The sequence below is a fragment of the Ruegeria sp. CRTD044 genome, assembly GCF_059613485.1.
Genome location: NZ_JBXWSP010000007.1, coordinates 1 through 56,258 on the forward strand (window position 1 = coordinate 1; position 56,258 = coordinate 56,258).

Below are 56,258 nucleotides of genomic sequence, written 5' to 3' on the forward strand. Positions count from 1 at the left end.
TGGCGCGGTTGACGGGGCTCGAACCCGCGACCCCCGGCGTGACAGGCCGGTACTCTAACCAACTGAGCTACAACCGCCCGCTGCCCGTTCATTGCTGAACGTTGGGGTGTATTATGGCTACGCCCGGGCATCGTCAAGCGGCGTTTTCAAGTTTTTTGCACGAACCGGAAAATTTGTTCCCGAGCGCCTTTGGCACGCTCCTTTTGGATAGCTCCGGCGCGGAGACACCTTAACCCTTGGTTGCCATCGCCGAGCCGCAACAAAACGGCGAACTCGCCAGCGGAAAGTCATGCGGAAGATTCTACTGCTACCAACTGCCCTGCAAAATCCCCCTCGACAAAAATCGCTTGGCTTTCATAGCCGTCCACGTTGCAGTCGTTTCCTAGTTCCGAAACGAATTCAGCGATCAGAGCCTGGTTCATTCCAAGGCTGCATTTGTTTCGGTTTCAATTTGGCGCAGCTGGCTCGCCGCTTTGACCGCATTTGGGCTGCGCCACGTGTTAGGCGCTCAAAATTATCGGACAGGGAAAAGCCCAATCACAGGACTCAATCGGTCTTGTCCGAATATGGCTAAAATACCGCGTGTCTCCCCTCTTGCAGCCGGATAAAAAGCACTGTAATACGCCGCCCTACGGGTGATTAGCTCAGTGGTAGAGCGCTTCGTTCACATCGAAGATGTCAGGAGTTCAAATCTCTTATCACCCACCATTCCCTCTCTTTTTCAACGCTTGATACGGATGAGACTCGGCGTCTATCCTTGAGCTCGGGTCGGTGAAGCACCGGCATGGCAATCAGGGACATGCATGGCCGAACTAAAGCGTGACATCGGCCTGGTGGGTCTGACCTTCATATCTGTCGGCGGAATCATTGGCTCAGGCTGGCTGTTCGGGCCGCTTCTGGCCGTTCAGCACGCTGGCCCCGCGGCCGTTTTGTCCTGGATAATCGGGGCTGTGGCAATGTTCATTCTGGCCATCACATTCGCCGAAATCTCGGCCATGTTGCCGATCCCCGGAGGCATCGCCCGGGTCCCGCAGTTTTCGCACGGCAACATCGTCGCCATGACGATGGGTTGGACTGCCTGGATCGGGTACAACACGACCGCTCCGATCGAGGTCGAGGCGATGCTGTCCTACCTCGCACCCTACGCACGCTGGCTGCATGCGCCATCTGGTGACCTGACCACGCCCGGACAGGCTGTGGCCTTGGTATTCATGGTGTTTTTCGTCCTAATCAATATGCTGGGCGTAAAGTTCTTTGCGCGGGTCAACACAATGATAACAAGCGCAAAGGTGGCTATTCCGATCCTGCTATCCGTGGTGCTGATCCTCTCACGTTTCAATGCCGAGAACTTCACGCAGCCCGACGGGTTCGCACCGTATGGGCTCAAGGGAATAATGGCCGCCGTTTCGACCGGTGGGGTAATCTTCTCGTTCATCGGGTTCAGGCATGTGGTCGACATGGCAGGCGAGGTGCGAAACCCGAAATTCGACATTCCGGCGGCGCTGGTGTTGTCGTTCATCATGTGTGCGGCAATCTATCTGGGCCTGCAGATCGCTTTCATCGGCTCGCTCGATCCTCAGATGCTGGCGCAGGGCTGGGCCAAGCTGAGTTTTGCCGGAGAAGGCCCTTTGGACGGGGTCATTATGTCCGTCGGGATATTATGGTTCATCAGCATCCTCAACGTCGGCTCGGTGATCGGGCCGTTCGGAAACGCCCTCGTGGCCACCGGCTCGAACGCACGGATCGCGATGGCCCTGTCGCAGAACGGGTTTCTGCCTGCGCGCATCCAGCATCTGTCGGCATTTGGCGTGCCCATCTGGGCGCTGGTGCTCAACTTCGTGATTGGCACCCTTTTCCTTTTGACCATTCCCTTTGAGACGGTGATCGCCCTGAACGGGGCAGCTATCGTCCTGTCCTTCGCCGTAGGCCCCATCGCCGTTGTGTGCCTGCGCAGCCTATTGCCAGACAGGCCCCGCTCGATCCGCGTTCCGGCGGTGGGGTTTGTGGGAATGCTGGCCTTTGCTATTGCAACTCTGATCGTCTACTGGAGCGGCTGGGATACGGTCGGGCGCCTGGGCATCACCCTTCTGATCGGGCTGCTCCTGCTTTTGGCGCGGTTTCGGGGACGCCTAGAGCAGATGGACCTCAAACAGGCCTTGTGGCTCGCGCCCTATCTGGCTGGACTTGGGTTGATCTCGTTTCTTGGTCAATTCGGAGACGGCGCGCTGCACCTGATCCCGTTCGGGTGGGACATCTTGTTTTGCACCCTGCTGTCATCGACCATTTTCTGGATCGCAGTCCGGTCCGCCCTGCCGCCCGAGAAATTCCAGCTCTACATAGCCGAGGAAGAAGTTTTGGACCCAGCAAAACCTGTAATCGGGCTTTGAATCAGAAAGGGCGGGAAATAATCCCCGCCCTTCTCGTTGTTTTCAGATCAGTGCGCCGTGGCTGAAGGTCCACTGTTATCCGACGCCTTGGCCGCTGCGGCTGCGGCTTCTTCGGCGGCCTCATCCCATTCGATCGGCTCAGGTTTGCGCACCAGTGCGCGCTCCAGAACTTCGGACACGTGCTTGACCGGGATGATCTCCAGCCCTTCCTTCACGTTGTCGGGGATGTCGGCCAGATCCTTCTCGTTCTCTTCCGGAATAAGCACTGTCTTGATGCCACCCCGCAGAGCTGCGAGCAGTTTCTCCTTCAACCCGCCGATCGGCATGGCGTTGCCGCGCAGCGAAACTTCGCCCGTCATGGCGATGTCCTTGCGGACCGGGATACCGGTCAGGACCGACACGATCGAAGTCACCATCGCCAGGCCGGCGCTGGGCCCATCCTTGGGAGTCGCGCCGTCAGGCACATGCACGTGGATGTCAATCTTGTCGAACTGCGGCGGTTTGACCCCGATCTGAGGCGAAATCGACCGTACATAGGACGAAGCCGCGTCGATGGATTCCTTCATCACATCGCCCAGCTTGCCTGTGGTCTTCATCCGACCCTTGCCCGGCAGCTTCAACGCCTCGATATGCAGCAGGTCGCCACCGACCGAGGTCCAGGCCAAACCGGTCACAACGCCAACCTGATCATCCTGTTCAGCCAAACCGTACCGGAACTTGGGCACACCCAGGAATTCGTGCAGGTTCTCAGCCGTCACGACAACCCGGTCGGTCTCGTTCTTGATGATCCGGGTCAAGGATTTGCGCGCCACCTTGGCAATCTCGCGCTCAAGATTCCGCACACCGGCCTCGCGGGTATAGGTGCGGATGATCGCGGTCAGCGCCTCATCGGTCAGTTCGAACTCTTTGGCCTTCAGCCCGTGGTTCTTCACCTGCTTGGAGATCAGGTGCTGCTTCGCGATTTCGCGCTTTTCGTCCTCGGTGTAGCCGGCCAGCGGAATGATCTCCATCCGGTCCAGAAGCGGCCCAGGCATGTTGTAGCTGTTGGACGTGGTCAGGAACATCACGTTCGACAGGTCATATTCGACCTCAAGATAGTGGTCCATGAACGTGCTGTTCTGTTCCGGGTCCAGCACCTCGAGCATGGCCGACGCCGGATCACCACGGAAATCCTGCCCCATCTTGTCGATTTCATCGAGCAAGATCAGCGGGTTCGTGGTTTTCGCCTTTTTCAGCGCCTGGATGATCTTGCCGGGCATCGAGCCGATATAGGTCCGGCGGTGGCCGCGGATCTCGGATTCATCGCGCACCCCACCCAACGAGATGCGGATGAACTCGCGCCCCGTGGCCTTGGCGACCGACTTGCCAAGCGAGGTCTTGCCCACGCCCGGAGGGCCGACAAGGCACATGATCGGGCCTTTCAGCTTCTTCGAGCGCTGCTGGACCGCCAGATACTCGACGATCCGCTCCTTGACCTTTTCGAGGCCATAGTGATCGGCATCGAGGATCTGCTGCGCCCGGCCAAGGTCTTTCTTGACCCGAGACTTGGTGCCCCAAGGCAGCGACAGGATCCAATCCAGATAGTTGCGCACCACGGTCGCTTCGGCCGACATCGGCGACATGTTCTTGAGCTTTTTCAGCTCGCCTTCCGCCTTTTCGCGGGCTTCTTTCGAAAGCTTGGTTTCGGCGATCTTGGCTTCCAGCTCGGCGATCTCGTTCGCGCCGTCCTCGCCATCGCCCAGTTCCTTTTGAATGGCCTTCATCTGCTCATTCAGATAGTATTCGCGCTGGGTCTTCTCCATCTGCGACTTGACGCGGGTCTTGATCTTCTTCTCGACCTGAAGAACCGACATCTCGCCCTGCATAAGGCCATAGACCTTTTCCAGACGCTCGCTGATGCTGAGCGTTTCCAGCAGGTCCTGCTTCTGTTCGACCTCGATGCCAAGGTGACCGGAAACCAAATCGGCCAGTTTCGCCGGATCGGTTGTCTCGCTGACAGCGGTCAGGGCTTCTTCCGGGATGTTCTTGCGAACCTTGGCGTACCGCTCGAACTCATCGGCGACGGTACGCAAAAGCGCCTGCGTCGTCGTTACGTCGCCGGGAATTTCGGTCAGGTATTCGGCGCGGGCCTCAAAGAATTCTTCATTCTCAATGAATTCCGAAATCTTGACGCGGGCCTGCCCTTCGACCAGCACTTTTACCGTGCCATCGGGCAGCTTGAGCAGCTGCAGGACATTTGCCAGAACGCCGCTGCGGTAGATACCGTCCTGGGTCGGGTCGTCGACGGAAGGGTCGACTTGACTGGACAGCAGAATTTGCTTGTCATCCTGCATCACCTCTTCCAGCGCGCGCACCGACTTTTCACGCCCCACGAACAGCGGGACGATCATGTGCGGAAACACGACAATGTCGCGCAGCGGCAGAACGGGGTATGAGGAATTAAGAGGCTCTTGCATGCTCTATCCTTATCATTGGCAAGATGGCACTGACCCCTGTTTCAGGCAGCCGTCGGCCATCTCCTTTCTCGGACGATAGAGGTGGGGCGCGGACCGCCCCATTTCAACCTCGTCGCCTTACCTGTGCCAATCAGAATGGCCCGAGGTTTCCCCGACTGCAAGGCATCGCGACTACATATCCACTGATTTTGGCTTGGGCAGCCCAACACGCCCTTCAGAGCGGCTCGATATCACCCTGCGCCCGCTGCGCATGGAACTCGGCCTGCCAGGCCTCGAATGCACCGGCGGCGATGGCGTCCCGCATGCCCTGCATGATCTCTTGGAAATAATGCAGATTGTGCCAGGTCAGCAGCATGCCCGAGATCATCTCGTTGGCCCGGAATACATGGTGCAGATAGGCACGCGAGTAATTCGAGCAGGCCGGGCAAGTGCACTGTTCGTCCAACGGGCGCGGATCGTCGGCATGGCGGGCGTTCTTGATGTTCACCACGCCGCGGCGGGTGAACACCTGCCCCGTCCGCCCCGAACGCGACGGCAGCACGCAATCCATCATGTCGATCCCGCGCGCCACGGCACCCACGATGTCATCGGGCTTGCCCACGCCCATCAGATACCGTGGCTTGTCGGTGGGCAGGAAATCGGGCGCATAGTCCAGACAGCCGAACATGGCCTCCTGCCCCTCGCCAACGGCCAGACCGCCAACGGCATAGCCCTCGAACCCGATGGCCTTGAGCGCCTCGGCGCTTTCCTCGCGCAGGTCGCGCTCCAACCCGCCCTGCATGATCCCGAACAGCGCATGGCCGGGCCGGTCACCAAAGGCCTCGCGGGACCGTTCGGCCCATCGCATCGACAGGCGCATCGACTCGGCGATCCGGTCGCGATCGGCGGGCAAGGCGGGGCATTCGTCGAAACACATCACGATGTCCGACCCCAGCAGGCGCTGGATCTCCATCGACCGCTCGGGTGTCAGCACGTGTTTGGACCCGTCGATATGCGATTTGAAGGTCACCCCCTTCTCGGTCAGCCTGCGCAGACCCGCCAGGGACATCACCTGAAACCCGCCCGAGTCGGTCAGGATCGGGCGCTCCCAGTTCATGAATTTGTGCAGCCCGCCCAGACGGTCGATCCGTTCGGCCGTGGGCCGCAGCATCAGGTGATAGGTGTTGCCCAGCAGGATATCGGCGCCGGTCGCCCGCACGCTTTCGGGCATCATCGCCTTGACCGTCGCGGCCGTGCCCACGGGCATGAAGGCCGGCGTCCGCACTTCGCCCCGCGGCGTGTGGATCACGCCGGTGCGGGCCTTGCCGTCGGTGGCCTTCAATTCGAATGAGAAACGCTGGGTCATGTCATCGCCTCGGGTCGCTGAACCGGGCAGGCTTTGCCCGATCTGCCCGGCCAATGCAACCCGTCAGGGCAAGCTGGCAACCCTTTGCGTGAACAGGTCCACCACCTGCTGACCAACGACGTCACAGCACACCTGCAACGGTGGGCGAGACGGGTCCGGCCGGGTTGCCCCAACCTCGGGCCCTTCGGTTACCACTTTCAAACCTGTTTCTTGAATTTCGAACATCGCACGGTGCGAACAGGCGATGACTGCGGTCGAGTCATGCAGACCGCAGCCATCCAACCCGGCGACATCGCGGTAGAAATTCAGATAGAACTGAGAGATATCGTTCAGAAATCCACCGATTTCAGGCGCGCGTCGCGCCAGTTCCCCGAAATCAGCCGCGCGATAGAGCGTTTTCAAGGTCACATCCAGGCCGACCAGAACCGTCGGAGCGGGCTGAGCGAACACCTCGTCTGCGGCTTTCGCATCGTGATAGATATTCGCCTCGGCGTGATCGGTGATGTTGCCAGGACAGAAGACTGCACCGCCCATAATGACTAACTGGCCGATGTTCTCAGCGAAATCCGGATCCAGACGCATCGCATTGGCAATGTTGGTCAGCGGCCCAACCGCGCACACCGTTAGGTCCTTCATGTAGCGCCGGGCCATCTCGACCAGAAACTCGGCTGCGCTCAGGTCGTGGTTCGCGCCGATCTCGGGCACATCGATTACATCACCAAAACCCTCATCCCCATGCACGTGCCGAGAGGGCGTGTGCGCATCAGCTTCCCATGGAAACGCTGCGCCCTGCGCCACAGGTATGTCCAACCCAAGCTTGTGAGCCAGAAACCGCGCGTTCCGGCTGGACTGCTGGACATGCGTATTGCCAAAAACCGTAGTCAGGCCGATCAGGTCAATTTCCGGGGCGGCGGCGGCGTAGGCGATCGCCATGGCATCGTCGATGCCGGGGTCTGTGTCGATAATCAGTTTCATTTCGCCCCGATAGCGCAATCAACGGCGGATGCAAAGCAGCCACAACCCGAAATCTCCGTGCTTTGTCCCAATTACCTTGCATGGATATCCTGTTCGGTTCATTTCATAGCTGAGTTGAAATTCAGCCCTTCAATCCCCAAGTGTATACCATTGTACACAAAAAATGAGGACAGAAATGACCGAAGACCAGATCATCGGACTGCTATCATCGAACATCATCTACCTGCTTGGGGCGGCCTTGGTCGTCGTCATCATCCTCAAGGGTATCAAGATCGTTCCACAATCCGAGAAATATGTGGTCGAACGGTTCGGACGCCTGCACTCTGTGCTGGGGCCCGGGATCAACTTTATCGTTCCTTTTCTGGACGTTGCGCGTCACAAGATATCCATCTTGGAACGTCAGCTGCCCAATGCGACGCAGGACGCAATCACCAAGGATAACGTCTTGGTGCAGATCGATACATCGGTCTTCTACCGTATCCTCGAGCCGGAAAAGACCGTTTACCGCATTCGCGACGTCGACGGCGCCATCGCAACGACCGTTGCTGGTATCGTGCGGGCCGAAATCGGCAAAATGGACCTGGACGAGGTTCAGTCAAATCGCGCGCAACTGATTGAACGCATTCAAGAAAGCGTCGAAACCGCGGTTGACGACTGGGGGATCGAGGTAACCCGCGCCGAAATTCTGGACGTGAACCTAGATCAGGCGACCCGCGACGCCATGCTTCAGCAGTTGAATGCCGAACGCGCCCGTCGCGCTCAGGTAACCGAAGCCGAGGGCCAGAAACGCGCGGTCGAACTGCAGGCCGACGCCGATCTGTATGCGGCGGAACAAGCCGCCAAGGCGCGCCGCGTGCAGGCGGACGCGGAAGCCTATGCAACCGGCGTCGTCGCAAAGGCCATCCAGGACAACGGGATCGAAGCCGCCCAGTATCAGGTTGCGCTGAAGCAAGTTGAGGCATTGAATGCGATGGGCAAAAGCGGAGGCAGCCAGACGATCGTCGTGCCCGCAAATGCGCTCGAAGCGTTTGGCGACGCCTTCAAAATGCTCAAAGGAGGCAAATGATGGCGGATCCGTTCTGGCTGACGTGGTGGGTATGGCTGGCAGCCGCACTGGCGCTGGGCATTCTGGAAGTGGCTTTGCCAGGTTTCATCTTCCTTGGCTTCGCTATCGGGGCGGCTATCACCGGCATCCTTCTGGTCATCCCCGGCTTAGCACCGAACCTGCCTGTTCTGCTTTTGATCTTCGCCACCTTGTCGTTGATCGCATGGCTCGTTCTGCGGCGCATGTTCGCGCTGCCACATGGGCAAGTCAGGACGTTTGACCACGACATCAACGACTGACCGGTGCGGCGCCCTGTAGCGGGGCGCCCTACCCCCTCTGGACGCTGCCTTCAGCTTTCCCTATATAATTGCTCAGGTAACAACCCGAGGCATTCATGACCCACCCCAGCGAACAGCTTGAAGGCACGCCCCTGATTGCGCCTTCGACCGTTGAGCACCCTCTGTACGAATCCGTGGTCGAGGCCTGCAGGACTGTCTATGACCCTGAAATTCCGGTCAATATCTATGACCTTGGACTGATCTACACGATCGACATCAGCAGCGACAACGCAGTCAAGATCATCATGACCCTGACCGCTCCGGGCTGCCCGGTGGCCGGTGACATGCCCGGCTGGATCGTCGAGGCCATCGAGCCCGTTGCCGGGGTCAAGGAGGTGGATGTCGAACTGACCTGGGAACCACCTTGGGGAATGGAAATGATGTCCGACGAAGCCCGGCTGGAACTTGGCTTCATGTAAGGGCCTGCCTCGCTGAGCGCGTGGGAATTGTCACAAACCTGAAACCCAGTTGTCACGAATCGGTCGTCGAACCGTTACGTTGTTGCGCAACAATTACAACGCGGGGTTCGCAGTCGGACCCGTCATTGGAACTCGGCAACTCAAATATCGCTCCAGTAGTCAATGGCGACCACGTTTGAGCGTCTACCGCCCCCCTGCCGAGGCTCTGCAATACTGGGCCGTTCTTGCCCGAGAGCGGCCCTATTTTACTCTCTGAGGGACACTCAGTTCACGTTGCACTGTGCTTTGATCTCGGCGGCGCGGTCGTCCAGTTTCTTGACATAGTCACCCGACAGCATCTGCAACCGCTTCTGTTCTGTTCCAGAGATCAATCCAAGCAACGCCCCGGCCGGCGTGATCGCGACCACACTTTCCGCCTGCTGATCCTCGGCATGTTTCTTTTCCGCCGCAATTGCGCGCAGGTCACCTTCGGCGGTCGAGCAATTCACCGGGTGCCGCTTTTGATCGCCCGCTGCATGAACGGCACTACCGGCCACCAGAAGAGCCAGAAACGCAACCTGCCGGCAAAAGCCAATCCTATTTGAAATCCGCAACATCATCGAAACCCACCTTGTTCTGCTGTCAATTCGATCTCATCGGCAAACCCTGCCCTCTGCCCGTACGGTACGGTCAAAACCGGCGATGAGCAAACTTGTGGCACCGCACTCTCTTGAGCCCGGGCCCTTGGGGCCTTAGATTAGGTATAACGCGCGAAAATGGAGACGACGATGTTCGGCATTCCCGGCAAACAGGCCGTGACGATGACGCCCAAAGCTGCAGAGCAGATCCTCCGCCTGATGACGTCGGGCGGCCATGCCGGTCTGCGGATTGGCGTCAAAAAAGGCGGCTGTGCCGGTATGGAATATACAATGGAGTATGTCGATCAGCCGGATCCGCATGACGAAGTGGTCGAACAGGATGGGGCGCGGGTCATGATCGCTCCGATGGCTCAGATGTTTTTGTTCGGAACCGAGATCGACTACGAGGTCTCACTGCTGGAATCCGGGTTCAAGTTCAAAAATCCCAATGTCGTCGATGCCTGTGGCTGCGGCGAGTCGATCAGGTTCGACGAAAACCTGGCCGAACAGCGCTGAGTCACCTAAAGCCTGCAACGTTTGCGGGCAGGTGAACTGCCGCCTGCACCGCTTGGTTGGGTCCGCCCGGATCGATCCGTCGCGCGACTCGCCCGCGCGCGGCCACCCAAGCGCAATTGTCAGACCTTGATCCGGGTGCTAACTGGATAGAAACGCACGAAAGATCACGGAGACCCCGCTATGCGACGCAGACTGGCAGCCGGAAACTGGAAAATGAACGGAACCGGGGCTGCTCTGTCCGAGTTGGACACGCTGACAGCAACGCACCCTTCTCCGACGGTCGATATTCTGATCTGCCCTCCGGCAACTTTGATCCACCGGGCCGCACAAGCCGTGCAAGGCTCGGGGGTCTCCATCGGCGGACAGGACTGCCACGCCGAGGTTTCGGGCGCCCATACGGGTGATCTGAGCGCCGAGATGCTGAAAGACGCCGGCGCGACCAGCGTAATCGTCGGGCATTCGGAACGGCGCGAAGACCACGGCGAGAAAGACGACGACATCCGCGCCAAGGCCCGGGCGGCCATGAACGCGGGCCTGACCGCAATCATCTGCGTCGGAGAAAGTCTTGAACAGCGCGAAGCGGCCAATACGCTCGACATCATTGGCGGACAGTTGTCCGGATCGATCCCGGACCTTGCCACCGGAGAGAACCTCGTCGTGGCTTATGAACCGATCTGGGCCATCGGCACCGGCAAGGTTCCCACCCTGGAAGAAATCGGCGAAGTCCACGATTTCATTCGCGCCAGACTTGAACGGCGATTTGGCGAAGGTGTCGGCCGGTCGGTTCGTTTGCTCTATGGCGGTTCGGTCAAGCCGGACAACGCGGCGGAGATTTTCGGAGTGTCCAACGTGGACGGCGCGCTGGTCGGCGGTGCAAGCCTGAAGGCACGCGATTTCTCGGGCATCATTTCCGCGCTGGAACAGGCCTGACCAGTCGACGCACGCTCAGTCCGCGATGTCCTCGGCCCAAAGCTCGGGCTGTTCAGTCACGAACCTGCGCATCAGGGCGATGCAGTCCGGGTCTTCGGCCAAAACTACCTCGACACCGCGGTCGCGCAGGAAATCTTCGTTGCCGCCGAAGTTTTTCGTGTCACCAATGACCACGCGTGGGATGCCGAACTGAACGATCGTCCCGGCGCACATCATGCACGGAGACAAGGTGGTATACAGAACTGTATCTCGGTACGTCTTCTGCCGCCCGGCCTTGCGCAGCGCATCCATCTCGCCATGGGCGATCGGATCCCCCTGCTGAACCCTTTGGTTTCGGCCCTGCGAGATGATCGTGCCGTTCCGAGCCAATACAGATCCGATCGGGCAACCGCCCTCATCGAAACCGGCTTTGGCTTCTTGGTAGGCAACGCGCATCAGGCGCTTGTCGTCATCGGTCAGCATGTTGCGGCACTCGTTGGTTACGGTGATCAGAATGGTCCCAGCCTGCCCACTGCGGGTGCCTGCGTCAACAACGGGCCGGTCACGCAAGTTTCATTGCGACCATGCCGGACACGATCAGCGTCGCCGCGATGACACGCAGCGGGGTCAGTGCCTCGCCCAGAAACATCACACCAACCAGGAACGCACCGACCGCGCCGATACCCGTCCACAGCACGTAGGCGGTTCCCAGTGGCAAGGAGCGCATGGCAAGGGCCAGCAAACCGAACGAACCGAGCATCGCGCCCCCCATGACAACGGTTGGCCAAAGCCGCGTGAATCCAGCGGACTGCTTCATGGCAACTGCCCAGACGATTTCCAGCAAACCGGCAAAAAGAAGAAAGATCCAGGACATCGGGGACACCTCTATAAACTTCGGGTCGTCCCGAATGATCACCCATGGTGGGGAGGTCGTCCTCGGTCACTATGTGGTAAGAACCGGTGGTGAGTTCAAGCCCGGCCATTCAGCGAGGCGGCCCTTCAGATGCCGGCCGGCCGCGCAAAAGTGATCCGAACCGGCTGCCCGGTTCGGATCGATTGCAATGGTCTAGTTCGTAATGATCTCGGGGCCCATGAAGGTGTTTGGCAACACCGTCGACAGCCACGGGATATACGTGATCATGATCAGGAAGACGAACAGAACGGCCAGGAACGGCAGTGCTGCGCGTACGACGGCCATCATCGGCATTCCCGCGACGCCCGACGTAACGAACAGGTTCAGACCCACGGGCGGCGTGATCATCCCGATTTCCATGTTCACCACCATGATAATGCCCAGATGGATCGGGTCGATGCCCAGTTCGATGGCAATCGGAAACACCAGCGGCGCCACGATGACCAGCAGGCCCGAGGGCTCCATGAACTGACCGCCGATCAGCAGGATCACGTTGACCACGATCAGGAAAGTGATCGGCCCCAGACCTGCCGATAGCATCGCGCCGGCAATATGCTGCGGCACCTGCTCATCGGTCAGAACATGCTTGAGGATCAGCGCGTTGGCGATGACGAAAAGCAGGGTGACCGTCAGCTTGCCGGCCTCAAACAGCGTATGTTTGGTGTCGGGGTGGAAAAAGGCCGTGATCAGCGCCAGCGGCTTTTTCACAAGCGAGAGGTTTTGCTCACCGTCCCCGGTGCTGAGTGGCCCCATGTCCTTGTAGACGAAGCTGGCGATGAAGAAGGCGTATACAGCCGCGACCGCCGCGGCTTCGGTCGGTGTGAAGATACCGCCGTAGATGCCGCCCAGGATGATGACGATCAGGAACAGACCCCAACCGGCCTCGCGTGCCGACGCAAATATCTCGCCCCAGCCTTTCCAATCACCTTTCGGCAGGTTCTTGACCTTGGCCATCACATATATTGTGACCATCAGCATGAACCCGGCCATGAGCCCCGGAATGACACCGGCCAGGAACATCCTGCCGACCGAGACTTCGACCGCGGCCGCGTAGACAACCATAACGATCGAAGGCGGGATCAGGATACCCAGCGTACCGGCGTTACAGATGACGCCCGCTGCGAATTCCTTGGAATAGCCGACCTGCCGCATACCGGCGATCACGATCGAACCGATCGCAACAACGGTAGCCGGGGACGATCCTGACAGCGCGGCGAACAGCATACATGCGAACACGCCCGCAATTGCCAAACCGCCAGGCAGGTGACCAACGCAGGCGATCGAGAACCGAATGATCCGGCGTGCCACCCCTCCGGTCGTCATGAAAGACGATGCAAGGATGAAGAACGGGATGGCCAGCAGGGTAAAGTGGCCCTCGAACGCCTCGAACAGGGTCCCGGCAACCGAAGCCAGCGAGCTGTCCGAGTAGATCAGCAGAAACAGGGTCGAGCTCAGCCCAAGGGCAACTGCGATCGGAACGCCGATCAGCAGCAGGCCCACGACCATGGCAAAAAGTAGTACTACATCCATCAGTCGTGTTCTCCCTTAAGGGCCCGGACTTCTTCGATCTCGTCCTCAACCTCGTGGCTTGCGACAATACGGTCGGCCTCACCGCGCAGGATCTGCAGCCCTGCCTGGGCAAAGCGGATCACCAGCAGCAGCATCGACAGCGGCAGTACGAAATACGGCACGACCTTGGGCAGCTTCTCGTAGTACTCGCCATAGTTGATGAGATCTTCGAGGAACCGAAGCGGCGCGACCATCGGGATGTCGTCCACCTCGTAGAAGCTCTGACTACGAGCGTCGAAATCAAAGCCCGTAGGGAACCAGCGGCCAGAGGTCGGGGGCAGGTCAGCGAAGACCGCCCAGTAATCGTAGGACCCCTTAAGCAGCAGCAGCGAGAATACGAGGCAGCACCCCACCGCGATCAGTGCCAGTACCCTGCGCGGTGCTGGTGGCAGCATGTTCAGGATGGCATCCACCCCCAGATGCGCGTGCTTCTTGACGGCGTAGGACGCCCCCAGCAATACCAGCCATCCAAAGGTGAATACGGTCAGCTCTAGCGCCCAAAGGATGTTGGAGTTGAAGACGAAACGCGCGATTACGTTGGCAAAGGTCACGGCCGTCATCAGGCCAAGAAGCAACGCGATCAGGGTTTCTTCGATTCGGTCGACCAACCCACCGGGGCCGGTTTTCGCACCAGACATCTTTCTGTCCCCATTTTTGTTGATTTATCGAGGTGGCGGGCGTGGTCAGGCCCGCCTGGTATGTGCTCCGGCGGGCTTGCGACCGTCGGAGCACACCTGCGTGTCGGATCAGAACCCGGCGTTGATCGCCTGCGCGGCGTCGATCTTGTCCTGACCGACGTCACTGGAGAACTTGTCCCAAACCGGCTTCATCGCATCAACCCAGGCCTGACGCTGCTCGGGCGTCAGCTCGCGGATCGTGCCGCCCGCGTCGACGATTGCCTGCTTGGCCTTTTCGTTGACCGCAAACGCCTCTTGGTTACGCTCTTCGGTCACCTCGGCCAGGATCGTCAAGAACTGCTCGCGCACTTCTGGATCCAGGCTGTCCAGCCAGTCGACCGAAGTCACGACCAGATAGTCGATGATGCCGTGGTTGGTTTCGGTGATGCCATCCTGCACTTCGAAGAACTTTTTGCCGTAAATGTTCGACCAGGTGTTCTCCTGACCGTCCACAACGCCCTGCTGCAGAGCACCATAAACTTCCGAGAATGCCATTTTCTGCGGGCTGCCGCCGATGGCCTCCATCTGCGCAACCAGCACGTCCGAAGACTGAACGCGGAACTTCAGGCCATTGGCGTCCGAAGGATCGATCAGCGGCTTGTTGGCCGACATCTGCTTCATGCCGTTGTGCCAGAACGCCAGACCCTGCAGGCCGCGGCGCTGCATGCTGTCTTTCATGGCCTGGCCATCCGCCGAGGCCTGGAACGCATCAACGGCGTCGATGTTCTTGAACATGAACGGCAGGTCGAACAGGCGGAACTGCTTGGTGAACTTCTCGAACTTCGACAGTGACGGGGCGGCCAGTTGCACGTCGCCCTGCAGCATCGCCTCAAGCACCTTGTCGTCGTTGTACAACGTCGAGTTCGGATAGACCTCCATGCACATGACGCCGTTCATCTCGTCATTAACGCGCTGCTCGAGCAGCGATGCGGCGATACCCTTGGGGTGTTTGTCGGTGTTCGTCACATGCGCGAACTTGACGACGATCTCGCCATCGTCGCAGGCAGCGAAGCCCGCTGTTGCGGTAACGGAAAGCGCAAGCGCGGTGGCGGCTGTTGCCAGGAATTTCATCTGTCTTTTCCTCCCAGACTTCCAAAGAAACTTCCTTTGACATCCATGGGGATGCCGGATGCGCAAGAGTGAAACGAATCGACGGACACCGTTCAACAATTCGAGAACGGCTGGTAGCAGACAGATTTTCTAATTACTTTTCCGTAGTTTAAATAGAACATCCGCAATGAGTATTTTGTTATCGCAGACATTTGTGCGGGAAACCGCACACCCAAATGCGCCACTGTGCGAAAATCCGCACACACATCGAATCATCGGGCGAATCGTTCCGCGTCAGCGCCGGTAGTCTTCAGGGCGTATGCCGTAGCGGGCCAATTTGTCGTAGAACGTCTTGCGCGGCAGTTTCAGGGACTTGGCCGCGTCCGACGCCCTTCCGTTGTGACGACCCAAGGCCGCGATCAGCAACGAGCGCTCAACGCGCGCCATCTGCTCGTTCAGCCCAAGGTCGGCCGCTGCAGCGACATCCTCGGGCATCCCCAGAACAAAACGCATCGCCGCCGACATCAGCGAACGAGCGTTGCCGGGCCAGTCTCGCGCCATCAATGAAGCCAAGTGTTCGGACGAGACATCAGGTGTCGCGATCCCGGCCTGCTCGGCCGCTTGGGCGACGTAGTGGCGAAAGATCACCGGGATGTCCTCGGGGCGTTCGGCCAAAGACGGTACACGCACCCGCATCACGTCCAACCGATAGAACAAATCGGCATTGAACCGACCCTCGGCCGCCATCTCGGACAGGTCCGCGGTTGTACCGGCGATGATGCGCACTCCGGGCCCGTTTTCGATCATCTCCAGGGCCGCATATTGCGTCGCCTCGGGCATGGCCGAGACTTCATCCAGAAACAACGATCCGGCTGCCGCATCCTTGCATATCGCCTGCAGGGCATCCGCCCCCAGACCTGACGCCGGGCGCTTGACGAACGGCCCCTGCGCGCGGGGTGACATCAAATGGATGACTTCGGCGACTTTGGAAATGCCACTGCCGGGCGGTCCGGTGACCAGAACTTCGGCTTGAGTTGGGGCAACGCTGCGCACCCTGTTCCGCAATGCATCAGCCTGCGGTGACAAACCGAACAACAAGCGGGCCGCAGGATCACCCTTCTCCAGTTCGCGCTTGGCTGCACGGTCGTCCAATACCTGATTGCGCGCAGCAAATGCGCGGCTCAGAACCGCAAGCAGATCGGCGGCAGCGCAGGGCTTCTCAAGAAAGTCGAACGCGCCCTGCCCCATGGCCTGCACCGCCATCGGTATGTCGCCCTCGCCGGTCAGCAGAACGACCGGCAACTCCGAGTCGACCTCGCGGGCATAGGACAGAAGATGAAACCCATCCCGTCCCGGCATCCGAATATCCGAGACAATCACACCTGGGAAATCGTCCCGGATATGGTCTTTGGCAGCCACAAACGATCCAGCGGGAATTACGGAATAGTCCGCAAGCTCCAGAGTCTGGGCCAGTGCCTCACGCACGGCAGCGTCATCATCGACCAATAGAACCGTTCGGATCATGCCGCGGCTTCCTTTTCAAAAGGTTCCAACTCAACGGTGAATTCTGCTCCGTCGGGCATGTTCGCGCCGCGTATCTCGCCTCCGAAACTCTGGACCAAACCGTATGAGATCGAAAGGCCAAGGCCCATTCCCTCGGATGAACCAACGCTTTTGGTCGTGTAGAACGGCTCAAAAACGCGATCGGGATCCTGAATGCCCGGGCCGGTATCGCGCACCGCGACCATCAACCGCTCGCCACGGGTCAGCGTGATCGTCAGGCTTCGGGTTTCCCGACCGGTCATCGCGTCGGCGGCATTGGTAATCAGATTGACGAAGACCTGCACCAGCCGCACCTCTCCGCCCCAGGCAAAGACAGGTGCATTGGGCGGCTGCCAGATCAGCTTGACCCCGTCCGAGCGCAACCGGCCGTCGGTCAGTTCGACGGCGGTGTTGAGCACCTGAACCAGATCGACCTTGCCCATAGGCTCGCTCTCATTGCGGGCAAAAGCTCGCAAGTTCTTGATAATGCGCGCCATACGGGCAGCCATGTCCGAGATTCGCCCCAGGTTTTCGCGGGCCTTTTCGGGCTTGCCCTGCGCCAGAAAGGCCGTGCCATTGTCGGCGTATTGCCGGATGGCCATCAGCGGCTGATTCAATTCGTGGCTGATGCCCGCCGACATTTTCCCCAGCGCGCTCAGCTTGCCCGCCTGTACCAGATCGTCCTGCGCGCGTTTCAACGCCGCTTCGGCCTCTTGCCGCTCGGCCACCTCGCGGCGCAGAGCCACGTTTGCGGCCGTCAGGGCGCGGGTCCGCTGTGCCACCCGGCTCTCCAGTACCGCATTGGCTTCGGCCAGCGTACGCCGCCGTTCGGTCGCCAGAAACAGCAACGCGCCAAAGGCAAGGCAGATCGCTGCGACCGCGGCGGCCTGCAATCCGGCCAGACGTCGTGCTGGCGTCACATCCATCAAGACTTCGCCTGTCATTCCGATCACCGGCAGATCGCGGGTCAGGTGCAGGGCGCGGTCCGGCAGGTACGGGCTCCAGCCGATGGACCACAGCTCGTGCGGGCCCATGCGTGTAGACGAAAACGCGCCCGGCTTGCCATCAGCCGGCTGCAAGCCGATCTGCCCCAGCGGACGTTGCCAGAACAGCAGTTCGGACCGGTTGGAAATGAAGACCGAGCCAGAACGATCCACAAAAAACACCGCCTCGGTACTGCCGCGCCACGTGCTTTCAACGTCTTCGACATCCGCGATGACCATCAGGGCTCCGGTTACCTGACCATCTTCGGAAAACGCAGGCGCCGCATAGGAATAGATCCGGTTCCCAGTGTCGCGCAAAACCCCGTGAGAGCTGCCGAGAGCGCCATGCAGCGCGCGTTGAAACGCGGGCTGATCGGCCATGTTGCCATTCACCACGTCCCGCGCAGCGGCCAGAACGCGCCCAGTCTTGTCCGCATAAAGAACATCCACCGCCGAAGTCTTGTCAGCGACCTCCAGCAGTAGCGCCTGCGCCGCCCGTCGCCGGTCGCTGGTGTCCAACGCCCGCAGCGTCGGGTGCTCGGCCATCAGCACCGCAAGTTCCTGATAGACCTGCAACTGAGTGCTCAGACGATCCGAAGCCAACTCCAGATCGGCCTCGGCTTTCTCGCTAAGCTGAGAGAGCGCCTGCCGGTACCCATAAGACCAGACGGCCGCCGACAACAGCGCGACCGCGAACAGGAAACCAATCGTGACCCAAACTCTTTGCATGAAACAGGGTCTTGCATTCACAGCGCCGCATGGCAAGTCTGCGCCGCATGAAGACCGTGCACCAATCTCCGACCGAGCCCGAATTTGTTCAAAACCCCTATCCTTTCTACCGGGCAGCGCGCGATCACGGTGACTTGGTGTACTGGCATGACTACGACATGCCCGCGGCGATGTCTCACGCGGCGGTCCAGACCCTCTTGCGCGATCGGCGTTTCGGACGTGAAGTACCGCCAGAGATGGCCACAAAAGGCCCCGATCACCTTGCGCCGTGGCTGACGGTCGAAGCGCATTCGCTACTCGAAGCCGAACCTCCGCGCCATACCCGCCTTCGCGCTCTGGTTCTGCGCGCCTTTACCTCGCGGGCTATCGGAGCGCTTGCACCAGACATCGAAAAACTGTGTCACGACCTGATCGACGCATTCCCCGATGCTCCATTCGACCTTCTGGATACCTATTGCACGCAGGTTCCTGTGATCACGATCTGCCGGTTGCTGGGTGTACCCCAAAGCATGGCACCGCAGTTGTTGCAGTGGTCCCACGCCATGGTCGCCATGTATCAGGCCAGCCGCACCCGTGAGACCGAAGATCAGGCAGCACAGGCCGCCGCCGAGTTCTCGGCATTTCTGAACGACTACGTCTCTCACCGCCGATCCGAACCGAAAGACGATCTGATCACCCGTTTGATCACGGCAGAGGAAGACGGCGAGAAACTGTCACGCGACGAGTTGATCGCAACCTGTATCCTTTTGTTGAACGCCGGCCATGAGGCAACCGTTCATTCGCTGGGCAACGGCGTCAAAACACTTTTGGAGTCCGGAACCACCCCTGATGCCCTGAGCCGGGACACAATCGACATGACGGTCGAGGAGATCCTGCGCTTCGACCCGCCGCTACATATGTTCACGCGCTATGCCTATGAGGACGTCGAGGTTTTTGGCAATCAGTTTGCCCGCGGCGATCAGGTGGCGTTGATGCTTGGGGCCGCCAACCGTGACCCAGACGTCTGGACCGACCCGGACAAATTCGACCCCACCCGCAGCATTCAGGCCAACACGAGCTTTGGCGGTGGTTTGCATTTCTGCGTCGGCGCCCCGCTGGCCCGGCTGGAAATGCGGATTGCTCTGCCGGTTCTTTTTGACCGTTGTCCGGGCCTGCGACTGGCCGAATCCCCGGAATATGCCAACACGTACCATTTCCACGGGCTGACACGACTTTTGGTCCAAGCCTGAGCGTCGATCAGGTGTCGGCCAGGGCGTTCAGGGGCAGCATGGTGGTCGATTTGATTTCTTCCATCGACAACAGCGCGGTGACGTTGTGCACGCGCACCTCCGAGATCAGCGCCTGGTAAAAAGCATCGTAGGCCCGTGCGTTCCTGACCCGAACTTTCAGAATGTAGTCGATGTCGCCAGCCAGGCGGTGCGCCTCTTGAACTTCGGGACGATCACGCAGGGCCTTGAGGAACTTGCGCTGCCAGTCGGCCTCGTGTTCCGAGGTACGGATCAGTACGAAGAACGTGGCCTCGAACCCCAGCGCCTCGGCATCCAGCAGAACGGTCTGCTGCCCGATGATCCCGGCTCCCTTCATCTTGCGGATGCGATTCCAAACGGGTGTCTTTGAACTGCCCACCTTGGCCGCGATTTCGTCCAGCGATTGACTGGCGTCTCGCTGCAGCTCGGCCAGAATTTTCCGATCCGTGTCGTCTATTCGAACCGACATTCCAATTTTCCTTCCGAATGAAAACCCATGTTCCGCCTGCCGCGCATTTCAGAACGTCTGTCCTTTTTTGATCGGCAATATGGCATCTGGGCGGGAATATTTCCTATATTGAGGGCCAAGTCAAACAACAGCCAGGGCTACCCAATGAAGGCCGCGCAGACAAAAGGACAAACGGGACAGGTCGACTTCGTCGGCGCAGGACCCGGTGATCCTGAATTGCTGACTCTCAAGGCCCTGTCCGCATTCCAGCGGGCCGAGGTTGTTTTGCATGATCGCCTGATCAGCCCAGAAGTTTTGCAACTGGCCGGCCAGAACGCCCGGCTGGTCGACGTGGGCAAGGCCGGCTTTGGTCCATCCTGGAAGCAGGGTGACATCAACGCATTGCTGGTTGACTACGCACTCAAGGGACAGCGGGTCGTTCGCCTCAAATCCGGTGACGCGACCCTGTTCGGCCGGCTGGACGAAGAGATCGATGCGCTGGACGCCGCCGGTATCCCGTGGACGATCGTTCCCGGCATTACGGCTGCCTCGGCGGCGGTGGCCGGAATTGGCCAAAGCCTGACCCGACGCGGCCGAAACTCCTCGGTCCGGTTTCTGACCGGGCACGACATGCAGGGCTTTGCCGATCACGACTGGGCTGCGCTGGCCCGTCCGGGGTCGGTTGCAGCCATCTACATGGGGAAGAAGTCCGCCCGTTTCATCCAAGGACGCCTGATCATGCACGGCGCCGATCGCGCCACGCCGGTCACGCTGGTCGAAAATGCCTCGCGACCTGATCAGCGCGTTGTCGCCACGACGCTGGATCAACTGCCTGCAGACCTCGCCGCTGCCGGCCTCGACGGTCCTGCACTCACATTCTATGGCCTGGCCCCGCGCGACGCGGCCAAAGCCGTCACCGAATTCGACAAGGAGCTTGCCTGATGGCCCGCGCTTTCACCCCTAAAGTCGTTACAGCAAATGACCTGCTGGAAGGCGACGTGATCTATCTGACCGCCGATGACCGTTGGTCGCGCGATCTGCGCGAGGCCGAACTGATCACCGACGAAGCGCACGCTCAGCTGCGTCTTCTGGATGCCCAGAAGCAAGTCGACAAGATCGTAGGTGCCTATCTCGCAGATGTCGTTGCAGGCGAAAACGGTCCTGAACCCACCCATTTTCGGGAAGACTTCCGCCGGACTGGTCCGTCCAACTATGCCCACGGCAAACAGGAATCTTCCCCGCAGCCCCGGGTCTGACCTCAGGCCCCTCTCTCCCCGTAAAAAGGCCCCGGATCCGGGGCTGCAACAAAGGACAGCCAAAGATGTACCGCTACTCCGAGTTTGACAAAGCATTCCTGGCCGAGCGCAACGCCCAGTTCCGCGCCCAGGTCGAACGCCGCATCGACGGCTCGCTGACCGAGGACGAGTTCAAACCCCTGCGCCTGATGAACGGCCTGTATCTGCAACTGCACGCCTACATGCTGCGGGTGGCCATCCCCTATGGCACGCTCAACAGCGCCCAGATGCGCCAACTGGCTCTGCTGGCCGAGAAGTGGGACAAGGGATACGGCCATTTCACCACGCGCCAGAATATTCAGTACAACTGGCCCAAGCTGCGCGACGTGCCTGACATGCTGGACGCGCTGGCCGAGGTCGGCCTGCACGCGATCCAGACCAGCGGCAACACCATCCGCAATGTGACCGCGGACCATTTCGCCGGTGCCGCCGCGGATGAAATCGCCGATCCGCGCCCCTATGCCGAGCTGCTGCGCCAGTGGTCCACCGACCACCCGGAGTTCCAGTTCATGCCGCGCAAGTTCAAGATCGCCATCACCGGGTCCGAGCATGACCGCGCCGTGATCAAGGCCCATGACATCGGCCTGCAACTGGTCGAGCGCGACGGCGTTCTGGGTGCCCGCGTTCTGGTGGGGGGCGGCTTGGGCCGCACGCCGATGATCGGCAAGGAATTGTCCGACTTCGTGGCCTTCGACGACCTGCTGGCCTACCTGGAAGCCACCGTTTCGGTCTGGAACCAGATCGGCCGCCGGGACAACAAGTACAAGGCCCGCATCAAGATCACCGTGCATGAACACGGCATCGACGCGATCCGCGCCAAGGTGAACGAGCGCTTCCTGCAAGTCCGCCCGCAATTCAAGGGCGCCGACATGGCGCTGCTGGATCAGATCAAGGCGCATTTCGCCCCGCCCGCCTTCCGCGAAGGCTCGGTCGCGGCGTTCGAGAGCGCCTATTCGAACGACCCGGTATTCCGCTCGTGGATCGACACCAACATTGCGCCGCACAAGCAGGCGGATCACGCGATCGTCACGATTTCGATCAAGAAACACGGCCAGACGCCGGGTGACGCAACCGCCGAGCAGATGCGCGTGATGGCCGATCTGGCCGAGCAATACGCCTATGACGAGCTGCGCATCAGCCACGAGCAGAACGTGATCCTGCCGCATGTCCACAAATCGGACCTGCCCGCGATCCACGTCAAGCTGAAAGAGCACGGGCTCGCCACCGCCAATATCGGGTTGATCAGCGACATCATCGCCTGCCCCGGCATGGACTACTGCGCACTGGCAACGGCCCGCTCGATACCGGTGGCGCAGCAGATCGCGACCCGGTTCGACGAGCTGAAGCTGGAGCACGACATCGGCCACCTGAAGATCAAGATCTCGGGCTGCATCAACGCCTGCGGGCATCACCACGTGGGTCACATCGGCATCCTGGGTCTGGATCGCGCGGGCGTCGAAAACTACCAGATCACGCTGGGAGGAGACGCCACCGAAACGGCCGCCATCGGCGACCGTACCGGTCCGGGCTTTGCCTATGACGAGATCGTGCCCGCGGTCGAACGTATCGTGGAAACCTATCTGGAACAGCGCACAAGCGCCGAGGAGACTTTTTTGGAAACCTACCGCCGTGTTGGAATGGCGCCATTCAAGGCGGCCCTCTACCCTGAGGCGCGGGCCAATGCCGCTTGACCTGATCCAGACGGAACTGGGCCGGGAACGACGCGAACTGACCGAAAAGGTCGAGGCGCTGAACGCCCGGTTCCGCCACCACAGCGCACATGACGTCATGCATGGTGCGCTTGAGGAGGCGGGCAACCTAGCGCTGGTCTCCAGCTTCGGTGCCGAGTCGGTGGTGTTGCTGCACATGGCTGCCGTGGTCGACAAGGCCACACCGGTCCTGTTCATCGACACGATGATGCTGTTTACCGAAACGCTGGAATACCAGCATGAGGTCAGCGAGCGTCTGGGCCTGAAGAACGTCCAGATCATCCGCGCAGATGACGAGGATATTCAGCGCGAAGACCCCTATGGCGCGCTGCGGCTGCGTGACATGGACGCCTGCTGCAACCTGCGCAAGACCTTCCCCTTGCAGCGGGCCTTGGCGAGATATGAAGGCTGGATTACCGGACGCAAGCGGTTCCAATCCGGCACCCGCGCCACGCTCGAGTTCTTCGAGGTCGAGGACGGCACCGGCCGGATCAAGGTGAACCCTCTGGCGCATTGGGCGCCTCAGGACGTGCGCGCCTACATGGAAGAAAACCGCCTGCCCCGGCATCCGTTGGTGGCAAAGGGCTATCCCTCGATCGGCTGTGCGCCCTGCACCTCGCCGGTGAAGGATGGCGAAGACCCTCGCGCCGGACGCTGGCGCGATCAGAACAAGGAAGAATGCGGCATCCATTTCGTCGACGGCAAAATGGTGCGCAGCGGAGAGAAAACATGAACGTGATCGTGAATGACCAGGGTTTTGCACCTGATGACTGGACCGACGGATTTGTCACCCTTGAGGACGCCGCAAACGATGTGATCGCACTGGACGTCACCTCGGATACGGACCCCGACGAATTGTTCGAGCGGCTTGGAAACACGCGCATGGTGCGCGTCGACTTTCCGTCCTTTGCCGATGGCCGAGGCTTTACCATTGCCCGTACGCTGCGCCTGAAGGGCTATGAAGGCCGCTTGCGCGCGAAAGGACACGTGTTGGCCGACCAATACGCGATGGCCCGGCGCAGCGGCTTCGACGAAGTCGAGATTGACGCAGACCTTGCCGCCCGCCAGCCCGAGGACCAATGGCTGGCCCGCGCCAACTGGCAGGACCACGACTATCAGGCCCGCCTGCGCGGCTGACGCAACGATCGGGGCAATCTGCCCCCTTTTCCTGACCTGGATCAAAGCTTAAACGGAGATGCCGGTTTACCAGACCGGTAGTGAAACGATGACAGAGATGAAGCCCGTGACCGAAGCCACCGCCGTGAAGGCCCCCGTCCTGCCGGACGCCCAGACCGTTCTGGAAGTGAAACACTGGACCGACCGCCTGTTTTCGTTCAAGGTCACGCGTCCGCAATCGCTGCGCTTCCGCTCGGGCGAATTCGTTATGATCGGCCTCTTGGGCGACAACGGGAAGCCGTTGCTGCGCGCCTATTCGATCGCGTCGCCGTCGTGGGACGAGGAACTGGAATTCTATTCGATCAAGGTGCAAGACGGCCCGCTGACCTCGAAACTGCAGCATATCCAGCCCGGCGATCAGATCATTCTGCGGCCCAAACCTGTGGGTACGCTGGTGCATGATGCACTGCTGCCGGGCAAGCGCCTGTGGTTCTTTGCCACCGGAACCGGGTTTGCCCCGTTTGCTTCGCTGCTGCGCGAGCCGCAGACCTATGAGGAATACGATGAGGTCATCATCACCCACACCTGCCGCGAGGTGGCGGAACTGGAATATGGCCGCCAGCTGATCGAAAGCACCCGCAAGGACGAGTTGCTGGCCGAACTGATCGGCGAAGGTTTTGCCGACAAGATCCGCTATTACCCGACGACCACCCGCGAACAGAGCCCCAAGATGGGCCGGATCACCGACCTGCTGAAGGACGGAACTGTTTTCAAAGACCTGGGCATCGAAGGCGGCATCAAGCCCGAGACCGACCGCGCCATGGTCTGCGGCAGCCTGGCCTTCAACCACGACATCAAGGCCATTCTTGAAGAATTCGGCCTGCGCGAAGGCGCCAATTCCGACCCCAAGGAGTTCGTGATCGAAAAGGCCTTTGTCGGCTGAGATCGAACCCGGCCGGCGCTCCATGCGCCGGCCGCTGCCTTTCGCGCGGCGGGGGCAGAGATTTTCGCACCTGGCCCGCGTTATCCCGCTTGAAAGACGCAGGGTCTCAGTTTAAATTCCGGGCTCGAAATTCTGCAATTATCAAAGGAATGAACCCATAGCTCGCAGACCTCACAACGCGCCGCCGCAACGCGACACCGGCCCGCGCGTCAATGAAAAGATCCGTGCCCCCGAAATTCGCCTGATCGGCGCCGAAGGTGAGAATGTCGGGGTGGTTCATCCCGCCAAGGCCATGCAGATGGCGGCCGATGCCGGTCTTGATCTGGTCGAGATCTCGCCCAACGCGAATCCGCCGGTCTGCAAGATCATGGACTTTGGCAAGTTCAAGTACGAAACGCAGAAGCGCGAAGCCGAAGCCCGCAAGAAACAGAAGATCATCGAGGTGAAAGAGGTCAAGTTCCGGCCCAACACCGATACGCATGACTACGACGTCAAGATGCGGAACGTTTTCAAGTTTCTCGAGAATGGCGACAAGGTCAAAGTGACTCTGCGCTTCCGCGGTCGGGAAATGGCGCACCAGAACCTTGGACGTGAACTGCTTGAGCGCGTGGCGGAAGACATCAAAGAAATCGGCAAGATCGAAAACATGCCGAAGATGGAAGGCCGCCAGATGATCATGATGATCGGACCTCTTCCCCAGAAGTGACGGCACATGCATCCGAGTGACCAAAGCTCCCTCGTTCGAGGGAGCTTTTTTGTTTGTGGGTCACATTCAGAACGGCGTGTCAGATTGCTTTGGAAATCGCAACCGACAGCTTGTCCACCAGTTCGTGCAACTGCGGCTCTTCGATGATGAATGGCGGGGCCAGAAGCACATGGTCTCCTCTCCTGCCGTCGCGTGTTCCGGACATCGGATAGCAGATCAACCCTGCTTCGACGGCGGCTTTTTTGATCTTGGACGCCACTCCCCGGGTCGGGTCAAACGGTTCGCGCATATCTCTGTCAGCAACCAGTTCGATGCCCCGGAACAGGCCCCGACCACGGATGTCCCCTACATTGGGATGCTGGCCGAAGGCTGCTTCGAGTTTGGCTTGCAGTTTGTCACCCATGTTGCGGGCACGGGCCGGCAAATCGCGCGAGGTAAGCTCTGTCACCACGGCGAGAGCTGCAGCTGTGGCGACCGGGTGCCCGACATAGGTATGGCCGTGCTGAAAGAAACCCGAGCCATTTCGGATGGCGTCATAAATCCGATCCGTGCACAGCGTGGCACCGATGGGTTGATATCCAGCCCCCAAGCCCTTGGCAATGCAAAGAATATCTGGCGCAACTCCATCGTGGTCGCAGGCAAACAGATGGCCGGTCCGGCCCATGCCGCACATGACCTCGTCCAGGATCAACAACACGCCGTATTGATCACAGATTTCGCGGATTCGCTTGTAATACCCCTCGACCGCGGGGACGGCGCCCAACGTGGCCCCGACCACCGGTTCCGCCATAAACGCCATCACGGTCTCGGGTCCCAGCCGCTTGATCTCCACCTCAAGCTCGGTCGCCACGCGTTGACCATAGTCATAGCTGCTCTCTCCTTCGGGCTTTTCGGCATATTCGTAGCAGGGCGCGATATGGCTCATCTCGATCAGCATCGGTGCGAATTGGGCCCGTCGCCATGCATTTCCGCCCGCTGAAAGCGCGCCCAGCGTATTGCCATGATAGCTCTGCCGCCGTGCGATGACCCGAGACCGCTCGGATTGCCCGATTTCCAGGAAGTACTGGCGCGCCAGCTTGATCGCGGCCTCGGTCGCCTCGGACCCACCGGACACGAAATAGACCCGGTCCAACGATCCGGGCGCGTGCTGGATCAGCAGATCTGCTAGGGCTTCGGCCGGTTCCGAGGTCATGAAACCAGTATGGGCAAAAGCGATCTTCTGGACCTGCTCCTGCACCGCGTGGATCACTGCCGGGTTTGAATGTCCCAGACACGACACGGCCGCATCCCCGCAGTCGAGATACCGTTTGCCCTGTGCGTCGATCAAATAGCACCCGTCACCGCCGACAGCGATCGGCAATTCCGCCTTGGTGTGGCGCGGAAAAACATGGCTCATGTCAGTGTCCTTTCAGCAAAGCGATCAACGCCGCGACCGAGGTCGCGTTGTCCGTCCATCGGGTTCCATCCGAGTTCGTCAGGCTGTTCTCAAAACCGACCCTGACATCGCCGCCACGAGCGGCGGCAGCCGCCAGACAGGCGTGTTCCAGACGCCCGAACGCACAAACCATCCAAGGCGTACGAGCAGCGGGAAAGGCCTCCAGATCCGCCGGTTGGGATTCCTGCCCGGTGGCATAGCGTCCCAGCACCAGCAAGCGGTCTTCCTGCTCGCGCCGCACGATCCCATCCGACTGCCATCGCTCCAGCAGATCCGCATCCGTCGAATCGTACAGGATATGCTGCACCCGAGTTCCCTGTTCCGCGCACAGCCTATAAACCCGCGGGGCCAGATCGGGCGCGCGCGCAATTTCCCGAACCGAGATCGAGGCCCATTTCGGGGCCACCTGCTCCAGGCACTCCAACTGCGCAGAAACGTCGTAGATACCGGCGGCCTCGGTCGTGATCTGAACATCCATCGTGGGCACGGTTCGGGCAAGCTCGGCCATAGCCTCCCGATAGCGCCCTGCATCCAGAGAATGCGCGCCCTGCCCATCCCTGACATGCAGGTGCAACCCGTTTGCCCCGGCCGCGTGGCAGGCAATGGCCGTTTCCACAATCTCACCGGTCGAAACCGGCAAGGCGGGGTGATCCGCATGACCGCGTCGTGCACCGTTCGGTGCGACCAAAACATACGGAAGCGACGAAGCCTGTGTGTCAGACATTGAATCATCCTATCGGTTTCTTGCGTGCTTAGCTCGTGTGAGGTTGTTTTTCTCTTGCATAGATCAAAACATTTGTTTTTCTCCCATCATGACACCCCCTACTCACCACCTGATGGGTCGGCTGCGCCGAGAGATCGACCATTTGCCGACCCAATTGCAGGCCGCAACAAAATACATCATCGACCATCCGGGCGATTTCGGAATCGACTCCATCCGCGTGTCTGCCGAAAAGATCGGCGTCAGCACAAACGTGATCGTTCGGCTGGCACAGCATCTTGGTTTTGATGGCTTCGAAGCCTTCCGCCGCCCTTTCCGGAGGGATCTTGTCACAGATAGCGAAGATCGCCTCAGCCGGGATTGGCTGACCCAGTTGAATGCCGGCGATGCCTTTGCGTCGGCACAGGCCAACTATGCCCGCAACGAGATGAACGTTGTGTCACGTTCGTTGCGCCAGCTGGACCCGGGCAAGGTCAGATCCGCAGTCACACTAATGTCCGATGCTCCCCAGTGCTTGGTCACTGCAACCCGCGCAAGCTATGCCTTGGCCTATTACTTCCACTACGCCGGACGCATGGCCCACCCGGGAATGCAGTTGATCCCCAGGCATATGGGCTCGGCCATCGACGACCTTCTGAGCGCGGGCGAAACCGACTGCCTGTTCGCGATCACCGTTCATCCCTATTCTGCTGACACGATACGTGCCATCCGGTTTGCCCGGGAAAGGGGTATGCGCGTTGTTCTGCTCGCTGACAGCGATGTCATTGCCCCGGGGGTTGAGGCGGACGTGACGCTGACCGTCAGCACCCGATCTCAGCATCAGTTCTCCAGCTTCTCCGGAGCGATGGCCGTTCTCGAAGTTCTTCTGAGCCACCTTTTCGCAATCAAGGGCGACGCGGCTTATCACCGGGTTCAGGACTATCAGAAAGCGCGCGAGGATGCCGGAGCCTACTGGCAGCCCAAAAGGCTTCCGCGTGTGGCAAAAAAGAAATAAGCCCCGGAACACGTCCGGGGCTCAAAGCAGTCACTGCGACCGCGTCACATGCAGGCCTGAACCGCCCGCCGGGTCATGACACCAACCAGATGGGCGCGGTAGTCTTTGCTGCCGTGCAGATCTCCGATCATGTTCATCGGGTTGACCCGAAGATCCATAAGGGCATCGGGCCGGAACTCCTTGCTCAACGCCTGCTCGGCTTCGCTCCAACGGAACACGCCGTCTTCGCTGGCTCCGGTCACGGCAACGCGCACCCCGTCCGCAAAGCGGGCAAGGAAAACCCCCACCAGCGCAAAGCGCGAGGCAGGCTGCAGAAACTTCTGGTAGCTTGCTGCCTGCGGTACCGGGAACCGGACCGTCGTTATCAGTTCGCCCTCGTCCAGTGCTGTCGTGAACATGCCCTGAAAGAAGTCATCCGCAGCGATTTCGCGCGCATTCGTACGAATGGTCGCGCCTGACCCCAATGCAGCTGCAGGGTAGCAGGCCGCCGGATCGTTGTTGGCCAAGGACCCGCCTATCGTGCCCCTGTTGCGAACAGCGGGATCACCGATATGCCCCGCCAAATCAGCCAGTGCGGGATACTTGCCCGCAACTTCTGCCGCCACCGTGGCATGCGTGGTTGCCGCTCCAATCGAAATCGACCCATCATCTTCGATGCAGACGCCCTTCAACTCGGGAATGCCACCCAGGCTCACCAGCGTCGCGGGTGAGGCCAGTCTCTGCTTCATCGTCGGGATCAGGGTCTGACCGCCCCCCAACGCCTGTGCATCCTCTCCCGCCAACGCGGCAACCGCATCAGCAATGGTCGAGGGGTTCTTGAACTCGAAATTGTACATTTCGCTTTTCCTTTCCGAAAGGCGCGGAACCGCCCTTCATCTGGCATTTGATTGACCGGGGAGCGCGAGGGGCTGACCCCTCGCGGTCCAACCTCTCCACTCAGCTGTTCATCGCTGCCCAAACGCGCGAGGGGCTGACCGGCATGTCGATGTGGTCCACCGCCTTGCCACCCGAGTTCAGCGCATCGATCACGGCATTGACCACCGCAGGCGGCGATCCAATCGCCCCGGCCTCGCCGCAGCCCTTCACGCCCAACGGATTGTGCGTGCACGGCGTCTGGCTGGAATGATCGACGGTATAGAACGGCACGTCATCGGCCCGCGGCATGGCATAGTCCATGAAGGACGCGCTCAGCAGTTGGCCGTTCTCGTCATAGACGCAGTTCTCCAACAAGGCCTGACCGATCCCCTGTCCGATGCCACCATGCACCTGGCCGTCGACGATCATCGGGTTGATGATGTTGCCGAAATCATCCGCCGCGGTGAACCGTTCGATGGTCACCTGCCCGGTCTCGAGGTCAACCTCCACCTCGCAGGCATAGGCACCGGCCGGGAAGGTAAAGTTGGCCGGATCATAGAACGCGGTCTCCTCCAGCCCCGGCTCGACCTCAAGCGGGAAGTTGTGCGGAACATAGGCCGTCAGGGTTACATCGCCCCAGGCCACCGACTTGTCGGTGCCGGCCACGGTGAACTGGCCATCCTTCAGCTCGATATCGGCCTCGGACGCCTCCAGCAGGTGCGCCGCGATCTTCTTGGCCTTGTCGATCACCTTCTCGGTCGCCTTGACCATCGCCGATCCACAAACCGCCAGCGAGCGCGACCCATAGGTGCCCATGCCGAACGGGATCTTCGAGGTATCGCCGTGCACGATTTCAACCATCGACTCGTCGATGCCGATCATGTCGGCCACGACCTGCGGAAAGGCCGTCTCGTGCCCCTGCCCGTGGCTGTGCGCCCCGACCATGACGCTGATAGAGCCGGTGGCGTTCACCCGCACGGTTGCGGCGTCATACAGGCCCGCACGCGCACCCAGCATCCCCACGATGTTCGAGGGCGCGATGCCGCAGGCCTCGATATAGCAGTTCACGCCCAGGCCGCGCAGCTTGCCCCGCGCCTCGCTTTCGGCGCGACGTGCCGGGAAGCCGGCGAAATCGGCGGCCTGTTCCAGCTTGTCCATGGTGCCGTTGTAGTCGCCGGTGTCATAGGTCAGCGCCACCGGCGTGTCATAGGGGAACTGCGTGATGAAGTTCTGCCGGCGCAGCGCCACCGGATCGACACCCAGCTCGCGCGCGGCTTTGTCGATCACGCGCTCCAGCTGATAGGTCGCCTCGGGGCGGCCTGCACCGCGATAGGCATCCACCGGCACGGTGTTGGTGAACATCGCCCGCACATTCACCTGAATGACCGGCGTCTTGTAGTTGCCCGCCATCAGCGTCCCGTGCAGCCAGGTCGGCACCGAGCTGGAAAACGTCGACAGATACGCGCCCAGATTGGCAAAAGTATTTGTCCGCAGCCCGACGAAATTGTTGTCGGCATCCAGCGCCAGCTCGATCTTGCTGACATGGTCGCGTCCCTGTGCATCCGACATGAACGCCTCGGACCGACTGGCCGTCCACTTCACCGGGCGGTTGCAAGCCTTGGCGGCGAAGGTGCAGAACGCCTCTTCTGCGTAGTGGAAGATCTTGGTGCCAAAACCGCCACCCACATCCGGAGCCACGACGCGGACCTTGTGCTCGGGCAAGCCCAGCACGAAGGCACACATCAGCAGTCGGATCACATGCGGGTTCTGCGAGGTGGTATAGAGCGTGTATTCATCCGTGCCCCGGCTGTATTCCGCCACGGCCACGCGCGGCTCCATCGGGTTGGCGACCAGACGGTTGTTCACCAGTTCCAAGGTGGTGACATGCGCCGCATTGGCGAACACCTCGTTCACCTTGGCATCGTCGGCCTCGCCCAGCTGCCAGTCATAGCAGATGTTGTTCTTCAGATCGTCATGGACCAGCGGCGCGCCCTCTTCGGCGGCGGCTTTCATGTCCAGAACGGCGGGCAGTTCCTCGATGTCGACGTCGATCGCCTCGGCCGCGTCGCGGGCCTGTTCCAGGCTGTCGGCCACGACGGCCGCGATCGGGTCGCCCACATGGCGCACCTTGCCTTGCGCAAGGATCGGGTGCGGCGGTTCCTGCATGGGCGCGCCGTGCTTGTCGGTCACCTCCCAGCCGCAGGGCATGCCGCCCACGCCTTCGAAATCCTTGCCGGTAAACACCCGGACTACGCCGGGCATGGACTCGGCGGCGGACGTGTCGATGCTTTTGATCCGGCCATGCGCGATGTCGGATCGCAGAAAATACACATAGGCCTGACCGCGGATATTGATGTCGTCGGTGTAATTGCCCGCTCCGGTCAAAAAGCGCACGTCCTCGCGGCGCTTGGAACTGGCTCCGATGCCACTGTCTTTGGGCATTGCTTGTTCTCCTCCCATAAACGGATGCTTGGGCGCATCCCTGTCAACCCACGGGCGCTTTCAGTCACGCCCGCAGCGGCATCACTCGGCGGCGATGTGGCTGACGTCCTGGCCGGACGCGGCCATGATCGCCTTGACGATGTTGTGGTACCCGGTGCAGCGGCACAGGTTGCCTTCCAGGTATTTGCGGATTTCGGCCTCGGTCGGGCGCGGGTTTTCCTTCAGCAGGGCCGCAGCCGACATCACCATGCCGGGCGTGCAGAAACCGCATTGCAGGCCGTGATGATCCTGGAACGCCTGCTGGATCACGTTCAGCGATCCGTCCGGGTCGGCCTGCCCCTCGATGGTGCCGACATCGGCCCCTTCGGCTTCGAGCGCCAGCATGTTGCAGGACTTGACCGCCGCGCCGTTCACATGAACCACGCAGGCGCCGCATTGGGCCGTGTCACAGCCCACATGGGTACCGGTCAGCGACAGGTGATCGCGCAAAAAACTGGACAGCAGCGTCCGGCCTTCGACATCACCGCTCACGGTCTTTCCGTTCACGGTCATTGAGACCTGTGTCATAAGTTCCTCCCATTTTCGTATTTATCCTTGGCCCGAGTTAAACACGGGAAAAGTCGTTTGAGAACAAAAATCTTGGCCGTTTCCAACCCGTCTCTTGGGAGCCAACTGCCAACATGTATCGCAGGTCGCCAGCGGGGCGAAACTGCCGTTACGTCACTTTGCGTTTGGCCCGGGGTTGCGGACGGGTCGGGATTTCCTTGAGCAGACCACCGACGCCCATCGCCGCGATATAGGCTCCCGTGGTCGGGATGCCGCAGGCGACCCGCGACAGCACCCAGTCGGCCCCGTTCAACGCGGGCGAGCGTGCGCATCCCGGCAAACCGATAACCGGCCGCTTGCCCAAAGCCCCGAGAAACAACAGGTTGCCCGGGTCAACCGGCATGCCGAAACGGTCCACCTGCCCTCCCGCGCGCCGAACGGCCTGCGGCGCCACGTCCTCGACATCGGAAGTCGCCGAGCCGGTCAGGATCATGACGATATCGGTATTCATCCGGGTCAATGCCTGCGCCAGAGCATCAACCGCATGCGGAACGATCTGCACGTCGTCCAGGCTCAGACCCAGGGCCTCGACCCGGCCGCGCATCGCGGCGATGCCCTTGTCATTGGGCGGCCCGCCGGGGATGTCGGTCACCACCAACCCGGCGCTGCCAAATATCGGCTTGGCCAGGCGAATGGCCCCCCTGGCCAGCTCGGCCGCACGCTGAACGTCCGCCAGCGGCACCGCGTAGGAAATGACCTTGATCGTGGCAACCATGCCACCCGCACCCATCTGCTGGTGCTGAGGAACGGTGGCCACCGTAATCATCGGATTGACCTGATTGAACGCCAGCAGAGCCACAACGTCCAGAAGGGCCACGCCCGCGTGATCCGCAATCAGGTTGACGCGCCCCGTGAACGGCTCGGTCACGCGCAAGTTGGCCCGCTTCGGATCCGGGGTCAGTGCCGCAGCCAAATGGCGCGCGGCCTCGTCCTCGTGACAGTCGCCGGGTTCCAGCCGCGCGACCACCACCTCGGACACGCCCGCCTCGGCCAACAGGGCGACATGCGTATCGTCCAGCATCATTCCCTTGCGCAACTTTTTCGTACCCGCCATGACCGAGTGCGCAAGGATCGCGCCCCTCGCGTCCGCAACCGGTACAGGGCCGAACTTCATGCCTTGCCCCGCAGCACGGCCGTCATCTGCGCAATGACGGAAACGGCAATCTCGGCCGGTCCGGCCGCGCCGATATCCAGACCAATCGGCCCGTGGATGCGCTGCAACTGCGCTGCCGAAAAGCCCGCCTCGGTCATCCGCTGCACCCGTTTGGCATGGGTGCGCGACGACCCCAACGCGCCGATATAGAACACGTCCGAGTTCAGCGCGGCCTGCAGGGCCGGATCATCCAGCTTGGGGTCGTGGGTCAGCAGAACCATCGCCGTGCGCGCGTCCAGACCGATGCTAGCCACGGCCTCGTCCGGCCAGTCTTTCAGCAGCTTTTCACCGGGAAAACGGGTTTTGGACGCAAACGCCTCGCGCGGATCGATGATGATCGGGTCATAGCCCGCGATCCGCGCCATCGGGACCAGCGCCTGAGCGATATGGACCGCGCCCACCACGATCAACCGCAGCGGCGGGTTGTGCACGGCCACGAAGGTCCGACCATCTTCTTCAAACCCCGAGCGATCCATGCGCAGCCGGTCCGCATAGGCGTTGCGCCGCAGCGCGCGGTGGCCGGTTTCGACATTGACCTCATAGGCCACGGGCTCGCGCCGCGCCCGCGCCGCCACCAGTTCGGCCAGCATCGGTTCGGGCAGGACCGAGCCCACCGGCTCGACCAGAACCCGGATCGTACCGCCGCAGGCCAGCCCGACGGCAAAGGCATCCTCGTCGGTGACGCCGAATTCCAGCAGGCGCGCCTCGCCTTCTTCGATGGCTTCAAGCGCCTCGACGATCACCGCGCCTTCGACACAGCCGCCCGAGACCGAGCCTTCGATTCGACCATCACCGGCAATGACCAACTGGGCCCCCACCCGCCGAGGTGCACTGCCCCAGGTTTCAACGACCGTCGCCAGAACCGCGCCGCGACCTTCGCGAAACCACGCCAATGCCGTTTCCGGACTGTTGTCAAATCTGTCCATCGGACCCTCCCGCGGTGGTTCGCATCAACATAAGCAGGATTGACGCGATGAAAAGCAAGGAGCACGTTCTCTGGTGGATTATCTCGGACACCGACCCCGCCAACTTGGTTCTTCATGTGACGCTGAAGGCAGGTTTCGGCCGAAGTCCGCGACAGACAATCAAACATTTGATTGTTTTTCGCACGCCGACTAGCCTGCGGGCAGGCCCGACTTGCGGCCGAATTGACGCAAGAGATTTCGTAAAGGAGACAATGTCTTGAAACAGATATTTACACTAACCATCGGCGCAGCGGCATTGATTGCAGGCAGCGCCTGGGCCGACACTTTCGAACGCTACGGAGAGGTCGAGGGCTGGAAGGTCTTTGTCGACAAGGAAAAGAAGTCATGCCTGATCGAAGCGGTCGATGATGCCGAGAACGTGGTGCAGATGGGTCTGACCGAAGACCGCAGCGTGGGATATGTCGGTGTCTTTACCAAGGCGGAAACCGACATCAAGCGCGGAGACAAGGAGGCCGTCGCGATCCTGCTGGGCGACAACCTGTATGTCGGCGAGGCAACCGGAATGAAGGGCAACATCACCAAGGGGTATTCCGGCGGCTATGTCCTGTCGGACGACCCGCAATTCGCCGACGACCTGGCCAAGCAAAAGGTAATGGCGGTATTCCCCGAGAAATCCTTTGGCTTCACCGTCGATCTGACCGGCACCTACAAGGCCATGGAAATGGCGCGCGAGTGCAACGAAAAGCAGCTGCAGTGACGTCAGCTTGTAAGCGCGGCCAACAACCGCGCTTTCTCTCCCTGGTCGTCGGGTCGTGAAATCACGACGGCCAGATCCTCAAGCGATGCAATCGAATGACCGGCGCGGAAGCTGTCCACATGCGGCAGCATGGTGGCGACACCTTGGGCCTTTGGCGCGAACCCGTCCCAGCGCAGCAGCGGGTTCAACCAGATCAGCCGCCGGGCCGACAGGTGCAGGCGTTCAATCTCTTTTTCCAGCAGATCGGGATCACCCCGTTCCAGCCCGTCGGTGATCAGCAGCACGACGGCCCCCTGCCCCATAACCCGGCGCGACCAGTCGCGGTTGAACTGGTGCAGGCATTCGCCGATGCGCGTGCCGCCCTCCCAATCCTGCGCCTCGGCCCCGGCAGCGGCCAGCGCCGCATCGACGTCGCGCTGATGCAGGTGCCGCGTGATGTTTGTCAGTCGCGTGCCGAAGGTGAACGCATGCACCTTGGCCCAGCCGGCCCCCTTGGCGTTCGAGACCGTGTGCAGGAAGTGCAGGATAATCCGGCTGTACTGGCTCATCGACCCCGAGATGTCACACAGCGCGATCAGATTGGGCCAGCGCGGTTTCGGTTTGACCAGCGCAATCTGTCGCAGTTCGCCGCCCTGACGCATGGCCGCGCGCAATGTGCGCGCCCTGTCGATCCGCTGACCCAGATGGCTGGCCTGACCCCGGCGCGAGGCGATCGGGTCCACAGGCAGTTGCAGCCGCGCCAGAATGCGCTTGGCCTGAGCGGTTTCGGCGGTGCTCATCTGTTCGAAATCCAGCGACCGCAGCCGTTCCTCGGACGAGGCGGTCTGCGTGGCGTCAATCTCGATTTCGCTTTCGCCTTCTTGCTCGACGCCCTTGGGCTCGTCCCGTTCGACACCGTCCAGCAGGGCCTCCGCCGCGCGTTTTTCGCCCGGCTCGGCCATGCGTTCCTCCTGAACGCCACGAATGGCCGGCAGCATCATCGACATCATGTGCTCCAGGTACCGCGGATCGCGCCAGTACAGGCGGAAGATCTGGGCAAACACGGTGCGATGCTCGGGCCGGTTCACGAAACAGGCGTGCAGGGTCCAGTAGAAATCCTGCTTGCGGGTGAAGCCCGCCGCCTGCACTGCGCGGATGGCGTCGACCACGCGGCCGGGGCCGATCGGCAGCCCGGCCTTGCGCAAAGCGCGCGCGAAATGGGTGATGTTCTGAGCCAGTTTCGGATCGGCCGGGATATCCAGCGGAAGCTGTTCGGCCATCGCTAGGCCCCCGGAGTGCTTTGGCGCCGCGATGACATCAGACCGGTTCGAGCGTGGCTTTGGCCTGATCCAGAATGCGCTTGGCTTCGGAGCCCTGCAGTTTCTGGATGTCGTCCTGGTATTTCAGAATCGCGCCCAGCGTGTCGCCGATCACCTCGGGGCTGAGGTTGATCACGTCCAGCGCCAGCAGGCATTTCGCCCAGTCGATGGTCTCGGCCACGCCGGGTTTCTTGAACAGGTCCTCGGTGCGCAGATGCTGGACAAAGGCCACCACTTCGCGGCTCAGCGCCTCGGCGGCCTCGGGCGCGCGGGCGTGCAGAATCTCCAACTCGCGGTCGAAATCGGGGTAATCGACCCAATGATACAGGCAGCGGCGCTTGAGCGCGTCATGCACCTCGCGCGTGCGGTTCGACGTGACGATGACAATGGGCGGTTCGGGCGCTTTTATCGTGCCGATCTCGGGGATCGTCACCTGAAAATCGCTCAGCGCCTCCAGCAGGAAGGCCTCGAACGGTTCGTCCGTGCGATCCAGTTCGTCGATCAGCAGCACCGGCGGGCCAGCCGGGTCGGGCTCCATCGCCTCGAGCAGCGGGCGGCGGATCAGATAGTCGCCGCTGAACAGTTCCTCCTGCAGGCCCTTCCGGTCGGACCCGCCGACCGCCTCGGCGGTGCGGATGGCCACCATCTGGGCGGGAAAGTTCCATTCATAGACGGCCGAGGACGCATCGAGCCCTTCATAGCATTGCAGCCGGATCAGGCGGCGGCCAAGTCCAGAGGCCAGGGCCTTGGCGATCTCGGTCTTGCCGACACCCGCCTCGCCCTCCAGAAACAGCGGCCGGCCCAGTCTCAGCGACAGGAACACCACGGTGGCCAGGGCGCGACCGCAGACATAGCCCTGTTCGCCCAGCATCTTCTGAACGGCGTCGATGGAATCTGGCTGGCTCATGTGTCTCAATCTCCCTTGGCACAACAGGTCATGGCTGCCGCTGCGCGTCAAGACCGTGATCTTTCCGGGACTTGCGGCAATCTGGTCGCCTGGCAAGGTTTGTTGTCACTTTCCCGTACGGCCTGCCTGTGCTAGCCCGGCGCCATGACCCATACTCTGACGCTCCGCCGCCCCGATGACTGGCACCTGCATCTGCGCGATGGCGCCATGCTGCAGGCCGTCCTGCCCGAAACCGCCCGCCATTTCGCGCGGGCCATCATCATGCCCAACCTGGTGCCCCCAGTGGTCACCGGCGCTCAGGCCGCGTCCTACCGCGACCGTATCCTGGCCGCCCTGCCCGACGGTATGAGCTTTGAGCCGTTGATGACCCTGTACCTGACCGAGGATACTGACCCAGACGACATGGCCGCGGCCCATGCCAGCGGTCTGGTCAAGGCGGTCAAGCTGTACCCGGCAGGGGCCACGACCAACTCGGCCTCGGGCGTGCGGGATTTCGACAAGGTGCGCCCCGTGCTGGACCGGATGGCCGAAATCGGCCTTCCGCTCTGCGTGCATGGTGAGGTTACCGATGCCGAGATCGACATCTTCGACCGCGAGGCGGTGTTCATCGACCGCGTTCTGGACCCGATCCGCAAGGCCACGCCGGGCCTGCGCGTGGTGATGGAGCATATCACCACGCGCGACGGCGTGGAGTATGTGCGCGCGAACGAAACCGACCTGGGCGCCACGATCACCGCGCATCACCTGATCATCAACCGCAACCACATCTTGGTGGGAGGGATCAAGCCGCACTACTACTGCCTGCCCGTCGCCAAGCGCGAAGAGCACCGCAAGGCGCTGGTCGATGCCGCGACCTCGGGCGACGAACGGTTCTTTCTGGGGACTGACAGCGCCCCGCATACGGATGCCAACAAGGAAATGGCCTGCGGCTGCGCGGGATGTTTCACCGCGACCAACACCATGTCGCTGGTGGCCGAGGTCTTTGACCGCGCGGGTGCGCTGGACAAGCTGGAAGGGTTCACGTCGGTCAACGGGCCCAGGTTCTATCGGCTGCCCGTCAACGATCAGACCATCACCCTGCAGAAGGGCGAACCGGTCACCTACCCCGACAAGATCGAAACGCGCGATGGCCCGGTCACCGTGTTCGACCCCGGCTTCCCGCTGCACTGGCGCGTGGTCTAGTCAACCAGTCGTTTTGCTAAATCCGCTGCGCGCCCGCCGGTGCGCAGCATCGACCAGATCGCATCCGCGTCGTCCGCGCCGATCAGTTTGGCGGCCTTGTCACGGACCCGGTCCTCGCGTTCGGAAATCGAGATCGGCGCGGCCAGATCGTGGGTCGCCTCGCGCCGTACCCCGTCCCGCCGCAGCAGCAACAGGCGGGCCTCGGTCTCGGACAGGGTTTCATCCGCTTCAACCGTGATCCGGTCGCGCAGCGATTGCAGGCGCGGATCGGCGCAGACCTTGTCCGTGTAGCTTTCAGGCAGGGCCGTATCATATCCCAGCGCCTGCATCGCGATCACCGTCCGATAGGAGAATTTGGCGCCCAGCCCGGTTGTCGGTGCGGTCTGATTGCAGACGCTCATCCAACGGGGATGTGTGCGGATCTTGATCTCGGCCACCTCGGGTTCGGCGATGTCCAGATCGCGCGCCGCCTCGAGCGCGGCGTGCAGCCCGTGGCAGCAGGCGTGGAACTTGTGGCTGACGCTTTCGATCAGCCACTCATCCCCAAGTCCCGACAGAGCCGTGGCAGTATCATCGGCACCGTGATGGGTCGCGCCAAATCCGAACAGGCCGGTCAGGGCATCGGGATTGGGCGCGAACCCCCGCTGAACCAACAGCGCGGCCTCGACCCCGACCGACGCCGCCTGCCCCGCATTGTAAGGCTTGCCCATGGTGCCAAACTGCGCCTTGAGGCCAGCCGCCCGGGTCGCGGTCAGCCCCAGAACACGGCGCATGGCCGCCGCATCGCATCCCAGCAAGCGGGCGGCTGCTACGGCCGCTCCGAACGCGCCCGCCGTTGCGGTCTGGTGAAACCCGACCTGATAATGCCCCCGCCCCAGCCACAGGCCGATGCGGATGGACAACTCCATCCCCACCAAGGCCGATTCCAACAGCTCGACGACGGGCTGGTCCTGCCATTCGGCGACGGCCAGCGCGGCCGGAAACACCGCCACCGAGGGGTGGCCGATATGGGCGAAATGCGTGTCATCATAGTCCAGCGCGTGCGACACCGTGCCGTTGACCAAAGCCGCAGCGCGCATCGGCGCAGTCCCGCCACCGAACAGAGTGGCCTGGCCGGCCCCGCCTTCGTCCAGCACCATCTCCCGCAGAATGCGAGAGACCTGTTCGTTGACGCCTGCGCGCCCGACCGCCAGCCAGTCGAGCGCGGACAAAGACGTGACGATCCGAGCCCGCGCAGTTGTCTTGACCGGGCCTGCGGCGAATTCGGAAAGAGTGCGTGTGAAATCAGTCATGCGGCGCAGTCTAACGTGCGCCCGCGCCGGGTAAACCCTCAGCCGTAAAGGCTGGCCGCGCGCTGCTCGAAGGCCCGTACGATCCGGTGCATCGCCTCGTTGAAGACCACGCCGATGATGCCCTGCAACACGGCGTTCTTGAACTCGAAATCCACGTGGAAGGACACGTTGCAGCCGCCCTCGGGAGCGTCCTCGAAATGCCAGTCCGATTTCATGTATTTGAACGGGCCGTCCAGATATTCGGTGTCGATCTTCCTTTGATCGGGGTACAGCGTCACCCGGCTGCCGAACCGTTCGCGGAACACCTTGAACGAGATCACCAGATCGGCCTCCATCACCTGCGCCTCGCCCGCCGCATAGGTTCGCCGGATCCGCGCGGCCGCGCACCAAGGCAGAAACTCGGGGTATTTCGCCACATCCGCAACCAGATCATACATCTGCTGCGCGCTGTATGGGAGGTGGCGGGTTTCCGAATGAGTGGGCATGGCAACCTGGACATTTGAAACGTGACAATGGCGCGTCATGTCGTATGTTGCGCGCCAAAGATCAAGGGGGCAGCCATGAGCCAGCGCGCATATGTGATAGATGAGATGATCTCGGCCAAGGCCATCGCGGCGCGGATCGAGGAATTGTGCCGCGAAATCACCCGCGAATTCGGCGATACCGACAAGCTGGTGGTCGTGGGCCTGCTGCGCGGCAGCTTCGTGTTCATCGCCGATCTTGTGCGCGAACTGGACCTGCCGATCGAGGTCGACTTCCTCGAGGCGTCTTCGTATGGAGATTCAATGGAAAGCAGCCGGGAAGTGCGCATTCTCAAAGACTTGCGTGGCGCAATTGAAGGGCGCGACGTGCTGGTGGTCGAAGATATCGTCGATACGGGACACACGCTGAACCACGTCACCCACCTGCTGCGCAGCCGCCAGCCGAAACGGCTCAAGTCGATTGCCCTTCTGGACAAACCCAGCCGCCGCGAGGTCGATTTCCGCGCCGACTGGATCGGCTTTGAAATCCCTGACGAATTCGTCGTGGGCTATGGTATCGACTATGCCCAACGCAACCGCAACCTGCCCTTCATCGGCAAGGTCCGCTTTACCGAAGACTGATCCCGCCGCGGACTCGAGGCCCCATGATCCTGCGCCACCTTCTGCGAATGTCCCGATGGGCGCGCAATCCGCCCTCGGACCAGCGGGTCAAGCTGGTGCTCGGCCTGATCGTGCTGTGTCTGGTGATTGCCGGCGTTGAATACATGGGCTGGTGGCCCGAATGGGCAACCAGCCAGCCACGCAAGCTCAGGCCGTGACCGGCGCGCCCAGCACCTGACGAATTGCCGCCAGAAAGATACCCGCACCGACAGGAATCAGCGCGTCGGGGAAATCATAGTCGGGGTTGTGAAGTTGCGGATGGTCAACCCCGGCCCCCAGCCAAAACATGGCGGTTTTCGACCCCTTGGCGAATTGCCCGAAATCCTCCGAGAACCGTTGCGACACGGTAGTCAGGCGCGGTTGCACCCCGGCCTGCGCGCAGGCGTGAGCCAGGATCTGAACGGCCTCTGGGTGGTTGACGCAGGCCTCGAACACGTCGTCATAGGTGACCTCAACACCCAGTCCCTCGTCGGCCGCAGCCTTGCGCACCAGCGCCTCGGCCTGATCGACCAGTTGCGCCATGCGCGCGTCGGAGACGGTGCGCAGCGTGACCCATATCTCGGCCTCACCGGGCGCCACGCCGAATGTCGGGGCCCCCAGTTGGGCGTGGGTGACGGTGGTCAACGCGTAATCCTCAGTCAGTTCGCCGCCCGGTCCCAAGGCAGCCAAGGCCGGCATCAACTCGGCCATGGCCGAGGCCGGTGACAGCCCGTCCTGCGGGGCCGCGGCGTGCGAGGTCTTGCCCGTCAGCCGCACCCGCATCCCGCGTGAGGCGCAATTGGCCGGGCCAGAGCACAGCTCGACCGCGCCCAGGTCCAGCCCCGGCAAGTTGTGCAGCGAGAACAGAAAATCCGGCTGTATCTCAGCATATTGCGGATCGTTCCGAAAGTCGCGTGCGCCCTGTCCGGTCTCTTCGGCGGGCTGGAAGATCAGCACGACGCGGCCGCGTGACACGGGCGTTTGCGCCAGGTCCTGCGCCACGCCCAGCACCATCGTCATGTGGCCGTCATGCCCGCACAGATGACCCTTGCCCGGAACCTGCGAGCAATAGGGTTTGCCCGCCATCTCCAAAATCGGCAGCGCGTCCAGTTCGCAGCGGATACCAACGGTCGGTCCCGGCTGGCCCGAGTCGAACACGGCCGCCACCCCATGCCCACCAATCCCGGTCAGTACCCGGCCAGCCACACCGCGCAATTGCTCGGCGATGAAAGCGGCCGTTTCGGCCTCTTCACCCGAGACCTCGGGCCGTTGGTGCAACGCGTGGCGCAGCGCAGTCAGTTGCGCGAGCCGTTCGGGCGTCACGCCTGCCCCAGCTTTTTCTGCCGCGCTGTCCGCAGGCGCGCGAAATCATCGCCCGCATGGTACGAGGACCGGGTCAGCGGCGTGGCTGAAACCATCAGGAACCCCTTGCCATAGGCGGCTTTTTCATAGGCCGCGAACTCTTCGGGCGTGACAAAGCGGTCCACGCGGTGGTGTTTCGGCGTGGGCTGCAGATACTGACCGATGGTCAGGAAATCGATGTCGGCGGCGCGCATGTCGTCCATGACCTGGCGCACCTGCTGTTCGTTCTCGCCCAGTCCGACCATGATGCCCGACTTGGTGAAGATCGACGGGTCCAGTTCCTTGACCCTCTGCAACAGACGCAGCGAGTGGAAATAGCGCGCGCCCGGGCGCACCTCGGGGTACAGTCCAGGCACGGTTTCAAGGTTGTGGTTGAACACGTCCGGCTTGGCCGCTACCACGGTTTCCAGAACCGACGGATCGCATTTCAGAAAATCCGGGGTCAGGATCTCGATCGTGGTCTTGGGCGAGCGGTGACGCACCGCGCGGATGGTCTGAGCGAAATGCTCGGCCCCGCCATCGGCCAGGTCGTCGCGGTCGACCGAGGTGATCACGACATGATTCAAACCCAGCTTTTCCACCGCATGTGCCACCCGGCCCGGTTCGAACGCGTCCAGCGCATCGGGGCGACCGGTGGCGATGTTGCAGAAGGTGCAGCCGCGGGTGCAGATCTCGCCCATGATCATCATTGTCGCGTGGCCCTGGCTCCAGCATTCGCCCACGTTCGGGCAGCCGGCCTCTTCGCAGACGGTGACCAGGTTGTTGTCGCGCATGATCCGGCGCGTGTCGGCATAGCCCTTGCCGCCGGGCGCTTTCACCCGAATCCAGTTGGGCTTTTTCGGCTGCGCATTGTCGGGCTTATGCGCCTTTTCCGGGTGACGTTGTTCAGGGATTTTCAGATCGCGCACGGGGCCGGTTTCCTGACTTTGGGTCAATTTGGTTGGTGCATAACATAAACCGGTCGGATGTATTACGCCAGCCGTGCATAGCAGCCATGCGTCAGCGTTTCGCAGATGCAAAATAGGAGCGCGATTTTCTAGGAGATCAACGCAAATTTCGACATGATTTCCATAGATAAGAGGATATTCGCAAACGCAGCACATCCCGTGTTGAAGCCGGTTTGGAATCGTTTTAACCCACGGGCCGAACAAATGTGAATCACAGGAGATGCCCATGAAAACCGGTGCCAAGCTGCCCGACGTGACGTTCCACACCCGCGTGCGCGACGACTCGATCGACGGGCCCAACCCGTTCCGCTGGGAAGACAAGACCACGGCCGATTACTTCGCAGGCAAGCGGGTCATCCTGTTCTCGCTGCCCGGTGCGTTCACGCCCACCTGCTCGACCTACCAACTACCGGGGTTCGAGAACAACTACGAGGCGTTCAAGGCCAAGGGCATCGACGAGATCTACTGCATGTCGGTCAATGACAGCTTTGTCATGAACAAATGGGCGACGGATCAGCGGCTGAAGAACGTCAAGGTCATCCCCGACGGGTCGGGCGAGTTCACCCGCAAGATGGGCATGCTGGTCGACAAGGCCAATCTGGGCTTTGGCATGCGGTCGTGGCGCTATGCCGCCATCATCAACGACGGTGTGGTCGAGGCGTGGTTCGAAGAGCCCGGCCTGATGGACAACTGCCCCGAGGACCCCTATGGCGTTTCGTCTCCCGAAAACCTGATGAAGCACCTGGAAGAAGCCCAGCAGCCCGAAATGGCCTGAGCCTTCAACCAGCCTCCACTCGAAGGGCTCGCCAAGTGCGGGCCCTTTTCAGTTCCGGGTTTCTGACACGATGTTTTCGCCGACCTGCCGGATCACCTGGGCCAGTTGATCGAACCACACCGCCCCATCCGACGAATCGCGCCGCACGAGGCCGATCTGCCGCGCGGGCTCCGGGACGCCGAACCGCAGCAGTTTCAGCCCCGGCACGGCATCGGCCTCGGAACGTGCCGCCAATTCCGGAATCAACGTCAGGCCGAACCCCTCGGCCACCAAACGCGACAGCGTGGCCAAAGACGACGCGCCCATGTTGATATGGGCGCTGGTCCGGTCCTGCCCGCACACCTCAAGCGCCTGATCCGTCAGGCAATGCCCGTCTTCCAGCAGCATCAGCTGGGCTGCGTTCAGGTCGATTGGGCGCAGAGCGTCGGGGCTGACGGTCAGGCTGTTCAGGCGCGTCTCGCTGCCGGCCAGCAGAAAACGGTCCTCGAACAGAGGCACCTCGTCCAGGCCGCGCGCGCCCACCGGCAGGGCTAGCACGGCGGCGTCGATCTCGCCCGCTTTCAGCATCGACAGCAACCGCTCGGTGCGCGCTTCGCGTACCTGAACGCGCAGGGACACATCCGCCGACCGCAGACCAGCCAAGACACCCGGCAAAAGATACGGTGCGACCGTCGGGATCAAACCGACCGACAGACTGCGATGCCCGGTGGAGTTGTCACGCGCGAACCGATCCAACCGCTCGGCCGCGCCCAAAATGCGCCGTGCGTGCTCAAGCGCATCGCGCCCCAACGGTGTCAGCAGAACATCACGGGCGCGCCTTTCAAACAGTGGCCCACCCATGATGTCTTCCAAAGCCCGGATCTGCACCGAAAGTGCCGGTTGAGATACGTGACACACCTGAGCGGCCCGGCCAAAGTTGCGCTGCTCGGCCACGGCGCGTAAGTATTGCAGCTGTCTAAGGGTAAAATTCATAACCCCTGATTATCACCTGCTGCGTTTTCCGCAACTCCGGCCAATCGAAACAAAGGTGTATCAGCCGATCAATCTGTCACACTCTGCTTGCTTCTCGTAATGGCGCTTGAGGCGCTGCAACGCAATGCGCAGCACGATCTTCCCGGAACGTGCTGACCAGCCCATCCGTTTCTCGGCCAGTTCGAGGCCTTCCAGATAGCAACAACACCGCAACGCAACGTCGCTCAGACCCGGACCCAGATCCGACAAAGCCCGAGCCACGCGATCACGCGCCTCAGACGACCCGCGCGCAACCTGCGCATCGGCTTCGAAACCTGCACGACCGCCAGCGGTAAGGAACCGGTCCCAGTTTTGCGTGACCCGCGGTCCGATCTGGGCCAGCTCGAAATCCTCGCGCAGTCGCTCTCCGGCACGCACCAGGCTTTCGTCAAGAAACGGCTTTCCATCCCGGTCGCGTCGGCGCGACAATGCAATCAGGGGGCTCTCTGCTGCGCAATAGCGGATGCGCCGTGGGCGCTTCTCGTCGGCTTGACTGCGCGTTTTGAACTTCGCCGGTGCCTCGGCCATCCCATATTCTGTCTGTGTCCGCGCGCGGTTTTCGGCATCGGCAATCAACTGGCTCAGTGCGGTTCGGCCCGTTTGCGTGATCCGGTAGCGTGACACACGCCCCGGATTGTCACAAACGATCCAGTCCTTCAGAGCCAAAGCCTGAGCGGTCTTGCAGTCAACAACGGCGGTCCGAGTTGTACCGCCCTCGCCGCTGTCACGGACAACGACCGCCTTTTCCATGTCCTCGGCCACGGCCAGAACCGCACCCGTTTCGCAAAGGCGCCGCAGAACCCGCAGAGCCTCACGCTCGAACGCCTCGTCTTCGGCATTGGGAATGCGATGAGGATCATCGCCGACGCCGAAGAAGGGACCAGAGGCCACTTCATTCCCCGCACCGGGAAAGTGTGTTTCGGCAAGTGACTGCAGTGCTTTATCCACCAAGGGATCGTCGCGGCGCATTTCGATCCTTCGGATCTGTCGCAGAATGGTTGACGCGTGACACCCTGCCGACCGCGCCAGATCCCGGATCGACCGTCCCGCCTCGGTATGGGCCAGGTATCGCTGTGCCCCTTCGGGAACCCAAGCTGGAACGGTGAATGCGGTGCTGTTTTCCATCGTTATTCGCCCTCGTCGACAATCAAACTGCCACTGTCCGCCGTCGGATAAAGTGTTAACCAAATCTACCTAGAGTTGCTTTCGTTACTCGTTCGTTAACCTCCAACGGCTCTGACCAGAATTGATTCAAAAAGATAAACAGTCGTGAAACCATCGTTCGGCGCGAGCCATGTCACGGCAACACCCGCTTGGGTTGTGCCAAGTTGCTGCAGGAAAAATTGAACAGAGGAACGCCGAAATGCAGGACCTGATGACTATGATCACCGCCCTCCGCCGCCCACGGCTACTGTCTCGGGCAGCCAAGGTCGGAGCACAGGAATACGACCGTGACCGCCACTTGCAGCGCCTGTTCGGCTATGGCGCGCTACCGGGAACCGGAGCGGCCTTGATGCGACTGTTGGAGATGGAGCGGAGCGTCGACGACCAACGACGCTCGGGCGACGCCGCGTATTCGCTGGTTCGCCACCTGGACCTACTGATCGCACTGATTGGTGAGGCGCGACTGCATCAAGCCAGCCGCGCCCCGGAACTTCATGTCGTCAAGTGAAGGCGTCGGGCATGGACGCTTTCTTTTCCTCGACATAGGCGGTTAGTGCCGCCAGTTTTTCCGGGTCGAGTTGCGGTTGCTGGTAGTTGGCCAGCAGATGCTCGACCCGGGCCGAGGCCAGCATGCGCGTGTCCCGCGCACCCTCTTCTTCCCATGTTTCAAAGGGTTTGTAGTCCAGCAGGTCGGTCTTCCAGAAGGCGCTTTGGAAATTGGCCTGGGTGTGCGCACAACCAAGATAGTGGCCACCAGGACCCACCTCACGAATCGCGTCCATGGCCTGCGCGTTTTCATCATAGGCCACCCCTTTGGCCAACGCATGAAGCGCTCCCAACTGATCGGCATCCATGACGAATTTTTCGAAATCGGCGACCAGACCGCCTTCGAGCCAGCCACATGCATGCAACATGAAGTTGACGCCTGACAGCAGACCCATATTCAGCGAGTTTGCAGTCTCATAAGCCGCTTGCGCGTCCGGAAGCTTGGATCCACAGAACGACCCGGCCGAGCGGTAGGGAACACCCAAACGGCGCGCCAACTGACCGGCTCCATAGGTGATGTGCGCGGCTTCGGGCGTGCCAAAGGTCGGTGCACCAGAGTTCATGTCGATCGACGACACGAATGCGCCGAAAATGGCCGGTGCGCCCGGACGGATGATCTGACTGTAGGCGATGCCGGCCAGCACCTCGGCCAGCACCTGCGTCAGAGTACCAGCAACCGAAACCGGGGCCATCGCGCCGCCCACGATGAAGGGCGAAATGATGCAGGCCTGATTGTTGCGGGCATAGACTTCCAGCGACCCCATCATCACGTCGTCGAACGTCATCGGCGAGTTGATGTTGGTGAGCGAGGTCATCACGGTGTTTTCCTGAACGAACTCCTTGCCGAACAGAATCTCGCACATCTCGACTGAATCCTGCGCCCGGCTGGGATCGGTCACCGAACCCATGAAGGGTTTGTCAGACAGCGTCATATGCGCCATCAGCATGTCGAGGTGCCGCTTGTTCACCGGTATGTCGGTGGGTTCGCAGACGGTGCCGCCCGAATGGTGCAGCCATTTGGACATGTAGGCCAGTTTCACGAACTTGTTGAAATCGTCCATCGTGGCATAGCGGCGGCCACCCTGTGCGTCCCGCACGAAAGGCGGTCCGTAGACCGGCGCCAGCACCAGGTTGCGCCCGCCGATCACCACCGATTTTTCCGGGTTGCGCGCGTGCTGCGTGAATTCCTTGGGTGCGGTCTTGATCAGTTCGCGGGCCAGACCTCGCGGAATGCGAACGCGCTCACCGTCGATGTCGGCCCCGGCATCGCGCCAGCGTTCCAGCGCCGCGGGGTTGTCGACGAAATTGACGCCGACCTCCTCCAGCACGGTTTCCGCATTGGCCTCGATGATCTCCAACGCTTCGTCATTGAGGATCTCGAAGTTCGGAATGTTGCGTTCGATATACTTCGCCGTTTCGATCCGAACCGCGGTACGCTCGGCCCGGCGGGCGGCGCCTCCGCCACCACGCGCTCTGCGTCGGGTGCTTGCCTCTGTCATGAGATGATCCCGTGTGAAAGTTTAGATTGGATTGCTTGTTACAAGATGCCGCGACTTCACCAGATGTGGATTCCGGCGCAATAGGGGGAAAAGCGACATATTTCGCGCTGTCCAGTACCTGCAACAGGCCTTACGAGGCGTCAGGTTGGTTTGCTGAAATAGACCTTGCTTCCCTCATGCCCGGTCTCCTGCCACCCAAGATGACGGTACATCGCACGGGTGTCCGCCATCAGACGGTGGGTTGTCAGGCGCATGTTCCGAACCCCGTTTTCGCGGACCTCTGCCGCGACGAAATCGACCAGCCGGCGAGCAATACCCTGCCCTTGCGCAACAGGTGAAACGGCCAGATTGAAGATCATCGCGGTTTCTCTTTCGAAACCAAAAACCACGACACCGTGCAGGGATGTTTCATCCACGGCCACAACTACGTTCCGGTCGCGAATGTCCTCCTCGACCCCCTCGGTCACATCCGGCAGGTCCGGAATGGTCTGGCGCGCGGCGGTATAGGCCGCTTCGATGCATCGGCGGATGGGCTCCGCATCGGTTGCCACAGCCCTTCTGAGCGAAATTCCAGTCATTCAATGCGCTCCGCGTCACTCTTTCCCGCCAAATGACGTCAAGGCGCTTGCACATGCAAGGCTTCCGACCTAAAGGCCGGGTATGACCGAGACATCCCATGACCGCCTTCTGATCATCGACTTCGGCAGCCAGGTGACGCAGCTGATCGCCCGCCGCCTGCGCGAGTTGAACGTCTATTGCGAAATCCACCCCTACCAGAACGTCACGATGGATTTCGTGCGGGACATGGCCCCGCGCGCCATCATCTTTTCCGGCGGACCGGACAGCGTGACCCGCGAGGGATCACCGCGCGTCCCGCAAGAGATCTTCGACTATGGCGTTCCGATCCTTGGCATCTGCTATGGCCAGCAGGTCATGATGCACCAGTTGGGCGGCAAGGTCGAAAGCGGCCATGGCACAGCCGAGTTCGGCCGGGCCTTCGTGACGCCGCGTGGCAAGCTCGACCTTTTGGAGGGCTGGTTTACAGATGGCAATGAACAGGTCTGGATGAGCCACGGCGATCATGTCAGCCAAGTCGCACCGGGGTTCGAGGTGTTCGGCACTTCGCCCAACGCGCCCTTCGCGATCACCGCCGATACCAACCGCCATTTCTATGCCGTTCAGTTCCACCCCGAAGTGCACCACACCCCCAAGGGCGCAAAACTGTACGAGAACTTCGTGAAACTGGCCGGGTTCAAGGGCGACTGGACCATGGGCGCCTATCGCGACGAGATGATCCGCAAGATCCGCGAACAGGTCGGCGACAAGAAGGTGATCTGCGGCCTGTCGGGCGGCGTCGACAGCTCGGTCGCGGCGATTCTGATCCACGAGGCGATCGGCGACCAGCTGACCTGCGTTTTCGTCGATCACGGCCTGCTGCGCAAGAACGAGGCGCAGGAAGTCGTCTCGATGTTCCGCGACAACTACAACATCCAGCTGATCCACGCGGATGAATGCGAGCTGTTCCTCGGCGAACTCGAGGGCGTCGCGGACCCCGAGACCAAGCGCAAGATCATCGGCAAGCTGTTCATCGACGTGTTCCAGAAACACGCCGACACGATCGAGGGTGCCGAGTTCCTGGCCCAAGGCACGCTCTACCCAGATGTCATTGAATCGGTGTCGTTTTCCGGCGGCCCATCGGTCACGATCAAATCGCATCACAACGTCGGCGGCCTGCCCGAGAAGATGGGCCTGAAGCTGGTCGAGCCGCTGCGCGAACTGTTCAAGGACGAGGTTCGCGCGCTGGGCCGCGAACTGGGCCTTCCGCCCAGTTTCATCGGCCGCCACCCCTTCCCCGGACCGGGCCTGGCCATCCGCTGCCCAGGCGAGATCACCCGCGAAAAGCTGGAGATCCTGCGCGAGGCCGATGCGATATATATCGACCAGATCCGCAAGCACGGCCTGTATGACGAGATCTGGCAGGCCTTCGTCGCGATCCTTCCGGTGCGCACGGTCGGCGTGATGGGCGACGGGCGCACCTATGACTATGCCTGCGCCTTGCGGGCGGTAACTTCGGTCGATGGGATGACCGCCGATTACTACCCGTTCACCCACGAATTCCTGGGCGAAACCGCAACCCGGATCATCAACGAGGTCAAGGGCATCAACCGCTGCACCTATGACATCACCTCCAAGCCTCCGGGCACGATCGAGTGGGAATGACACGAAAAGCCGGGCACTGACCCGGCTTTTTTGTTGTTGTGAACCGGCGTCGGTTTTGGTTCGGTGGCCAAACGCAAGCTCAGCCCAAGGATCGAAACATGCGCGATAGCAAATCGATGATTGCCAAAACCGCGCTTTGGATGACCGGCGCGATCGCTTCGTTCTCGTCAATGGCCGTTGCCGGGCGCGAGCTTAGCCTGACGCATGACACCTTTGAAATCATGATGTACCGCAGCATTGTGGGCGTCATCGTCGTTTCGGCCGTTTTGACGGCAACCGGAAAATGGCACCAGGTATCGACACAACGTCTGGGCCTGCACGCGGTTCGAAACTCGTTGCATTTTGCGGGCCAAAACCTGTGGTTCTACGCTGTCAGCGTCATCCCGCTGGCGCAGGTTTTTGCGTTGGAGTTTACGCAACCGATATGGGTCGTTCTTCTGTCTCCGCTTCTGCTGGGCGAACGCCTGACACCCACGCGGGTCATGTCGGCAATCATAGGTTTCGCAGGCATACTGATCGTCGCCCGACCCGGAGCTACGCCGCTCACGCCCGGTGTTCTCGCAGCGGCCTCCTCGGCTGTTTTCTTTGCGCTTACAACGATTTCGACAAAGAAGTTGACAGGGTTCGCCAGCATCGGATGCATCGTTTTCTGGCTGACTACGATGCAGGCCGTAATGGGTCTTGCTGTTGCCGGAGCAGACGGGCAGATCGTCCTGCCAACCGCCCAAAGCGCGCCCCTGTTGTTGCTGGTCGGGCTGGCCGGCCTGCTGGCCCATTTCTGCATTACAAACGCGCTTGCCATCGCTCCGGCCACGGTCGTTATTCCCTTTGATTTCGCGCGCCTGCCGACCATCGCGATCGTTGGGATGCTGCTGTATCACGAACCCTTGGATCAGTGGACCATGCTGGGCGCCGTCGTGATTTTCTCGGGCATCTTCCTGAATGTCTGGTCCGAGGGCCGCACGGGATCGGGCACTCTGGCAAAAACCACACACAAAAACTGACGTTCGGTCACTGGCGGAAACTAACGTATGGTCAGTGGTTGACGTTTTTTTAAACTCCCCGTGAATAATGGTCACAGAAGTTACCGCCACTGACACTCACAAAACAATACCGTGGCGCCGGATAGTGAAAAGGGAGGAATACATGAAGAAAGCGCTGTTACAGGCGTGCGTGCTCTGTGCAGGGGCAACCGCCGCTCATGCCGGCGGTATCGACCGTAGTGGGCAAGGCATCAACATTATTTTTGAAGAAGGTTCCGTCGTACAGTTTCGCCTGGGCTACACCAACCCAAGCGTAAGCGGCACGATGCTGGGCGTGGACTCGGGCAACGTTGCAAATGACTTCTTCTCGCCTCATCTCGCGTACAAGCACGCCTTCACTGATCAGCTCGACTTTGCGCTGATCTACGACGAACCGTTCGGTGCCGATATCGCCTACGGTTCGAACTACCCGCTCTCGCAGAACCCGATCCCGGGCGGTCGCACTGACGTTCTGCGTGCGAAGGCCGACACAGAGGCTATTACTGCCCTGTTACGCTACAAATTCGACGGCGGCTTCAGCGCCATCGGTGGTCTGCGCATTCAGCGACTCAGCGCTGACGTTGCCGTTCCGGCGGCGGCTGGTTACGAGGTGAATGCCGACAAGGACACCGCGCTGGGTTACGTCGTGGGTGTGGCTTGGGAAAAGCCCGAGATCGCAGCGCGCGTTGCGCTGACCTACAACTCGAAGATCTCGCATGACTTGTCGCAAACCGAGTCGCTAAACCCTCCCCCCCCGGCCCCTGGAGGTTTTGTTGCGACATTCGACACTTCCAGCGAGGTCGTTTCTCCGCAATCGGTGAACCTGGACTTCCAGACCGGCGTTGCCCCCAAGACACTGCTGTTCGGATCGATCCGCTGGGTCGACTGGCCGCAAACGGTTTACGATCCGCCGAACTATCCGCCGTCCAGCGCGCTGGTGGACTATGACGATCCGACCTGGACCTATTCGCTGGGTCTTGGCTACCAGTTCTCCGAACAGTTCTCGGGCGCAGTGACCCTTGGCTATGAATCGGCAACCAATGAGCCCGTTTCAAACCTGGGTCCGACCGACGGGTTCTGGAGCATCGGCCTTGGCGGCACCTACTCGATGGAACGTGCCAAGATTTCGGGCGGCGTTCGCTATACCGATCTGGGCGACGCAACCGCTGACGGTGCTGGCCCCGGGGCGCGGGCTAACTTCTCTGGAAACAGCGCGTGGAGCGTTGGTATTCAGGTTACCTACGCCCTGAACTAAGGGATACGCTCATACAGAATTGGAAAACCCCGCCCTTGTGGCGGGGTTTTTCGCATGATCCGGGTCGCTTACCGAATTGCCGAATGCAAGTATTCCGCGTGAGGCAAACAGAAACACGCAAGAAATGGCTATGACCCAACAAAAATCCCTCTCCGCCCTTGCCTGGTTCGAGCTCATTCTTCTTGGACTGATCTGGGGCGCGTCCTTCCTCGCGATCCGCGTCGCACTGGACACGATACCTGTGATGACGACCGTGTTTCATCGCGTTTTCTGGGCGGCGTTTGCGCTTTGGGCCGTCGTCCTCCTCCGCCAAGAAACGATACCAAGGGACCCGCGTATTTGGGGCGCTTTTCTGGTCATGGGGCTGCTGAACAACGTATTGCCCTTCTCGCTGATGGCCTGGGGCCAATTGTATGTCGACACCGGTCTGACCTCGATCTTGAACGCTGCCACGGCAATCTTCGGTGTTCTGGTTGCGGCTGCGTTCTTTCCCGACGAGCGACTGACCAATCGTCGAGCTGTGGGTATTGCGCTTGGCTTTGGCGGAGTTTCCACCGCAATCGGATTGCACAATTTCCTTGGGTTCAGCCTGCAAAGCGCTGCTCAGTTGGCCATTCTGGCCGGGACCGTATCCTATGCGCTGGCGGCTGTCTGGGCCCGTCTGCGCTTGTCAGGTCTGGCGCCGCAGGTTGCAGCGGCGGGAATGCTGAGCGGGTCGACCATCGTCATGCTGCCGGTAATGCTGGTCTTCGACGGTGCGCCATCATTCGACCTGCCCATGACAACTTGGCTCGCCGTAGCCTATTACGCACTCGTCGCTACGGCCGGGGCCTACCTGCTGTACTACAGGGTTCTGGCCGCAGCCGGCAGCGGCAACCTGCTGCTGGTCACCCTGATCATCCCTCCAGTCGCCATTCTGCTGGGCGCTTATGTCCGGCACGAAACCCTTGCCCCGAATGCCTTCATCGGCTTTGCAATCCTTGCATTGGGGTTATTGATCCTAAGCCGAGCCCGCGGCCGAGATTGACGCCATCGCCGGGCCGATTTAGCTAGGACAAAACAAGGGACGGTTGCACATGATCTACAGCTCGGCAAAGGACTGGCGCGAAGCGGCGCGCAAAAAGGTGCTGTTTTTCGGCATGTCCGGCTTGGGCAAGACTTACGTGTCGAACATCCTTCGCGACTCGGGCGACTGGTTCCACTATTCGATCGATTATCGAATTGGCACGCGTTACATGGGTGAATACATCACCGACAACGCAAAGGCCGAGGCAATGAAGGTTCCCTTTCTGCGGGATCTGCTGCTCTCTGACTCGATCTATATCGGATCCAACATTTCGTTCGAAAACCTGACGCCGGTCGCCGCCTATCTGGGCAAACCCGGAAACCCGGACCTGGGTGGGCTGGCGATGCCGGAATATCGGCGTCGGCAAGAGCAGTTCCGGCAGGCCGAAATCCACGCTCTGCTGGACACCGAATATTTCATTGACCGCGCTCAGCGTCTGTACGGGTACCCGCATTTCATCTGTGACACCGGCGGGTCAATCTGCGAATGGGTGGACCCTGACAATCCTTCCGACCACGTCCTGTCGGAACTGTCGCGCCAGACCCTGATGGTCTGGATCAAGGGCGACGACGACCACACGGCCGAACTGATCCGACGGTTCGACAAGGCCCCCAAACCGATGTCGTATCAGGCCGATTTCCTGACACGCACCTGGCAGGAATACCTTGATCAGCACGGCTGCGCCGAGGCAGAGGTCAATCCAGACGACTTCATCCGCTGGACCTATGCCCGCGCCCTGGCCCACCGTCAGCCCAGATACCAATCCATGGCTGAGAATTGGGGGGTCACCGTTACCGCCGACGCAATCGGCAAGGTGCGGGATGCCCGTGATTTCGATGAGTTGATCGAGAGCACACTTGAGACCCGCGCCGCGGCGTCCTAACTAGAACGCTTCAGAAGAAACTGGAAAAGCCCGCCTCATGCCTATCAAGATTCCGTCCGACCTCCCGGCCTTTGACGTTCTGACGAAAGAGGGTGTCATGGTCATGGCCGAGGATCAGGCTGCACGGCAGGACATCCGCCCCCTGAAGATCGGGTTGCTGAACCTGATGCCGAAGAAAATCCAGACCGAAAACCAGTTTGCCCGGTTGATCGGCGCGACGCCGCTGCAGATCGAGTTGTCTCTGATCCGCATGACCGAGCATCAGACGAAAAACACCGCGGCCGAACACATGGAAGAGTTCTACCGCCCTTTTCAGGACGTGAAGGACCAGAAATTTGACGGCCTGATCATCACCGGCGCCCCCATCGAGCATCTGGAATTTCAGGACGTCACCTATTGGGACGAACTGACTGAAGTGTTTGAATGGACCCGAACCAATGTGCATTCGACCTTCGGCGTGTGCTGGGGTGGCATGGCGATGATCTACCATTTTCATGGCGTCAAAAAGCATATGCTGGACGCCAAGGCCTTTGGGTGTTTCCGGCATCGGAACCTGTTGCCGGCCTCGCCTTTCCTGCGAGGTTTCTCGGATGACTGCGTGATCCCGGTCAGTCGCTGGACCGAAGTCCGGCAGGATGAAATCGACGCTGCCAAAGGGCTTGTGACCCTTTTAGGCAGCGACGAGGTCGGTCCGTGTCTGGTTGAAGATCGGCAGAACCGGGCGCTGTATATCTTCAATCACTTCGAATACGACAGTGACACGCTGAAACAGGAATACGATAGGGACGTGGCCAATGGCACTCCGATCAACGTACCCATCAACTATTATCCCGACGATGACCCGTCCCGCACGCCTCAGAATCGGTGGCGTAGCCATGCGCATCT

General features: G+C 61.0%; 56 protein-coding genes, 2 tRNA genes and 1 pseudogene (1 of these 59 running past the window's edge). 28 read left to right on the forward strand and 31 right to left on the reverse strand.

Features of this window, described 5'->3' with window-relative positions:
* Positions 1-77: transfer RNA gene (locus AC2FNL_RS07740), tRNA-Asp, on the reverse strand.
* Between the two features lie 210 nt (positions 78-287).
* Positions 288-422 carry a hypothetical protein gene (locus AC2FNL_RS07745; RefSeq protein ID WP_496833034.1) on the reverse strand — a complete coding sequence of 45 codons (135 nt, stop codon included), beginning with the start codon at positions 420-422 and terminating at the stop codon, positions 288-290.
* 211 nt (positions 423-633) lie between these two features.
* On the opposite strand from AC2FNL_RS07745, the gene AC2FNL_RS07750 reads away from it, so the two are divergent.
* A tRNA-Val gene (locus AC2FNL_RS07750) sits at positions 634-708 on the forward strand.
* 95 nt (positions 709-803) lie between these two features.
* Positions 804-2,387 (forward strand): APC family permease, encoded by a 1,584-nt coding sequence (locus AC2FNL_RS07755; protein ID WP_496833035.1) that lies wholly within the window; start codon positions 804-806, stop codon positions 2,385-2,387.
* 47 nt (positions 2,388-2,434) lie between these two features.
* Here the strand turns inward: AC2FNL_RS07755 and lon are convergent, their stop codons facing one another.
* The 3 genes from lon to AC2FNL_RS07770 all read right to left on the reverse strand — a co-directional run bounded on the left by lon (position 2,435) and on the right by AC2FNL_RS07770 (position 7,163).
* Complete coding sequence (gene lon / locus AC2FNL_RS07760; protein WP_170368385.1) at positions 2,435-4,843, reverse strand: endopeptidase La; 2,409 nt, start codon at positions 4,841-4,843, stop codon at positions 2,435-2,437.
* Positions 4,844-5,057: 214 nt separating this feature from the next.
* Positions 5,058-6,188: a tRNA guanosine(34) transglycosylase Tgt gene (gene tgt, locus AC2FNL_RS07765; RefSeq protein ID WP_496833036.1), complete on the reverse strand. Its 1,131-nt coding sequence runs from the start codon at positions 6,186-6,188 to the stop codon at positions 5,058-5,060.
* A gap of 63 nt (positions 6,189-6,251) precedes the next feature.
* On the reverse strand, positions 6,252-7,163 hold the full coding sequence (locus AC2FNL_RS07770; protein WP_496833037.1) for a nucleoside hydrolase: 912 nt from the start codon (positions 7,161-7,163) through the stop codon (positions 6,252-6,254).
* A gap of 175 nt (positions 7,164-7,338) precedes the next feature.
* On the opposite strand from AC2FNL_RS07770, the gene AC2FNL_RS07775 reads away from it, so the two are divergent.
* From AC2FNL_RS07775 to AC2FNL_RS07785, 3 genes are all read left to right on the forward strand, one after another.
* Positions 7,339-8,229, forward strand: a complete 891-nt coding sequence (locus AC2FNL_RS07775) for an SPFH domain-containing protein (protein ID WP_496833038.1) — start codon at positions 7,339-7,341, stop codon at positions 8,227-8,229.
* A complete protein-coding gene (locus AC2FNL_RS07780; RefSeq protein WP_093962948.1) occupies positions 8,229-8,507 on the forward strand; it encodes an NfeD family protein in 279 nt (92 codons plus the stop codon). Before AC2FNL_RS07775 ends, AC2FNL_RS07780 begins: the two co-directional genes overlap by 1 nt.
* Positions 8,508-8,602: 95 nt before the next feature.
* Positions 8,603-8,965, forward strand: a complete 363-nt coding sequence (locus AC2FNL_RS07785; RefSeq protein ID WP_093961939.1) for an SUF system Fe-S cluster assembly protein — start codon at positions 8,603-8,605, stop codon at positions 8,963-8,965.
* Positions 8,966-9,228: 263 nt separating this feature from the next.
* Here AC2FNL_RS07785 and AC2FNL_RS07790 read toward each other — a convergent pair whose 3' ends face one another.
* Positions 9,229-9,501: a hypothetical protein gene (locus AC2FNL_RS07790; RefSeq protein ID WP_254920117.1), complete on the reverse strand. Its 273-nt coding sequence runs from the start codon at positions 9,499-9,501 to the stop codon at positions 9,229-9,231.
* 231 nt (positions 9,502-9,732) lie between these two features.
* On the opposite strand from AC2FNL_RS07790, the gene AC2FNL_RS07795 reads away from it, so the two are divergent.
* Together AC2FNL_RS07795 and tpiA are read left to right on the forward strand one after the other, a co-directional pair.
* The gene (locus AC2FNL_RS07795; RefSeq protein ID WP_093962947.1) at positions 9,733-10,098 is read left to right on the forward strand and encodes a HesB/IscA family protein; all 366 of its coding nucleotides are present in this window, start codon (positions 9,733-9,735) and stop codon (positions 10,096-10,098) included.
* Between the two features lie 180 nt (positions 10,099-10,278).
* On the forward strand, positions 10,279-11,028 hold the full coding sequence (tpiA, locus tag AC2FNL_RS07800) for a triose-phosphate isomerase (RefSeq protein ID WP_170586503.1): 750 nt from the start codon (positions 10,279-10,281) through the stop codon (positions 11,026-11,028).
* A 15-nt stretch (positions 11,029-11,043) separates the two neighbouring features.
* On the opposite strand, the gene AC2FNL_RS07805 is transcribed toward tpiA, so the two are convergent.
* From AC2FNL_RS07805 to AC2FNL_RS07835, 7 genes are all read right to left on the reverse strand, one after another.
* Positions 11,044-11,577, reverse strand: a complete 534-nt coding sequence (locus AC2FNL_RS07805) for a nucleoside deaminase (protein ID WP_496833039.1) — start codon at positions 11,575-11,577, stop codon at positions 11,044-11,046.
* Complete coding sequence (locus AC2FNL_RS07810) at positions 11,570-11,881, reverse strand: DMT family transporter (RefSeq protein ID WP_170338823.1); 312 nt, start codon at positions 11,879-11,881, stop codon at positions 11,570-11,572. The genes AC2FNL_RS07805 and AC2FNL_RS07810 overlap by 8 nt, the downstream gene beginning before the upstream one ends.
* A 192-nt stretch (positions 11,882-12,073) precedes the next feature.
* A complete protein-coding gene (locus AC2FNL_RS07815; RefSeq protein WP_496833040.1) occupies positions 12,074-13,450 on the reverse strand; it encodes a TRAP transporter large permease in 1,377 nt (458 codons plus the stop codon).
* Complete coding sequence (locus tag AC2FNL_RS07820; RefSeq protein WP_093961935.1) at positions 13,450-14,127, reverse strand: TRAP transporter small permease; 678 nt, start codon at positions 14,125-14,127, stop codon at positions 13,450-13,452. Before AC2FNL_RS07820 ends, AC2FNL_RS07815 begins: the two co-directional genes overlap by 1 nt.
* Before the next feature lie 108 nt (positions 14,128-14,235).
* Positions 14,236-15,237, reverse strand: coding sequence for a DctP family TRAP transporter solute-binding subunit (locus AC2FNL_RS07825; protein WP_496833041.1), 1,002 nt, complete (start codon positions 15,235-15,237; stop codon positions 14,236-14,238).
* Positions 15,238-15,510: 273 nt separating this feature from the next.
* Complete coding sequence (locus AC2FNL_RS07830; protein ID WP_496833042.1) at positions 15,511-16,740, reverse strand: sigma-54-dependent transcriptional regulator; 1,230 nt, start codon at positions 16,738-16,740, stop codon at positions 15,511-15,513.
* Positions 16,737-18,470 carry a sensor histidine kinase gene (locus tag AC2FNL_RS07835; RefSeq protein ID WP_496833043.1) on the reverse strand — a complete coding sequence of 578 codons (1,734 nt, stop codon included), beginning with the start codon at positions 18,468-18,470 and terminating at the stop codon, positions 16,737-16,739. Before AC2FNL_RS07835 ends, AC2FNL_RS07830 begins: the two co-directional genes overlap by 4 nt.
* Before the next feature lie 47 nt (positions 18,471-18,517).
* Between AC2FNL_RS07835 and AC2FNL_RS07840 the strand changes: the two genes are divergently transcribed.
* Positions 18,518-19,699, forward strand: coding sequence for a cytochrome P450 (locus AC2FNL_RS07840; RefSeq protein ID WP_496833215.1), 1,182 nt, complete (start codon positions 18,518-18,520; stop codon positions 19,697-19,699).
* Positions 19,700-19,706: 7 nt separating this feature from the next.
* On the opposite strand, the gene AC2FNL_RS07845 is transcribed toward AC2FNL_RS07840, so the two are convergent.
* The gene (locus AC2FNL_RS07845; RefSeq protein WP_496833044.1) at positions 19,707-20,186 is read right to left on the reverse strand and encodes an Lrp/AsnC family transcriptional regulator; all 480 of its coding nucleotides are present in this window, start codon (positions 20,184-20,186) and stop codon (positions 19,707-19,709) included.
* A 174-nt stretch (positions 20,187-20,360) separates the two neighbouring features.
* Between AC2FNL_RS07845 and cobA the strand changes: the two are divergent.
* From cobA to infC, 7 genes and pseudogenes are all read left to right on the forward strand, one after another.
* A pseudogene (cobA, locus tag AC2FNL_RS07850) lies at positions 20,361-21,107 on the forward strand (uroporphyrinogen-III C-methyltransferase); the annotation flags it as partial.
* The gene (locus AC2FNL_RS07855) at positions 21,107-21,421 is read left to right on the forward strand and encodes a DUF2849 domain-containing protein (RefSeq protein WP_093961929.1); all 315 of its coding nucleotides are present in this window, start codon (positions 21,107-21,109) and stop codon (positions 21,419-21,421) included. The pseudogene cobA and the gene AC2FNL_RS07855, both read left to right, overlap by 1 nt.
* A gap of 65 nt (positions 21,422-21,486) precedes the next feature.
* Positions 21,487-23,151 carry a nitrite/sulfite reductase gene (locus AC2FNL_RS07860; protein WP_496833045.1) on the forward strand — a complete coding sequence of 555 codons (1,665 nt, stop codon included), beginning with the start codon at positions 21,487-21,489 and terminating at the stop codon, positions 23,149-23,151.
* Entirely contained in the window at positions 23,141-23,902 is a 762-nt protein-coding gene (locus AC2FNL_RS07865) for a phosphoadenylyl-sulfate reductase (protein ID WP_170432902.1), read from the forward strand. The genes AC2FNL_RS07860 and AC2FNL_RS07865 overlap by 11 nt, the downstream gene beginning before the upstream one ends.
* Complete coding sequence (locus tag AC2FNL_RS07870; RefSeq protein WP_170357651.1) at positions 23,899-24,306, forward strand: DUF934 domain-containing protein; 408 nt, start codon at positions 23,899-23,901, stop codon at positions 24,304-24,306. Before AC2FNL_RS07865 ends, AC2FNL_RS07870 begins: the two co-directional genes overlap by 4 nt.
* A gap of 88 nt (positions 24,307-24,394) precedes the next feature.
* The gene (locus AC2FNL_RS07875; RefSeq protein ID WP_496833046.1) at positions 24,395-25,228 is read left to right on the forward strand and encodes a ferredoxin--NADP reductase; all 834 of its coding nucleotides are present in this window, start codon (positions 24,395-24,397) and stop codon (positions 25,226-25,228) included.
* A 244-nt stretch (positions 25,229-25,472) separates the two neighbouring features.
* On the forward strand, positions 25,473-25,934 hold the full coding sequence (gene infC, locus AC2FNL_RS07880; protein WP_254920153.1) for a translation initiation factor IF-3: 462 nt from the start codon (positions 25,473-25,475) through the stop codon (positions 25,932-25,934).
* 79 nt (positions 25,935-26,013) lie between these two features.
* On the opposite strand, the gene AC2FNL_RS07885 is transcribed toward infC, so the two are convergent.
* Both AC2FNL_RS07885 and AC2FNL_RS07890 read right to left on the reverse strand, forming a co-directional pair.
* Positions 26,014-27,330, reverse strand: a complete 1,317-nt coding sequence (locus tag AC2FNL_RS07885; protein WP_496833047.1) for an aspartate aminotransferase family protein — start codon at positions 27,328-27,330, stop codon at positions 26,014-26,016.
* 1 nt (position 27,331) lies between these two features.
* Positions 27,332-28,093, reverse strand: coding sequence for a beta-keto acid cleavage family enzyme (locus AC2FNL_RS07890; RefSeq protein ID WP_496833048.1), 762 nt, complete (start codon positions 28,091-28,093; stop codon positions 27,332-27,334).
* Positions 28,094-28,181: 88 nt separating this feature from the next.
* On the opposite strand from AC2FNL_RS07890, the gene AC2FNL_RS07895 reads away from it, so the two are divergent.
* Positions 28,182-29,084: a MurR/RpiR family transcriptional regulator gene (locus AC2FNL_RS07895; RefSeq protein ID WP_496833049.1), complete on the forward strand. Its 903-nt coding sequence runs from the start codon at positions 28,182-28,184 to the stop codon at positions 29,082-29,084.
* Positions 29,085-29,128: 44 nt separating this feature from the next.
* Here the strand turns inward: AC2FNL_RS07895 and AC2FNL_RS07900 are convergent, their stop codons facing one another.
* The 5 genes from AC2FNL_RS07900 to AC2FNL_RS07920 form a co-directional block, all read right to left on the reverse strand.
* Positions 29,129-29,920 (reverse strand): FAD binding domain-containing protein, encoded by a 792-nt coding sequence (locus tag AC2FNL_RS07900; protein WP_170600664.1) that lies wholly within the window; start codon positions 29,918-29,920, stop codon positions 29,129-29,131.
* 100 nt (positions 29,921-30,020) lie between these two features.
* Positions 30,021-32,381, reverse strand: coding sequence for a xanthine dehydrogenase family protein molybdopterin-binding subunit (locus tag AC2FNL_RS07905; RefSeq protein WP_496833050.1), 2,361 nt, complete (start codon positions 32,379-32,381; stop codon positions 30,021-30,023).
* 81 nt (positions 32,382-32,462) lie between these two features.
* Positions 32,463-32,948: a (2Fe-2S)-binding protein gene (locus AC2FNL_RS07910; protein WP_496833051.1), complete on the reverse strand. Its 486-nt coding sequence runs from the start codon at positions 32,946-32,948 to the stop codon at positions 32,463-32,465.
* 148 nt (positions 32,949-33,096) lie between these two features.
* Entirely contained in the window at positions 33,097-34,101 is a 1,005-nt protein-coding gene (locus tag AC2FNL_RS07915; RefSeq protein ID WP_496833052.1) for a molybdopterin-binding protein, read from the reverse strand.
* Positions 34,098-35,066 (reverse strand): XdhC family protein, encoded by a 969-nt coding sequence (locus AC2FNL_RS07920; RefSeq protein ID WP_496833053.1) that lies wholly within the window; start codon positions 35,064-35,066, stop codon positions 34,098-34,100. The genes AC2FNL_RS07915 and AC2FNL_RS07920 overlap by 4 nt, the downstream gene beginning before the upstream one ends.
* A 256-nt stretch (positions 35,067-35,322) precedes the next feature.
* On the opposite strand from AC2FNL_RS07920, the gene AC2FNL_RS07925 reads away from it, so the two are divergent.
* Entirely contained in the window at positions 35,323-35,823 is a 501-nt protein-coding gene (locus AC2FNL_RS07925) for a hypothetical protein (RefSeq protein ID WP_093961916.1), read from the forward strand.
* A 2-nt stretch (positions 35,824-35,825) separates the two neighbouring features.
* Here the strand turns inward: AC2FNL_RS07925 and AC2FNL_RS07930 are convergent, their stop codons facing one another.
* Positions 35,826-37,082: a vWA domain-containing protein gene (locus AC2FNL_RS07930; protein ID WP_496833054.1), complete on the reverse strand. Its 1,257-nt coding sequence runs from the start codon at positions 37,080-37,082 to the stop codon at positions 35,826-35,828.
* A 37-nt stretch (positions 37,083-37,119) separates the two neighbouring features.
* The gene (locus AC2FNL_RS07935; protein ID WP_073279503.1) at positions 37,120-38,028 is read right to left on the reverse strand and encodes an AAA family ATPase; all 909 of its coding nucleotides are present in this window, start codon (positions 38,026-38,028) and stop codon (positions 37,120-37,122) included.
* Between the two features lie 144 nt (positions 38,029-38,172).
* Between AC2FNL_RS07935 and pyrC the strand changes: the two genes are divergently transcribed.
* Positions 38,173-39,210, forward strand: a complete 1,038-nt coding sequence (gene pyrC, locus AC2FNL_RS07940; protein WP_496833055.1) for a dihydroorotase — start codon at positions 38,173-38,175, stop codon at positions 39,208-39,210.
* Here the strand turns inward: pyrC and AC2FNL_RS07945 are convergent.
* Entirely contained in the window at positions 39,207-40,502 is a 1,296-nt protein-coding gene (locus AC2FNL_RS07945; RefSeq protein ID WP_093961912.1) for an MmgE/PrpD family protein, read from the reverse strand. The genes pyrC and AC2FNL_RS07945 overlap by 4 nt on opposite strands.
* 38 nt (positions 40,503-40,540) lie before the next feature.
* Entirely contained in the window at positions 40,541-40,987 is a 447-nt protein-coding gene (locus tag AC2FNL_RS07950) for a type II toxin-antitoxin system RatA family toxin (RefSeq protein WP_093961911.1), read from the reverse strand.
* Between the two features lie 75 nt (positions 40,988-41,062).
* On the opposite strand from AC2FNL_RS07950, the gene hpt reads away from it, so the two are divergent.
* Positions 41,063-41,605 carry a hypoxanthine phosphoribosyltransferase gene (gene hpt, locus AC2FNL_RS07955; RefSeq protein ID WP_093962943.1) on the forward strand — a complete coding sequence of 181 codons (543 nt, stop codon included), beginning with the start codon at positions 41,063-41,065 and terminating at the stop codon, positions 41,603-41,605.
* A gap of 23 nt (positions 41,606-41,628) precedes the next feature.
* Complete coding sequence (locus AC2FNL_RS07960; RefSeq protein ID WP_005983545.1) at positions 41,629-41,802, forward strand: hypothetical protein; 174 nt, start codon at positions 41,629-41,631, stop codon at positions 41,800-41,802.
* Here AC2FNL_RS07960 and AC2FNL_RS07965 read toward each other — a convergent pair.
* Both AC2FNL_RS07965 and lipA read right to left on the reverse strand, forming a co-directional pair.
* Positions 41,792-42,946 carry an amidohydrolase gene (locus AC2FNL_RS07965; protein WP_496833056.1) on the reverse strand — a complete coding sequence of 385 codons (1,155 nt, stop codon included), beginning with the start codon at positions 42,944-42,946 and terminating at the stop codon, positions 41,792-41,794. The two genes, AC2FNL_RS07960 and AC2FNL_RS07965, sit on opposite strands and share 11 nt — an antisense overlap.
* Complete coding sequence (gene lipA / locus AC2FNL_RS07970; protein WP_496833057.1) at positions 42,943-43,893, reverse strand: lipoyl synthase; 951 nt, start codon at positions 43,891-43,893, stop codon at positions 42,943-42,945. The genes AC2FNL_RS07965 and lipA overlap by 4 nt, the downstream gene beginning before the upstream one ends.
* Before the next feature lie 265 nt (positions 43,894-44,158).
* Here lipA and AC2FNL_RS07975 point away from each other — a divergent pair, with 265 nt between their 5' ends.
* Positions 44,159-44,707, forward strand: coding sequence for a peroxiredoxin (locus AC2FNL_RS07975; RefSeq protein ID WP_496833058.1), 549 nt, complete (start codon positions 44,159-44,161; stop codon positions 44,705-44,707).
* A gap of 48 nt (positions 44,708-44,755) precedes the next feature.
* Here the strand turns inward: AC2FNL_RS07975 and AC2FNL_RS07980 are convergent, their stop codons facing one another.
* Positions 44,756-45,679, reverse strand: a complete 924-nt coding sequence (locus AC2FNL_RS07980) for a LysR substrate-binding domain-containing protein (protein ID WP_496833059.1) — start codon at positions 45,677-45,679, stop codon at positions 44,756-44,758.
* A 60-nt stretch (positions 45,680-45,739) separates the two neighbouring features.
* On the reverse strand, positions 45,740-46,843 hold the full coding sequence (locus AC2FNL_RS07985) for a DUF6456 domain-containing protein (RefSeq protein ID WP_496833060.1): 1,104 nt from the start codon (positions 46,841-46,843) through the stop codon (positions 45,740-45,742).
* Positions 46,844-47,093: 250 nt separating this feature from the next.
* Between AC2FNL_RS07985 and AC2FNL_RS07990 the strand changes: the two genes are divergently transcribed.
* Positions 47,094-47,390 carry a DUF6477 family protein gene (locus AC2FNL_RS07990; protein ID WP_254920115.1) on the forward strand — a complete coding sequence of 99 codons (297 nt, stop codon included), beginning with the start codon at positions 47,094-47,096 and terminating at the stop codon, positions 47,388-47,390.
* On the opposite strand, the gene AC2FNL_RS07995 is transcribed toward AC2FNL_RS07990, so the two are convergent.
* Complete coding sequence (locus AC2FNL_RS07995; protein ID WP_480753138.1) at positions 47,383-48,927, reverse strand: trimethylamine methyltransferase family protein; 1,545 nt, start codon at positions 48,925-48,927, stop codon at positions 47,383-47,385. The two genes, AC2FNL_RS07990 and AC2FNL_RS07995, sit on opposite strands and share 8 nt — an antisense overlap.
* A 140-nt stretch (positions 48,928-49,067) precedes the next feature.
* On the reverse strand, positions 49,068-49,505 hold the full coding sequence (locus AC2FNL_RS08000; RefSeq protein WP_496833061.1) for a GNAT family N-acetyltransferase: 438 nt from the start codon (positions 49,503-49,505) through the stop codon (positions 49,068-49,070).
* Positions 49,506-49,587: 82 nt separating this feature from the next.
* On the opposite strand from AC2FNL_RS08000, the gene guaA reads away from it, so the two are divergent.
* From guaA to metA, 6 genes are all read left to right on the forward strand, one after another.
* Positions 49,588-51,147: a glutamine-hydrolyzing GMP synthase gene (guaA, locus tag AC2FNL_RS08005; RefSeq protein WP_496833062.1), complete on the forward strand. Its 1,560-nt coding sequence runs from the start codon at positions 49,588-49,590 to the stop codon at positions 51,145-51,147.
* Between the two features lie 98 nt (positions 51,148-51,245).
* A complete protein-coding gene (locus AC2FNL_RS08010; protein ID WP_093962941.1) occupies positions 51,246-52,151 on the forward strand; it encodes a DMT family transporter in 906 nt (301 codons plus the stop codon).
* Positions 52,152-52,293: 142 nt separating this feature from the next.
* The gene (locus AC2FNL_RS08015; RefSeq protein WP_496833063.1) at positions 52,294-53,424 is read left to right on the forward strand and encodes an OmpP1/FadL family transporter; all 1,131 of its coding nucleotides are present in this window, start codon (positions 52,294-52,296) and stop codon (positions 53,422-53,424) included.
* A 130-nt stretch (positions 53,425-53,554) separates the two neighbouring features.
* Positions 53,555-54,451 carry a DMT family transporter gene (locus tag AC2FNL_RS08020; protein ID WP_496833064.1) on the forward strand — a complete coding sequence of 299 codons (897 nt, stop codon included), beginning with the start codon at positions 53,555-53,557 and terminating at the stop codon, positions 54,449-54,451.
* Between the two features lie 49 nt (positions 54,452-54,500).
* Positions 54,501-55,373 carry an ATPase gene (locus AC2FNL_RS08025; protein ID WP_480775146.1) on the forward strand — a complete coding sequence of 291 codons (873 nt, stop codon included), beginning with the start codon at positions 54,501-54,503 and terminating at the stop codon, positions 55,371-55,373.
* Positions 55,374-55,410: 37 nt separating this feature from the next.
* Positions 55,411-56,258: the 5' portion of a homoserine O-acetyltransferase MetA gene (gene metA / locus AC2FNL_RS08030; RefSeq protein WP_496833065.1), read on the forward strand. It continues 70 nt past the right edge of the window; only the first 848 of its 918 coding nucleotides appear in the window; its start codon is at positions 55,411-55,413; its stop codon lies off the right edge, out of view.

Coding starts and splice junctions, on each gene's coding strand:
- AC2FNL_RS07985 (WP_496833060.1), bottom strand. CDS start 46,843: ATGGAAAACAGCACCGCATTCACCGTTCCAGCTTGGGTTCCCGAAGGG.
- AC2FNL_RS07960 (WP_005983545.1), top strand. CDS start 41,629: ATGATCCTGCGCCACCTTCTGCGAATGTCCCGATGGGCGCGCAATCCG.
- AC2FNL_RS07910 (WP_496833051.1), bottom strand. CDS start 32,948: ATGACACAGGTCTCAATGACCGTGAACGGAAAGACCGTGAGCGGTGAT.
- AC2FNL_RS07820 (WP_093961935.1), bottom strand. CDS start 14,127: ATGTCTGGTGCGAAAACCGGCCCCGGTGGGTTGGTCGACCGAATCGAA.
- AC2FNL_RS07990 (WP_254920115.1), top strand. CDS start 47,094: ATGACTATGATCACCGCCCTCCGCCGCCCACGGCTACTGTCTCGGGCA.
- AC2FNL_RS07945 (WP_093961912.1), bottom strand. CDS start 40,502: ATGACTGATTTCACACGCACTCTTTCCGAATTCGCCGCAGGCCCGGTC.
- AC2FNL_RS07810 (WP_170338823.1), bottom strand. CDS start 11,881: ATGTCCTGGATCTTTCTTCTTTTTGCCGGTTTGCTGGAAATCGTCTGG.
- AC2FNL_RS07915 (WP_496833052.1), bottom strand. CDS start 34,101: ATGAAGTTCGGCCCTGTACCGGTTGCGGACGCGAGGGGCGCGATCCTT.
- AC2FNL_RS07845 (WP_496833044.1), bottom strand. CDS start 20,186: ATGTCGGTTCGAATAGACGACACGGATCGGAAAATTCTGGCCGAGCTG.
- AC2FNL_RS07825 (WP_496833041.1), bottom strand. CDS start 15,237: ATGAAATTCCTGGCAACAGCCGCCACCGCGCTTGCGCTTTCCGTTACC.
- AC2FNL_RS08000 (WP_496833061.1), bottom strand. CDS start 49,505: ATGACTGGAATTTCGCTCAGAAGGGCTGTGGCAACCGATGCGGAGCCC.
- AC2FNL_RS07830 (WP_496833042.1), bottom strand. CDS start 16,740: ATGATCCGAACGGTTCTATTGGTCGATGATGACGCTGCCGTGCGTGAG.
- AC2FNL_RS07900 (WP_170600664.1), bottom strand. CDS start 29,920: ATGTACAATTTCGAGTTCAAGAACCCCTCGACCATTGCTGATGCGGTT.
- AC2FNL_RS08025 (WP_480775146.1), top strand. CDS start 54,501: ATGATCTACAGCTCGGCAAAGGACTGGCGCGAAGCGGCGCGCAAAAAG.
- AC2FNL_RS07780 (WP_093962948.1), top strand. CDS start 8,229: ATGGCGGATCCGTTCTGGCTGACGTGGTGGGTATGGCTGGCAGCCGCA.
- AC2FNL_RS07840 (WP_496833215.1), top strand. CDS start 18,518: ATGAAGACCGTGCACCAATCTCCGACCGAGCCCGAATTTGTTCAAAAC.
- AC2FNL_RS07770 (WP_496833037.1), bottom strand. CDS start 7,163: ATGAAACTGATTATCGACACAGACCCCGGCATCGACGATGCCATGGCG.
- AC2FNL_RS08010 (WP_093962941.1), top strand. CDS start 51,246: ATGCGCGATAGCAAATCGATGATTGCCAAAACCGCGCTTTGGATGACC.
- AC2FNL_RS07815 (WP_496833040.1), bottom strand. CDS start 13,450: ATGGATGTAGTACTACTTTTTGCCATGGTCGTGGGCCTGCTGCTGATC.
- guaA (WP_496833062.1), top strand. CDS start 49,588: ATGACCGAGACATCCCATGACCGCCTTCTGATCATCGACTTCGGCAGC.
- AC2FNL_RS07930 (WP_496833054.1), bottom strand. CDS start 37,082: ATGGCCGAACAGCTTCCGCTGGATATCCCGGCCGATCCGAAACTGGCT.
- AC2FNL_RS07860 (WP_496833045.1), top strand. CDS start 21,487: ATGTACCGCTACTCCGAGTTTGACAAAGCATTCCTGGCCGAGCGCAAC.
- AC2FNL_RS07870 (WP_170357651.1), top strand. CDS start 23,899: ATGAACGTGATCGTGAATGACCAGGGTTTTGCACCTGATGACTGGACC.
- AC2FNL_RS07895 (WP_496833049.1), top strand. CDS start 28,182: ATGACACCCCCTACTCACCACCTGATGGGTCGGCTGCGCCGAGAGATC.
- AC2FNL_RS07775 (WP_496833038.1), top strand. CDS start 7,339: ATGACCGAAGACCAGATCATCGGACTGCTATCATCGAACATCATCTAC.
- hpt (WP_093962943.1), top strand. CDS start 41,063: ATGAGCCAGCGCGCATATGTGATAGATGAGATGATCTCGGCCAAGGCC.
- AC2FNL_RS07865 (WP_170432902.1), top strand. CDS start 23,141: ATGCCGCTTGACCTGATCCAGACGGAACTGGGCCGGGAACGACGCGAA.
- AC2FNL_RS07905 (WP_496833050.1), bottom strand. CDS start 32,381: ATGCCCAAAGACAGTGGCATCGGAGCCAGTTCCAAGCGCCGCGAGGAC.
- AC2FNL_RS07855 (WP_093961929.1), top strand. CDS start 21,107: ATGGCCCGCGCTTTCACCCCTAAAGTCGTTACAGCAAATGACCTGCTG.
- AC2FNL_RS08020 (WP_496833064.1), top strand. CDS start 53,555: ATGACCCAACAAAAATCCCTCTCCGCCCTTGCCTGGTTCGAGCTCATT.
- AC2FNL_RS07980 (WP_496833059.1), bottom strand. CDS start 45,679: ATGAATTTTACCCTTAGACAGCTGCAATACTTACGCGCCGTGGCCGAG.
- AC2FNL_RS07950 (WP_093961911.1), bottom strand. CDS start 40,987: ATGCCCACTCATTCGGAAACCCGCCACCTCCCATACAGCGCGCAGCAG.
- AC2FNL_RS07975 (WP_496833058.1), top strand. CDS start 44,159: ATGAAAACCGGTGCCAAGCTGCCCGACGTGACGTTCCACACCCGCGTG.
- AC2FNL_RS07890 (WP_496833048.1), bottom strand. CDS start 28,093: ATGTCTGACACACAGGCTTCGTCGCTTCCGTATGTTTTGGTCGCACCG.
- lon (WP_170368385.1), bottom strand. CDS start 4,843: ATGCAAGAGCCTCTTAATTCCTCATACCCCGTTCTGCCGCTGCGCGAC.
- AC2FNL_RS07885 (WP_496833047.1), bottom strand. CDS start 27,330: ATGAGCCATGTTTTTCCGCGCCACACCAAGGCGGAATTGCCGATCGCT.
- AC2FNL_RS07795 (WP_093962947.1), top strand. CDS start 9,733: ATGTTCGGCATTCCCGGCAAACAGGCCGTGACGATGACGCCCAAAGCT.
- AC2FNL_RS07875 (WP_496833046.1), top strand. CDS start 24,395: ATGACAGAGATGAAGCCCGTGACCGAAGCCACCGCCGTGAAGGCCCCC.
- AC2FNL_RS08015 (WP_496833063.1), top strand. CDS start 52,294: ATGAAGAAAGCGCTGTTACAGGCGTGCGTGCTCTGTGCAGGGGCAACC.
- AC2FNL_RS07995 (WP_480753138.1), bottom strand. CDS start 48,927: ATGACAGAGGCAAGCACCCGACGCAGAGCGCGTGGTGGCGGAGGCGCC.
- AC2FNL_RS07745 (WP_496833034.1), bottom strand. CDS start 422: ATGAACCAGGCTCTGATCGCTGAATTCGTTTCGGAACTAGGAAACGAC.
- AC2FNL_RS07785 (WP_093961939.1), top strand. CDS start 8,603: ATGACCCACCCCAGCGAACAGCTTGAAGGCACGCCCCTGATTGCGCCT.
- pyrC (WP_496833055.1), top strand. CDS start 38,173: ATGACCCATACTCTGACGCTCCGCCGCCCCGATGACTGGCACCTGCAT.
- AC2FNL_RS07935 (WP_073279503.1), bottom strand. CDS start 38,028: ATGAGCCAGCCAGATTCCATCGACGCCGTTCAGAAGATGCTGGGCGAA.
- AC2FNL_RS07835 (WP_496833043.1), bottom strand. CDS start 18,470: ATGCAAAGAGTTTGGGTCACGATTGGTTTCCTGTTCGCGGTCGCGCTG.
- AC2FNL_RS07755 (WP_496833035.1), top strand. CDS start 804: ATGGCCGAACTAAAGCGTGACATCGGCCTGGTGGGTCTGACCTTCATA.
- tpiA (WP_170586503.1), top strand. CDS start 10,279: ATGCGACGCAGACTGGCAGCCGGAAACTGGAAAATGAACGGAACCGGG.
- tgt (WP_496833036.1), bottom strand. CDS start 6,188: ATGACCCAGCGTTTCTCATTCGAATTGAAGGCCACCGACGGCAAGGCC.
- AC2FNL_RS07920 (WP_496833053.1), bottom strand. CDS start 35,066: ATGGACAGATTTGACAACAGTCCGGAAACGGCATTGGCGTGGTTTCGC.